At 64.9% G+C, this 54,936-nt stretch carries 59 protein-coding genes (2 of these 59 only partly in view); 30 read left to right on the forward strand and 29 right to left on the reverse strand.

Going from position 1 to position 54,936, the window contains the following annotated elements; translation table 11 throughout:
- Positions 1–238 carry the 3' portion of an ABC transporter ATP-binding protein gene (locus GL284_RS03835; RefSeq protein WP_155043332.1) on the forward strand. Its footprint begins 434 nt before the window's first position, so only the last 238 of its 672 coding nucleotides appear in the window; its start codon lies off the left edge, out of view; it ends in the stop codon at positions 236–238.
- 129 nt (positions 239–367) lie between these two features.
- On the opposite strand, the gene parE is transcribed toward GL284_RS03835, so the two are convergent.
- The 7 genes from parE to GL284_RS03870 all read right to left on the reverse strand — a co-directional run bounded on the left by parE (position 368) and on the right by GL284_RS03870 (position 7,977).
- A complete protein-coding gene (gene parE / locus GL284_RS03840; RefSeq protein ID WP_155043333.1) occupies positions 368–2,338 on the reverse strand; it encodes a DNA topoisomerase IV subunit B in 1,971 nt (656 codons plus the stop codon).
- A 104-nt stretch (positions 2,339–2,442) separates the two neighbouring features.
- The gene (locus tag GL284_RS03845; RefSeq protein ID WP_155043334.1) at positions 2,443–3,102 is read right to left on the reverse strand and encodes a glutathione S-transferase family protein; all 660 of its coding nucleotides are present in this window, start codon (positions 3,100–3,102) and stop codon (positions 2,443–2,445) included.
- A gap of 10 nt (positions 3,103–3,112) precedes the next feature.
- Positions 3,113–4,291 (reverse strand): dipeptidase, encoded by a 1,179-nt coding sequence (locus tag GL284_RS03850; RefSeq protein WP_155043335.1) that lies wholly within the window; start codon positions 4,289–4,291, stop codon positions 3,113–3,115.
- Positions 4,292–4,336: 45 nt separating this feature from the next.
- The gene (locus tag GL284_RS03855) at positions 4,337–4,819 is read right to left on the reverse strand and encodes a GNAT family N-acetyltransferase (protein ID WP_155043336.1); all 483 of its coding nucleotides are present in this window, start codon (positions 4,817–4,819) and stop codon (positions 4,337–4,339) included.
- Positions 4,816–6,675: a M3 family oligoendopeptidase gene (locus GL284_RS03860; protein WP_155043337.1), complete on the reverse strand. Its 1,860-nt coding sequence runs from the start codon at positions 6,673–6,675 to the stop codon at positions 4,816–4,818. Before GL284_RS03860 ends, GL284_RS03855 begins: the two co-directional genes overlap by 4 nt.
- A gap of 64 nt (positions 6,676–6,739) precedes the next feature.
- Positions 6,740–7,687, reverse strand: a complete 948-nt coding sequence (locus GL284_RS03865; protein ID WP_155043338.1) for an alpha/beta fold hydrolase — start codon at positions 7,685–7,687, stop codon at positions 6,740–6,742.
- 5 nt (positions 7,688–7,692) lie between these two features.
- Positions 7,693–7,977 (reverse strand): SCP2 sterol-binding domain-containing protein, encoded by a 285-nt coding sequence (locus GL284_RS03870; protein WP_155043339.1) that lies wholly within the window; start codon positions 7,975–7,977, stop codon positions 7,693–7,695.
- A 167-nt stretch (positions 7,978–8,144) separates the two neighbouring features.
- On the opposite strand from GL284_RS03870, the gene GL284_RS21445 reads away from it, so the two are divergent.
- The 5 genes from GL284_RS21445 (at position 8,145) to GL284_RS03895 (ending at position 13,459) form a co-directional block, all read left to right on the forward strand.
- Positions 8,145–8,789 (forward strand): tetratricopeptide repeat protein, encoded by a 645-nt coding sequence (locus GL284_RS21445; protein WP_341870271.1) that lies wholly within the window; start codon positions 8,145–8,147, stop codon positions 8,787–8,789.
- Between the two features lies 1 nt (position 8,790).
- A complete protein-coding gene (locus GL284_RS03880; protein ID WP_155043341.1) occupies positions 8,791–11,826 on the forward strand; it encodes a helicase-related protein in 3,036 nt (1,011 codons plus the stop codon).
- Complete coding sequence (locus GL284_RS03885) at positions 11,823–12,098, forward strand: RNA-binding S4 domain-containing protein (protein ID WP_341870272.1); 276 nt, start codon at positions 11,823–11,825, stop codon at positions 12,096–12,098. Before GL284_RS03880 ends, GL284_RS03885 begins: the two co-directional genes overlap by 4 nt.
- A 174-nt stretch (positions 12,099–12,272) precedes the next feature.
- Positions 12,273–12,611 carry a ferredoxin FdxA gene (fdxA, locus tag GL284_RS03890; protein ID WP_155043342.1) on the forward strand — a complete coding sequence of 113 codons (339 nt, stop codon included), beginning with the start codon at positions 12,273–12,275 and terminating at the stop codon, positions 12,609–12,611.
- A gap of 338 nt (positions 12,612–12,949) precedes the next feature.
- Complete coding sequence (locus tag GL284_RS03895) at positions 12,950–13,459, forward strand: CarD family transcriptional regulator (protein WP_155043343.1); 510 nt, start codon at positions 12,950–12,952, stop codon at positions 13,457–13,459.
- Between the two features lie 78 nt (positions 13,460–13,537).
- Here the strand turns inward: GL284_RS03895 and GL284_RS03900 are convergent, their stop codons facing one another.
- Complete coding sequence (locus tag GL284_RS03900) at positions 13,538–13,861, reverse strand: FYDLN acid domain-containing protein (RefSeq protein WP_155043344.1); 324 nt, start codon at positions 13,859–13,861, stop codon at positions 13,538–13,540.
- Positions 13,862–13,989: 128 nt separating this feature from the next.
- Here GL284_RS03900 and GL284_RS03905 point away from each other — a divergent pair, with 128 nt between their 5' ends.
- Positions 13,990–14,718, forward strand: coding sequence for a M48 family metallopeptidase (locus GL284_RS03905; protein WP_155043345.1), 729 nt, complete (start codon positions 13,990–13,992; stop codon positions 14,716–14,718).
- Positions 14,719–14,749: 31 nt separating this feature from the next.
- A complete protein-coding gene (locus GL284_RS03910; RefSeq protein WP_155043346.1) occupies positions 14,750–15,400 on the forward strand; it encodes a GntR family transcriptional regulator in 651 nt (216 codons plus the stop codon).
- A gap of 36 nt (positions 15,401–15,436) precedes the next feature.
- Here GL284_RS03910 and GL284_RS03915 read toward each other — a convergent pair whose 3' ends face one another.
- The 5 genes from GL284_RS03915 to scpA form a co-directional block, all read right to left on the reverse strand.
- Complete coding sequence (locus GL284_RS03915) at positions 15,437–16,753, reverse strand: homoserine dehydrogenase (protein WP_155043347.1); 1,317 nt, start codon at positions 16,751–16,753, stop codon at positions 15,437–15,439.
- Between the two features lie 62 nt (positions 16,754–16,815).
- A complete protein-coding gene (locus GL284_RS03920; protein WP_155043348.1) occupies positions 16,816–17,364 on the reverse strand; it encodes a hypothetical protein in 549 nt (182 codons plus the stop codon).
- A complete protein-coding gene (locus GL284_RS03925) occupies positions 17,337–18,161 on the reverse strand; it encodes a glycosyl transferase (RefSeq protein ID WP_155043349.1) in 825 nt (274 codons plus the stop codon). Before GL284_RS03925 ends, GL284_RS03920 begins: the two co-directional genes overlap by 28 nt.
- 54 nt (positions 18,162–18,215) lie before the next feature.
- Entirely contained in the window at positions 18,216–18,704 is a 489-nt protein-coding gene (locus tag GL284_RS03930; RefSeq protein ID WP_155043565.1) for a GNAT family N-acetyltransferase, read from the reverse strand.
- Positions 18,705–18,828: 124 nt separating this feature from the next.
- Complete coding sequence (gene scpA, locus GL284_RS03935) at positions 18,829–20,973, reverse strand: methylmalonyl-CoA mutase (RefSeq protein ID WP_155043350.1); 2,145 nt, start codon at positions 20,971–20,973, stop codon at positions 18,829–18,831.
- A 57-nt stretch (positions 20,974–21,030) separates the two neighbouring features.
- Between scpA and GL284_RS03940 the strand changes: the two genes are divergently transcribed.
- A complete protein-coding gene (locus GL284_RS03940; protein ID WP_155043351.1) occupies positions 21,031–21,546 on the forward strand; it encodes a DUF4174 domain-containing protein in 516 nt (171 codons plus the stop codon).
- Between the two features lie 138 nt (positions 21,547–21,684).
- A complete protein-coding gene (locus GL284_RS03945; protein ID WP_155043352.1) occupies positions 21,685–21,867 on the forward strand; it encodes a hypothetical protein in 183 nt (60 codons plus the stop codon).
- Here the strand turns inward: GL284_RS03945 and GL284_RS03950 are convergent.
- The 8 genes from GL284_RS03950 to GL284_RS03980 form a co-directional block, all read right to left on the reverse strand.
- Positions 21,833–22,519 (reverse strand): hypothetical protein, encoded by a 687-nt coding sequence (locus GL284_RS03950; protein ID WP_155043353.1) that lies wholly within the window; start codon positions 22,517–22,519, stop codon positions 21,833–21,835. The two genes, GL284_RS03945 and GL284_RS03950, sit on opposite strands and share 35 nt — an antisense overlap.
- Before the next feature lie 3 nt (positions 22,520–22,522).
- Complete coding sequence (locus GL284_RS03955; RefSeq protein ID WP_155043354.1) at positions 22,523–24,520, reverse strand: acetyl-CoA carboxylase biotin carboxylase subunit; 1,998 nt, start codon at positions 24,518–24,520, stop codon at positions 22,523–22,525.
- 94 nt (positions 24,521–24,614) lie between these two features.
- Complete coding sequence (locus tag GL284_RS03960) at positions 24,615–24,827, reverse strand: hypothetical protein (protein ID WP_155043355.1); 213 nt, start codon at positions 24,825–24,827, stop codon at positions 24,615–24,617.
- A gap of 66 nt (positions 24,828–24,893) precedes the next feature.
- Positions 24,894–25,139, reverse strand: a complete 246-nt coding sequence (locus GL284_RS03965) for a hypothetical protein (protein ID WP_155043356.1) — start codon at positions 25,137–25,139, stop codon at positions 24,894–24,896.
- Between the two features lie 130 nt (positions 25,140–25,269).
- Positions 25,270–25,680, reverse strand: coding sequence for a hypothetical protein (locus tag GL284_RS03970; protein ID WP_155043357.1), 411 nt, complete (start codon positions 25,678–25,680; stop codon positions 25,270–25,272).
- 93 nt (positions 25,681–25,773) lie between these two features.
- The gene (locus GL284_RS21775) at positions 25,774–25,908 is read right to left on the reverse strand and encodes a hypothetical protein (RefSeq protein ID WP_255453229.1); all 135 of its coding nucleotides are present in this window, start codon (positions 25,906–25,908) and stop codon (positions 25,774–25,776) included.
- A 181-nt stretch (positions 25,909–26,089) separates the two neighbouring features.
- Positions 26,090–26,701, reverse strand: coding sequence for a DUF6497 family protein (locus GL284_RS03975; RefSeq protein ID WP_155043358.1), 612 nt, complete (start codon positions 26,699–26,701; stop codon positions 26,090–26,092).
- 5 nt (positions 26,702–26,706) lie between these two features.
- Positions 26,707–28,239, reverse strand: a complete 1,533-nt coding sequence (locus tag GL284_RS03980; protein ID WP_155043359.1) for an acyl-CoA carboxylase subunit beta — start codon at positions 28,237–28,239, stop codon at positions 26,707–26,709.
- Between the two features lie 156 nt (positions 28,240–28,395).
- Between GL284_RS03980 and alr the strand changes: the two genes are divergently transcribed.
- The 6 genes from alr (at position 28,396) to GL284_RS04010 (ending at position 33,523) form a co-directional block, all read left to right on the forward strand.
- The gene (alr, locus tag GL284_RS03985; RefSeq protein WP_155043360.1) at positions 28,396–29,415 is read left to right on the forward strand and encodes an alanine racemase; all 1,020 of its coding nucleotides are present in this window, start codon (positions 28,396–28,398) and stop codon (positions 29,413–29,415) included.
- Complete coding sequence (locus GL284_RS03990; RefSeq protein WP_341870273.1) at positions 29,412–30,173, forward strand: MlaE family ABC transporter permease; 762 nt, start codon at positions 29,412–29,414, stop codon at positions 30,171–30,173. Before alr ends, GL284_RS03990 begins: the two co-directional genes overlap by 4 nt.
- On the forward strand, positions 30,170–30,901 hold the full coding sequence (locus GL284_RS03995) for an ABC transporter ATP-binding protein (protein WP_155043361.1): 732 nt from the start codon (positions 30,170–30,172) through the stop codon (positions 30,899–30,901). The genes GL284_RS03990 and GL284_RS03995 overlap by 4 nt, the downstream gene beginning before the upstream one ends.
- A gap of 117 nt (positions 30,902–31,018) precedes the next feature.
- Positions 31,019–32,113 (forward strand): PhoH family protein, encoded by a 1,095-nt coding sequence (locus tag GL284_RS04000; protein WP_155043362.1) that lies wholly within the window; start codon positions 31,019–31,021, stop codon positions 32,111–32,113.
- A complete protein-coding gene (gene ybeY / locus GL284_RS04005; protein ID WP_155043363.1) occupies positions 32,106–32,621 on the forward strand; it encodes an rRNA maturation RNase YbeY in 516 nt (171 codons plus the stop codon). Before GL284_RS04000 ends, ybeY begins: the two co-directional genes overlap by 8 nt.
- The gene (locus GL284_RS04010; protein WP_155043364.1) at positions 32,618–33,523 is read left to right on the forward strand and encodes a CBS domain-containing protein; all 906 of its coding nucleotides are present in this window, start codon (positions 32,618–32,620) and stop codon (positions 33,521–33,523) included. Before ybeY ends, GL284_RS04010 begins: the two co-directional genes overlap by 4 nt.
- Here the strand turns inward: GL284_RS04010 and GL284_RS04015 are convergent.
- The 3 genes from GL284_RS04015 to GL284_RS04025 all read right to left on the reverse strand — a co-directional run bounded on the left by GL284_RS04015 (position 33,520) and on the right by GL284_RS04025 (position 37,812).
- Positions 33,520–34,329: a GNAT family N-acetyltransferase gene (locus tag GL284_RS04015; protein ID WP_155043365.1), complete on the reverse strand. Its 810-nt coding sequence runs from the start codon at positions 34,327–34,329 to the stop codon at positions 33,520–33,522. The two genes, GL284_RS04010 and GL284_RS04015, sit on opposite strands and share 4 nt — an antisense overlap.
- A gap of 72 nt (positions 34,330–34,401) precedes the next feature.
- Positions 34,402–36,573, reverse strand: coding sequence for a phosphoribosylformylglycinamidine synthase subunit PurL (gene purL, locus GL284_RS04020; protein WP_155043366.1), 2,172 nt, complete (start codon positions 36,571–36,573; stop codon positions 34,402–34,404).
- A gap of 318 nt (positions 36,574–36,891) precedes the next feature.
- The gene (locus GL284_RS04025) at positions 36,892–37,812 is read right to left on the reverse strand and encodes a LysR family transcriptional regulator (protein WP_155043367.1); all 921 of its coding nucleotides are present in this window, start codon (positions 37,810–37,812) and stop codon (positions 36,892–36,894) included.
- 159 nt (positions 37,813–37,971) lie between these two features.
- Here GL284_RS04025 and GL284_RS04030 point away from each other — a divergent pair, with 159 nt between their 5' ends.
- The 8 genes from GL284_RS04030 (at position 37,972) to GL284_RS04065 (ending at position 47,246) form a co-directional block, all read left to right on the forward strand.
- The gene (locus tag GL284_RS04030; RefSeq protein WP_155043368.1) at positions 37,972–41,370 is read left to right on the forward strand and encodes an indolepyruvate ferredoxin oxidoreductase family protein; all 3,399 of its coding nucleotides are present in this window, start codon (positions 37,972–37,974) and stop codon (positions 41,368–41,370) included.
- A gap of 53 nt (positions 41,371–41,423) precedes the next feature.
- Entirely contained in the window at positions 41,424–42,236 is an 813-nt protein-coding gene (locus GL284_RS04035) for a glutamate racemase (RefSeq protein WP_155043369.1), read from the forward strand.
- Between the two features lie 18 nt (positions 42,237–42,254).
- Positions 42,255–42,698: a cytochrome c maturation protein CcmE gene (gene ccmE, locus GL284_RS04040; protein ID WP_155043370.1), complete on the forward strand. Its 444-nt coding sequence runs from the start codon at positions 42,255–42,257 to the stop codon at positions 42,696–42,698.
- A gap of 92 nt (positions 42,699–42,790) precedes the next feature.
- Positions 42,791–43,402: a holin-associated N-acetylmuramidase gene (locus GL284_RS04045; RefSeq protein ID WP_155043371.1), complete on the forward strand. Its 612-nt coding sequence runs from the start codon at positions 42,791–42,793 to the stop codon at positions 43,400–43,402.
- A complete protein-coding gene (locus GL284_RS04050) occupies positions 43,393–43,914 on the forward strand; it encodes a holin family protein (RefSeq protein ID WP_196216703.1) in 522 nt (173 codons plus the stop codon). The genes GL284_RS04045 and GL284_RS04050 overlap by 10 nt, the downstream gene beginning before the upstream one ends.
- 78 nt (positions 43,915–43,992) lie before the next feature.
- Positions 43,993–45,954: a heme lyase CcmF/NrfE family subunit gene (locus GL284_RS04055; protein WP_341870274.1), complete on the forward strand. Its 1,962-nt coding sequence runs from the start codon at positions 43,993–43,995 to the stop codon at positions 45,952–45,954.
- Between the two features lie 4 nt (positions 45,955–45,958).
- Complete coding sequence (locus tag GL284_RS04060) at positions 45,959–46,411, forward strand: cytochrome c-type biogenesis protein (RefSeq protein ID WP_155043372.1); 453 nt, start codon at positions 45,959–45,961, stop codon at positions 46,409–46,411.
- Between the two features lie 64 nt (positions 46,412–46,475).
- The gene (locus GL284_RS04065; protein WP_155043373.1) at positions 46,476–47,246 is read left to right on the forward strand and encodes an enoyl-CoA hydratase-related protein; all 771 of its coding nucleotides are present in this window, start codon (positions 46,476–46,478) and stop codon (positions 47,244–47,246) included.
- Here the strand turns inward: GL284_RS04065 and GL284_RS04070 are convergent.
- From GL284_RS04070 to GL284_RS04080, 3 genes are all read right to left on the reverse strand, one after another.
- The gene (locus GL284_RS04070; RefSeq protein WP_155043374.1) at positions 47,243–47,923 is read right to left on the reverse strand and encodes an NUDIX hydrolase; all 681 of its coding nucleotides are present in this window, start codon (positions 47,921–47,923) and stop codon (positions 47,243–47,245) included. The genes GL284_RS04065 and GL284_RS04070 overlap by 4 nt on opposite strands.
- The gene (locus GL284_RS04075; protein ID WP_155043375.1) at positions 47,920–48,324 is read right to left on the reverse strand and encodes a DUF983 domain-containing protein; all 405 of its coding nucleotides are present in this window, start codon (positions 48,322–48,324) and stop codon (positions 47,920–47,922) included. Before GL284_RS04075 ends, GL284_RS04070 begins: the two co-directional genes overlap by 4 nt.
- A gap of 74 nt (positions 48,325–48,398) precedes the next feature.
- Positions 48,399–49,772, reverse strand: coding sequence for a diguanylate cyclase (locus GL284_RS04080; protein WP_230382899.1), 1,374 nt, complete (start codon positions 49,770–49,772; stop codon positions 48,399–48,401).
- Between the two features lie 90 nt (positions 49,773–49,862).
- Between GL284_RS04080 and GL284_RS04085 the strand changes: the two genes are divergently transcribed.
- Complete coding sequence (locus GL284_RS04085) at positions 49,863–50,132, forward strand: DUF3572 domain-containing protein (protein WP_155043376.1); 270 nt, start codon at positions 49,863–49,865, stop codon at positions 50,130–50,132.
- Positions 50,133–50,147: 15 nt separating this feature from the next.
- On the opposite strand, the gene GL284_RS04090 is transcribed toward GL284_RS04085, so the two are convergent.
- On the reverse strand, positions 50,148–51,509 hold the full coding sequence (locus GL284_RS04090; protein WP_155043377.1) for an aminotransferase: 1,362 nt from the start codon (positions 51,507–51,509) through the stop codon (positions 50,148–50,150).
- Positions 51,510–51,656: 147 nt separating this feature from the next.
- Here GL284_RS04090 and GL284_RS21250 point away from each other — a divergent pair, with 147 nt between their 5' ends.
- Complete coding sequence (locus GL284_RS21250; RefSeq protein ID WP_196216704.1) at positions 51,657–52,094, forward strand: DUF2380 domain-containing protein; 438 nt, start codon at positions 51,657–51,659, stop codon at positions 52,092–52,094.
- Here GL284_RS21250 and GL284_RS04100 read toward each other — a convergent pair.
- Positions 52,082–52,411 carry a TfoX/Sxy family protein gene (locus tag GL284_RS04100; protein ID WP_155043379.1) on the reverse strand — a complete coding sequence of 110 codons (330 nt, stop codon included), beginning with the start codon at positions 52,409–52,411 and terminating at the stop codon, positions 52,082–52,084. The genes GL284_RS21250 and GL284_RS04100 overlap by 13 nt on opposite strands.
- A gap of 66 nt (positions 52,412–52,477) precedes the next feature.
- On the opposite strand from GL284_RS04100, the gene miaB reads away from it, so the two are divergent.
- From miaB to GL284_RS04120, 4 genes are all read left to right on the forward strand, one after another.
- Entirely contained in the window at positions 52,478–53,803 is a 1,326-nt protein-coding gene (gene miaB / locus GL284_RS04105) for a tRNA (N6-isopentenyl adenosine(37)-C2)-methylthiotransferase MiaB (protein WP_155043380.1), read from the forward strand.
- Positions 53,804–53,983: 180 nt separating this feature from the next.
- Positions 53,984–54,370: a 50S ribosomal protein L21 gene (gene rplU, locus GL284_RS04110; RefSeq protein WP_155043381.1), complete on the forward strand. Its 387-nt coding sequence runs from the start codon at positions 53,984–53,986 to the stop codon at positions 54,368–54,370.
- Positions 54,371–54,382: 12 nt separating this feature from the next.
- Positions 54,383–54,655: a 50S ribosomal protein L27 gene (gene rpmA / locus GL284_RS04115; RefSeq protein WP_155043382.1), complete on the forward strand. Its 273-nt coding sequence runs from the start codon at positions 54,383–54,385 to the stop codon at positions 54,653–54,655.
- 110 nt (positions 54,656–54,765) lie between these two features.
- Positions 54,766–54,936: the 5' end (the start) of a GNAT family N-acetyltransferase gene (locus GL284_RS04120; protein ID WP_155043383.1), read on the forward strand. It continues 378 nt past the right edge of the window; 171 of the gene's 549 nt are visible here — the first part of the coding sequence; its start codon is at positions 54,766–54,768; its stop codon lies beyond the right edge, outside the window.

Consider the following 54,936-nt stretch of genomic DNA (forward strand, 5'->3'; position numbering starts at 1 on the left):
GCTTTCGGGCGGCGAACAGCAGCGCGTCGCGTTTTGTCGGGCCTTGGCCAATGGTCCGAAACTGCTGCTGGCGGATGAGCCGACGGGCAATCTGGATCCGGCGACCTCGGACCGGGTGTTCGATGTGCTGATGACGCTGGTGCGGGAAACCGGGCTGGCGGCGCTGATCGCGACGCATAACCCCGATCTGGCCGCGCGCATGGACCGGGTGATCCATCTGGATGTACGCAGCGCCTGATCCGGCGCGGCAAACCGGCGTCCCCGTGGCGCCGGGCTATGCCTGCAAGGACCGCCCCGGCCTTTCAGCCGCGCGCGGGATCAAAGCCATTGCGCGGCTGAAAGGCCCTGCCTGCCCGCAGGGCGGGGATCAGACATCCAGTTCTTCGGCATCGGCGAAGCGGGCGTTTTCCTGAATGAACTGGAAGCGCAGCTCGGGCTTCTTGCCCATCAGACGCTCGACCAGATCGCCGGTCTCGCCGCCCTCATCATCATCGATGCTGACGCGGATCAGCTTGCGGGTGGCGGGGTTCATCGTCGTGTCCTTCAGATCCTTGGCGTCCATTTCGCCCAGACCCTTGAAGCGCTGCACGTCGATCTTGCCCTTGCCGCCCAGCCCCTTGGCCAGCATCGCCTCTTTTTCGGCATCGTCGGCGACATAGATGCGATGCGCGCCCTGCGTCAGGCGATACAGCGGCGGGCAGGCCAGATACAGATGCCCCTTGTCGATCAGGGGCCGCATCTGAGTAAAGAAGAACGTCATCAGCAACGAGGCGATATGCGCGCCGTCCACATCGGCATCGGTCATGATGATGATCTTGTCATAGCGCAGATCATCGACATTGAAGCGCGATCCCATGCCGACGCCAAGCGCCTGACACAGATCGTTGATTTCCTGATTCTGGCCCAGTTTCGAACTTGCCGCGCCCAGCACGTTCAGGATCTTGCCGCGCAAGGGCAGCAACGCCTGCTTGTTGCGTTCCCGCGCCATCTTGGCGCTGCCCCCGGCGCTGTCGCCTTCGACGATGAACAGTTCCGTGCCTTCGCGGTTGGTGGCCGAACAATCGACCAGCTTGCCGGGCAGGCGCAGCTTCTTGGTGGCGGTCTTGCGGGCGGTTTCCTTTTCCTGCCGTCGGCGCAGGCGTTCTTCGGCGCGCAGGACAAGGAAATCAAGAATGGCCCCCGCCGATTTGGTATCCGCCGCCAGCCAGTTGTCGAAATGGTCGCGCACGGCGCCTTCGACCAAACGCGCGGCCTCGACGGTGGCCAGCCGGTCCTTGGTCTGGCCGACGAATTCCGGCTCTCGGATGAAGCATGACACCAGCGCGCAGCCGCCGGTCAGCAGGTCGTCGCGGGTGATATTGGCGGCTTTCTTGTTGTTGATCAGCTCACCATAGCCGCGAATGCCCTTCAGGATCGCCGACCAAAAGCCCGCCTCATGCGTGCCGCCTTCGGGCGTGGGCACGGTGTTGCAATAGGACTGGATGAAGCCGTCGCGCGACGGCGTCCAGTTGATCGCCCAATCCACCTTGCCCGGCGCGTTGAATTTCTCCTTGAAATCCACGCTGCCGGCAAAGGGCCGGTCGGCATAGGTGCTGCTGCTGCCCAGCGTCTCGGTCAGGTAGTCGGCCAGACCGCCGGGAAAGTGGAACGTCGCCTCGACCGGGGTTTCGCCGTCGTCGATCTCGGATTTCCAGCGGATCTCGACGCCCGAAAACAGATAGGCCTTGGATTTCACCATCTTGATCAGCCGCGCGGGCTTGAAACGGTGATGGCCGAAGATCTCCTCGTCGGCGTGGAAGGTTACGGTCGTGCCGCGCCGGTTTGGGGCCGCGCCGATCTTTTCGACCGGGCCCAGCGGGATGCCGCGCGAAAAGCGCTGCTCGAACAGTTCCTTGTTGCGCGCGACCTGCACGACCATCGTATCCGACAGCGCATTGACCACCGAGGCGCCCACGCCATGCAACCCGCCCGAGGTCTGATAGGCATCGCCCGAGAACTTGCCGCCCGCATGCAGCGTGCACAGGATCACCTCCAGCGCCGATTTGCCGGGGAATTTCGGATGCGGGTCGATCGGGATGCCGCGACCGTTATCGCGCACCACCACGCTGAAATCGGCCAGCAACTCGACCTCGATGCGGTTGGCGTGACCGGCCACGGCCTCATCCATCGAGTTGTCCAGAATCTCGGCGACAAGGTGGTGCAGCGCGCGTTCGTCGGTGCCGCCGATATACATGCCGGGGCGTTTGCGGACCGGCTCAAGACCTTCGAGAACCTCGATGGACGAGGCCGAATAGCTTTCGGTGGCTTTGTCCGAGATGGGGAAAAGGTCGTCGGCCATGGTCCTGCTCGTCTTGTTCTTATGGTCCGGCGTTATCTCATGCCGGGGCGGGGTGGGGCAAGGGGAAGCGTTCGCCTGCGCCCGCGACACAATGGATTGTGGCGCTATTCCGGCTCGGCCAGCCGCTCTTGCCACATTTTGCGGAACGCGTCGCGCGATTGACAGCGTTCCAGCCAGCTCAGCACCGCCGGGAATTGCGACATCAATTCGTGATGGCTTTGTGCATAGCGGATGATTTCGGCCATGTTGATATCGGCCACGGTAAAGCGGTCGGCGACCATATGGCCGTGCAAGGCAAGCTGCTGGTCGATGACGCGCAGGGGCCGGATCAGCCGCTCGGCCGCGTTGGCCACTTGCGCCTGCGCCGCGCCGGGCTGGGCCTGTCCGGGCTTGTGCAGATACAGGATCGTCAGCGCATCGGGTTCGATGGCGGTTGCGCCGTAAAGCGACCATTGCTGCATCAGCGCGTCCTGGGCGGCATCGGCGGGGCCAAGCGCGCCGCCATGATGGCGCGCGATATGCAGATTGCAGGCCAGCGATTCCATCAAGACCAGATCGCCATCGCGAATGACCGGGATCGCGCCCGCCGGGGACAGCGCCAGAAATTCCGGCGACAGCGTGTTCAGGGGCGCGTCGGCGGCCGTGGGATCGGGCAGGCGATAGGCCTGAATGACCGGGATCTGCCGGAATGGCAGGCCCAGTTCGTGACACAGCCAGACGATGCGCGAGGCGCGCGACCGGGTGACACCATACAGTTCCAGCATGCTCGGCTCCTTAAAGCGTTTCGGCAAGATAGCGCATCATATTGCCGCCCATGACCTTTTCGATCTGATCGTCCGTCAGCCCCGCATCCATCAGCGCTTGCGTCAGCGATGCAAGGTGCGCCGCATCGAAGGGCGCATCGACCGAGCCATCGTAATCCGATCCCAGCGACACATGATCTTCGCCGACCAGCGCGATGGCCGCCTGAATCGAGCGGGCAATGTCAGCCGGGGCCGAGCCGCAATTCACATCGGTCCAGAAGCCCACGCCGATCACGCCGCCTTTTTGCGCGATGGCGCGCAGCAGATCGTCTTGCAGATTGCGCGGGCTGGCGCATTGGCCGTGGATGCCGGTATGGGACAGGATCGGCTTCGTGCCGGGCATGGCCAGCACGTCGCGCACCATCTGCGGGCTGGCATGGGCCAGATCGATGATCATGCGGCGCTGCTGCATTTCCTGCACCACCTCGCGCCCAAAGGCGGATAGCCCCGATCCCGTGCCGCCTTCGCCATGCAGGCTGCCGCCCAGTTCGTTGTCAAAGAAATGCGTCAGGCCCAGCAGCCGGAAGCCCGCGCCGTAGAGCACGCGCAGATTGGCGATATCGCCCTCAAGCGGGTGCGCGCCTTCCGAACCAAGGATGGCGCCCACGGTCTTTGCGCCATTGCGCCGTGCGTCCAGCAATTCCTGCAGATCCTGCGCCGAGCGGATGATGCGCAGCTGATCGGGCGCGCGTTCGGCGGCGCGTGCCAATGCGGCGGCCTGCACCAGCGCGCGTTCCTTCAGGCTGAACCAGCTTGGGATCGGGCGAAGCTGGCCGATGAACAGGGGGGTGATATTGTCCGGCGCATCGGCAGTATTGTGGCTGTAATTCTGGCCGCGCGGGCTTTTCGTCACCGTCGTGAACACCTGCACCGCGACGTTGCCCTCGATCAGGCGGGGGATGTCGGTATGGCCGCGATCCACCCGCTTCAGGATGTCGCGATCCCACAGCAGCGCATCCGAATGCCAGTCGCCGATGACCAGACTGCGGTGCAGGGCATCCGCCTCGGGCGAGACGGCAAAGCCCTCGGCGGGGCCTGTCAGGTGGTTCAGCCGCCGCTCCATGAAGGCCGGGCCAAAGATCGCGACGATGGCCGCCGCCAGCGCGGCAAGGCCGAATATGGTCAGAAACAGGCGTTTCAACACGCGCATGAAGTCCCCCGATGCTTTGGCGCAAGGTTAGGCGACATTCGCGCGTCAGGCGACCGTATTCTGGCGCAGATCAAGCCGCAGGATATGTTGCGGTCCAAGCTGGCCGCCGTGATACAGCGCGCCATCGTCGCGAAACCCGCCCGCAAGATAGGCGGCACGCGCGCCGGGATTGACCACATTCACCGTCAGCACGCAGGTCTGCGCGCCATAGCGCGTGGCCAGATAGGGGCCAAGCGCCCGCATCGCGGCCTTACCCGTTCCGCGCCCCTGTTCGGCGCGGTCGATCATCACGCCGCGCAGGCCGATTTCGTCCGGCGCCACGAAATCATAGCGCTCGGCAAAGGCGCGATCGACCTTGAAGAACCCCACCACGCGGGCATCGCGCAGGATGATGTGGAAATCGCATTCCGGCTCATCCAGCGCGAAATGATGCGCGATTGAGCCGCAGAACGGCTCTTGTTCCGGGGCCACCGCGATATGGTCCACCCGGGCGCGCTGATCGCGCCCAAGCGGGGCCAGTGCGATCATGCCTCCATCGCCTCAAGCTCGTCGATCAGCTTTTCGATCATCGACAGGCCCTTGTCCCAGAAGGCCGGGTCCGAGGCGTCCAACCCGAAGGGGGCCAGCAGTTCCTTGTGATGCTGCGACCCGCCCGCCGACAGCATGGCAAAATATTTCTGCTGGAAGTCGGGCAGCCCGTCTTCATAGGCGGCGTAAAGCGCGTTCACCAGCCCGTCGCCGAAGGCATAGGCATAGACATAGAAGGGCGAGTGGATGAAATGCGGGATATAGGTCCAGAAGGTTTCATAGCCCGGCATGAATTCAAACGCATCGCCAAGGCTTTCACCCTGCACCGACATCCACAGCGCGTTGATGTCGTCGGGCGTCAGTTCACCCTGCGCGCGGGCGGCGTGCAGCTTGCATTCAAAGTCATAGAACGCGATCTGGCGGATGACCGTGTTGATCATGTCCTCGACCTTGCCGGCGATCAGCGCCTTGCGCTGCGCGGGTTCCGTGGTCTTGGCCAGCAGCGCCCGGAAGGTCAGCATCTCGCCAAAGACCGACGCGGTTTCCGCCAGCGTCAGCGGTGTCGAGGCCAGCAATTCGCCCTGCGCCGCCGCAAGGCGCTGATGCACGCCGTGGCCCAGCTCATGCGCCAGCGTCATCACATCGCGCGGCTTGCCCAGATAGTTCAGCAGCACATAGGGATGCACCGTCGTCACGGTCGGATGCGCAAAGGCCCCCGGTGCCTTGCCCGGCTTCACGCCCGCGTCGATCCAGCCCTTGTCAAAGAACGGCTGCGCCAGTTCCGCCAGCTTGGGCGAGAACCCGGCATAGGCGTCCAGCACGGTCGCCTGCGCCTCGGGCCATGCGATGGTGCGCGGGGTTTCGGTCGGCAGCGGCGCGTTGCGGTCCCAGACCTGCAGCTTGTCCAGACCCAGCCATTTCGCCTTCAGCCGGTAATAGCGATGCGACAGGCGCGGATAGGCGGCGGTGACGGCAGCCCGCAATGCCTCGACCACCTCGGGTTCGACATGGTTCGACAGGTGACGGGCGGTCTGCGGGGTGGGCATCTTGCGCCACTTGTCCTCGACCGCCTTTTCCTTGGCCAGCGTATTGGTGATGCGGGCAAACAGCTTGATATTCTTGCCAAAGGTTTCGGCCAGCGCCTGCGATGCCGCCTCGCGCCGTGCGCGGTCGTGATCGGTCATCAGGTTCAGCGTGGCTTCGATGCCCAGCGTGTCGCCGCCCACATCGAAGGTCAGCCCGGCGGTGGTTTCATCGAACAGCCGGTTCCATGCCGCAGCGCCGACGACGGAATTGTCGTGCAGGAATCGCTCAAGCTCATCGGACAGCTGATAGGGGCGCATGGCGCGCATCCGGTCAAAGACGGGCTTGTAGCGCGCCGGGCCGCCATCCTGTGCAAAGACCTCGGCATAGCGGTCATCGGGGATGCGGTTGAACTCAAGGCTGAAGAAAACCAGCTTTGTCGTGTCGTCGGTGATGCGGTCCTGCAGATCGCCCATGAACTTGGCGCGGCCCGCATCGGTGGTGTTCTGGTAATAGCGCAGCCCGGCATAGGACATGATCCGCCCGGCCAGCACGTCGATCTGCTGATAGCGTTCGATACAATCCAGCATCTTCGGGCCGTCCAGCGTGGCCAGCCGCCCTTCGTAATCCTTGGCGAATTGCGTGCAGGCGGCGGAAAGCGTGTCCAGATCCGCCTGCAGTTCCGGGGCGTCCGGGGCGGGATACAGATCGGTCAGATCCCAGTCGGGCAGCGTGCCAAGATCCGCAACCGGCGCCGCGGATGCGGCCTCGTCGCGGGCAAGGATCTGCGGACGGGCGTGGCGCAAAAGGCGATTCGAGTGGGAGGTCGTCATGGTCAATCCTTTCGGTTGCCCAAGATTTGACGGTTTGACCCACGGGCCGCAACCCATGGCGACATCACATCGCCAGAGAGGCCGCCTGAAAATGCGCGATTGCGGCGGTCATGAAATGGTCGCGGATGTCGTCGCGTTCCATCATCGCCTCGTGCCGGGCCCCGGCCAGTTCCAGCAATTGCGCGCCGGGCCAATCCGCGATGCGCTGCCGGATGGCCGCGCCGGATACGATGCGCTCATCCCCGCCAAGCGTGATCAGCGTGGGGATGGCGGGCAGGTCCGTCGCCGCCAGCCGGTCGCATTCGCTCAGGGCCTCGCGCAGCCAGTGGTTCGTGACGCCGCCGATGCTGAGATCGGGCCATGCGTCGGCTTCGCGGATCATGCGCCCCCAGCGCAGGGCGTCGCAGGTCAGCAGATTGTCGTGAAATCCGGTTTTCAGCACCAGCGGCTCATACCCGCCCGAGCCGATGGCGGCCCGGCTGCCCAGCCCGATGGATTGCGCGCCGCCCGACAGGATCCCGGCCAGCCTGCGCAGCGCAGGCGACAGCGCCAGCCCGAACATCGGCGCGGAAAACACCGCCGAGACGACAGGCAGCCCATCCTGCAAGGCCGTCAAACCGATGGCGCCGCCCATGGAATGCGCCAGCAGATGCCAAGGCTGCGGCAGCGCGCGTTCCTGCGCGGCCACCACCAGCTCCAGCACGTCCAGTTGATAATCGCGGAAACGCCCGACATGGCCGGGGCGTGGATCGGACAGCAGGCGGTCCGACATGCCCTGACCGCGCCAGTCCAGCGCGATCACGTCATAGCCCTCGGTCGCCAGTTGCGTGGCCACCTCGTCGTATTTCTCGACATATTCGGTGCGGCCGGGAAACAGCAGGACCGATCCTGCCGCACCGCCGGTCGTCCAATGCGCGCCCCGCAGCTTCACCCCATCCTCGGCGCGCAGCCAGAACGGCCGGGCTATCGAGGCGGGGTCGTCTGGCAACCTGTGAAAAGGTGCGGGGCGCATGGCGCTTAGCCCAGAATCGAGCCCAGTTTCATGGCCGTGCCCATCGAGCCATCGACCTTCAGCTTGCCGGTCATGAACGCCATGGTCGGGTTCACATCGCCCGACAGCAGCCCCTCGAAGGTTTCGCGGCTGGCGGTCAGGGTCACGTCGGCTTCGTCATCGGCGGCACGCGCGCCATTGGCGTCGATATAGACGGCACCTTCGCCCTCGATCACGAATTTGGCGGTGCCGTCGAAGCCCTTGGCTTTCGAGTCCAGCGCGGCCACTGCGGCCTCGACCACTTTGCTCATATGGAAAACTCCCCTGACTGTGTCTGGAAATGGATTGGGTGGACAGTTACATAGTGCTTATGCGTTGGCCAGTCCCCCATTTCCACATTGCCGTTGCGGCAGGGTTAATCCTGTGGCCCGCGGCCGTCGCGCCGGGCTTTGCCGAGCCTGCGTCTGCCGGGTATCGCGTGATCCCGGTCCAGACCGACGCCCCGCCCGAGAACGCACAGCCCGAGAACGCGCCGCCCGAGGACGATTCGCCGCAGGACGCTCCCGACGATCAGGCCCCGCCTGATGAGGCGCTGACTGAACCCGCCGCGCCCCCCGAACCCACCGCCGAGGCCCGCCTGCGCGAGCGTGAGGATCTGGACGCGCTGTTTGCCGAACTGGCCGAACCCGAGGGCGAGGCGTGGTCGCGCGCCGAAACCGATATCCTGCGCATCTGGTCGCGCTCCGGCTCGGCCAGCATGGACATGCTGCTGAAACGCGGCGAGGCGGCGCTGGATGCAGGCGATACCGGCAGCGCCATCGGGCATCTGACGGCGCTGACCGATCATGCCCCCGATTTCGCGGGCGGCTGGTATCTGCGCGGCGTGGCCTTCTATCTGCAGGGCGATTACGGCGTGGCCATTGCCGACATGGCCGAAACGCTGAAGCTTGAGCCGCGCCATTTCGGCGCCTTGACCCAGCTTGGCGCGATGTTCGAGGAATTGGGCGATAACGACCGCGCGCTGGACGCCTATCGCGCCAGCCTGAAGATCCACCCCCATCAGCAGGACGCGGCCGATGCCGTGACGCGGCTGGAAGCTCAAAGCGAAGGCACGGACGCCTGAGATGCAGGACAGATCACGGGTCACGGCGGTTCTTGGCCCGACCAATACCGGCAAGACGCATTACGCCATCGAACGAATGCTGGCGCATCGCACCGGCGTCATCGGCCTGCCGCTGCGCCTGCTGGCGCGCGAGGTCTATGACCGGATCGTCAAGGCGCGCGGCCCCTCGGTCGTGGCGCTGGTCACGGGCGAGGAACGCATCATCCCCGAGCGGGTGCAATATTGGGTCGCCACCACCGAGGCGATGCCGATGGTCGGTGCCGATTTCGTCGCCATCGACGAGATCCAGCTTTGCGCCGATCCCGAACGCGGCCATGTCTTCACCGACCGCCTGCTGCACGCGCGCGGCCTGCATGAGACGCTGTTTCTGGGCAGCGACACCATGCGCCCCGCCATCGCGGCGCTGGTGCCGGGCGTGCAGTTCATGCGGCGCGAGCGGTTTTCCACGCTCAGCTGGGCCGGGTCGAAAAAGATCAGCCGGATGCCGCCGCGCTCGGCCATCGTCAGTTTTTCGGTCGATGAGGTCTATGCCACCGCCGAGCTGATCCGGCGGCAGAAAGGCGGCTGCGCCGTGGTCATGGGCGCGCTGTCGCCCCGCACGCGCAATGCACAGGTCGCCATGTATCAGGCGGGCGAGGTCGATTTTCTGGTCGCCACGGACGCCATCGGCATGGGGCTGAATCTGGATATCCGCCATGTCGCCTTTTCGGGAACCGAAAAATTCGACGGCCGCCGTTACCGCCCGCTGTTTCCGCACGAACTGGGCCAGATCGCGGGCCGGGCAGGGCGGCATACCGAGCCGGGCACCTTCGGCGTCACCGGCGATGCGAGCCCCTTGGACGAGGGTTTGATCGAGGCGATCGAGAACCACCGTTTCCAGCCGATCAGCCGCCTGATGTGGCGCAACGCCAATATCGAATATGGCACGGTGGACCGGCTGATCCAAAGCCTCGAGACCTCGCCCGACAGCGAATGGCTGTCGCGGGGGCGCGAAGCGGACGACCTGCGGGCGCTGAAGGCGCTGACCGCGATGCCCGAGATCCGCGACCGATTGACCCACCCCAAGGATGTGCGGCTGCTGTGGGATGTGTGCCGCGTGCCGGATTTTCGCTCGATATCTCCGGCAGAACATTCTACGCTTCTGGCGCGCATCTATGGGTTTTTGCAGGATGGGCATGTGCCGGGGGATTGGCTGGCGGGCCAGATCCAGCGCATCGACAAGGTGCAGGGCGACATCGACACTTTGTCGAAACGTTTGGCATATATCCGCACTTGGACCTATGTGGCGCAGCGCACGGGTTGGGTTTCTGACGAAAGCCATTGGCGGGGGGAAACCCGCGCTGTAGAAGATCGCTTGTCTGATGCGCTGCATGCCGCATTGACGCAAAGATTCGTGGACCGGCGCACGTCAGTGCTACTGCGCCGGCTCAAACAGAAGGAGAGCCTTTTGGCCGAGGTGAACGACAAGGGCGAAGTGACGGTCGAGGGCGAATTCGCCGGCCGTCTGGAGGGATTCCGCTTCCGCGCCGATCCGAATGCAACCGGGGACGAGGCGAAGATGCTCTCGCGCGCCGCCTATGAGGCGCTGAAACCCGAATTCCACCTGCGGGCCGACCGGTTCTATAACGCGCCGGACACCGAGCTGGACTTTACCGAACAGGGCGGCCTGATGTGGGGCAGTTCGGCCGTCGGCAAGCTGGTCAAGGGCGGTGAGCCGCTGAAAGCCGGGGTCGAGCCTTTCGTCGACGAAGAGGCCGGTCCCGAGATCGCCGAAAAGGTCCGCCGCCGTCTGCAGCATTTCATCGACCGCAAGATTGCCACGGCCTTCGAGCCGCTGCTGGCCTTGAAAAACGACGAAACGCTGACCGGGCTGGCCCGTGGCTTTGCCTTCCGTCTGGTGGAATCGCTGGGCGTGATCCCGCGCGACGGCATCGCGACCGAGGTCAAGGAACTGGACCAGGACGCGCGCGGCCTGCTGCGCAAGCATGGCGTGCGCTTCGGCCAGTTCACCGTTTTCCAGCCCGCGCTGCTGAAACCCGCTCCGACGCGCCTGCGTCTGGTGCTGTGGGGTCTGGCGCAGGATCTGGGTGAATTCCCCGAAAGCCCGCCGCCGGGTCTGGTGACGATCCCGAACCTGCCCGATGTGCCCAAGGGCTATTACACGCTGTCGGGCTATCACCCGGCGGGCGACCGTGCGATCCGCATCGACATGCTGGAACGTCTGGCCGACATGCTGCGCGCGCAAGACAGCCGCGCGGGCTTTGAGGCGACGCCCGACATGCTGTCGATCACCGGCATGACGCTGGAACAGTTCTCGGGGCTGATGGAAGGTCTGGGCTACCGCGCCGAAAAGGGCGAACGTCCCAAGGCCCGCGCCGAAGCCGCGCCGGTCGCGGCACCTGCCCCCGAGGCGGGCGATGGCGAACATCCGTTGACCGAGGAAGAAAGCGTCCTTGCTGCGGAAACCCGCGCCAAATGGGAAGCAGAACAGGCCGCCCGCAAGGTCGAGGATGCCGAAGCCCCCGCGACCGAGGATGCCGCGACTGAGGATGCCGTGACCGAGGAACCCGCCGCCGAAGCTCCGCCCGAGGTCGAGACCTTCTACACCTTCACATGGGCTCCGCGCCCGCGCGGCAACCGTCGCCCCGAACGGGGTGGCGAGCGCGGCGGTGATCGGGGTGGCGATCGGGGCGGCGACCGCAAAGCCGGCGGCGACCGCGCCGAGCGTGGCCCGCGCCCGCAGGGCGAACGCGGCCCGCGCCGCGACCGCGATGCGCAAGCTGGCGGTCAGGGCGCTCAGGCTCAGGGTGAAGGCAAGCCCCGGTCCGAGGGCAAGCCGTGCCGGGATGACAACCGCGGGGAACGCGGCGAACGTCAGGAACGCGGCAACTTCAAGGGCAAGCCCCGCCATGACGGCAAGGGCAAACCGCGCCATGACAGTCCCAAAAGCTTCGAGGCCCGCCCGCCCAAGGCCGACAAGCCGATGGATCCGGACAGCCCCTTCGCCATCCTTGCCTCGTTGAAAAACAAATCGTGAGCGATGGCGCCGCAGCCGGGATTCGTCTGGATCGCTGGCTGCATCACGCGCGCCTGTTTCGCACCCGCACGCTTGCGGCGGATGCGATCAGCGCCGGGGGGATCAGGCTGAACGGCAATTCCTGCCGCAAACCTGCCCAGACCGTGCGCGGCGGCGATACGGTGACCGTTTCGGCGCATGGTAGGGTTCAGGTGCTGCGCGTGGTCGATCTGGGCGAAAGGCGCGGCCCCGCCACCGAGGCCGCGACGCTTTACGAGGAACTGCCGGGCTGATTCTGCGATTGGCCTTGGTGGAACGCGGGAAAGCGTTTCGCCTTGGGCGTTTTTGAAGGAACAAGCATCCGCAAGGCTGGCCGGCCCGTCGGATGCGGGTCTTTTCGGACCTGCCGGCCTTGAATGACACCTCAGCCAAGCGTAACTAGCCGGCCAGGAAGCAGGAACAGACCCATGACCTACGTTGTCACCGATAATTGCATCATGTGCAAATACACCGATTGCGTCGAGGTGTGCCCCGTGGACTGTTTCTACGAGGGTGAAAACACGCTGGTCATCCATCCCGACGAATGCATCGACTGCGGCGTCTGCGAACCGGAATGCCCGGCGGATGCGATCCGTCCGGATACCGAGCCGGACATGGATAAATGGGTCGAATTCAACCGCAAATATTCGGAACTCTGGCCGGTCATCACCCGCAAGAAAGATCCGATGCCGGGATATCAGGAAATGGACGGCCAGTCCGACAAGCTTGAGAAATACTTCTCGGAAGCGCCGGGCGAGGGCGATTGATCCCTGTGGCATTCTGGCGCGCGGCCCCTTGATTCGCGCGCTGCAGCATCCCATCTGCATCGGGCAGGATCGTATTAGCGCCCTGATCGCAAAGCATTATGCCGCCACTGTAAGCATCGTGCCGCATCTGCGGCATCGGCTTTGATTTCGGGCGAAAATTGTGATACCTTCGTGACATATATTGCCCATAAGCCGTCTGCGGTCCTTGGGTGATGCTGCCCCTGTCCGACCGACTGCCCGGCCCGGATGCAAGAACAAGAATGGTGGCCCAGAGGACGGGTATGACCCGCCTTCGGGCTTTTTGCGCCCAGAAGAAGCGCCGCTGTGAAGGAAGCTTTATGTCGAAGTCCAAGAAAACCGAATTCCGCCCCGATGATTTCGTGGTCTATCCGACCCACGGTGTCGGGCGGATCGTGTCGATCGAAGAGCAGGAGATTGCGGGCCTGCGTCTGGAGATGTTCGTCATCTCGTTTGAAAAGGACAAGATGACCCTGCGTGTGCCCACCGCGCGCGCCTCGGAAATCGGGATGCGCGGCCTGTCGAGCCCCGATCTGGTGGATCGCGCCCTTGAGACGCTGAAGGGCAAGGCCCGCGTCAAGCGCGCCATGTGGTCGCGTCGCGCGCAGGAATACGAACAAAAGATCAACTCGGGCGATCTGATGTCGATTGCGGAAGTCGTGCGCGACCTGCACCGCAATGACGATCAGCGCGAGCAATCCTATTCCGAGCGTCAGCTTTACGAAGCCGCGCTGGACCGTCTGACCCGCGAAGTCGCGGCGGTCGGTGGCATGGATGAAATGGGCGCGCAGAAAAAGGTCGATGCGGCCTTGGTCACGCGCGCGGCCTGATCCCGAAAACTCCGAAAAAAGAACGCCCCGGTCCGCAGTCGCGGCCGGGGCGTTTTCGTTCATGACCCGGATGCCGGATCAGTCGTCGTCGGAATCCGCGACATCGGCGATCTCGTCCAGCGAGACATCGCCATCGTCATCGTCATCGTCCAGCAGATCATCGTCCAGATCGCCGTTGTCGCTGTCCTGATCCAGATCCTCGTCATCGACCAGATCGTTCTGTTCTTCATTCCGAGCTGCGGTCTTCTCCGAGATCAGCGAGCGCGAGCGGCCATTGGCAAGGCTTTCCGCGGTGAACTGATTGCCGCATTCCGGGCAGGTCATCGGGTCGTTCAGCAGGTCGTAGAAGCGGGTCGCACAATGGGGGCACTGACGCTTGGTGCCCCATTCCTCTTTGGGCATGGTATTCTCTTTCCGCCGCAGTTAGGTAAATCCGCTGTCCCGTGCCACATGTGGCGCAGGCTGTCAAAGCCTTTTCCCCTTGCGGGAAGGGCGCGGCCAAGTGCGAATAGCTAGGACAGGACGCAGGCATGTTCAAGAGGTGGTTCGGCGGCGTGGCTCAGGAAAGCATTCTGGTCGATGGCGATATCGCGGTGCTGCTGCGCCGGTCGTCGCGCGCGCGGCGCATGATCCTGCGGGTGACGCGGGCCGAGGGGCAGGTGGTGCTAACCCTGCCGCAGCGCGCCAGCCTGAAGGATGGCCGCGCCTTCGTCGAATCCCGCGTGGAATGGCTGCGGCAGGTCCGCGCCGAGATGCCGCGCCAGCAGCTTGTGGCGCATGGCGCGCTGCTGCCGGTCGAAGGCCGGCTGCTGCGGATAGCGCCGGTCGCACAGATGCGCGGCGCGCCACGGGTCGAAGGCGATGCGCTGCTGATCCCGGCGGCGCGTCCGGCCGGGGTGGTCGTGCAGGCATGGTTGCGCCAGATTGCCCACGCGCGGCTGGTTCCGGCCTGTGACCGACACGCCGCGAAGCTGGGCAAGGCCTTCACCGCCATCAGTCTGCGCGATACCCGGTCGCGCTGGGGCAGTTGCACGCAGGATGGGCGGCTGATGTTTTCGTGGCGGCTGGCCATGGCCCCGCCCGAGGTGCTGGATTACGTCGCGGCCCATGAGGTCGCGCATCTGGCGCATATGGACCATTCGCCCGCCTTCTGGGCCGCGACCGAACGGCTGATGCCGGACTATCAGCAGCACCGCACGTGGCTGAAGCGTCACGGCCATGACCTGATGGCATGGCGCTTTCGCGAAAACACCGATTGACGCCCACCTGTTTTGTGATCACAGAGACGGAATGAACATCGCCGCCTCCCGCCCGTCCGACGCCCCGGCCCATGAACGCCTGTATCGCCATATGCGCGGCCGGATCATGCTGGGCGAACTGCCGCCGGGGCAGGCGATGACGCTGCGCGGTCTGGCGGCGGAGCACCGCGTCTCGATGACCCCCGCGCGCGAGGCGGTGCGGCGTCTGGTGGCCGAAGGCGCGCTGACGCTGTCATCCTCGGGCCGCATCACCACGCCCGAACTGTCGGTGGAACGCATCGAGGAACTGGCCGCGCTGCGCGCCCTGATCGAACCCGAGCTGGCCACCCGCGCCCTGCCGCGCGCGCATCAGGCGCTGATCGACCGGCTGGCGCTGATCAACGCCTCGATCGGCGAGGCGGCCGAGGCGCATGACGCCGTGGGCTATATCCGCACCAATCTGGAATTTCACCGCACGCTGTATCTGCGCGCGCAGGCCCCGGCGATGCTGGCCATCCTGGAAACCGTCTGGCTGCAGCTTGGCCCGACCATGCGGGCGCTTTACGGCCGCGTGAAGCGGCAAGAGCCGCCGCGCCATCACCGCATGATCCTTGCCTCGCTGCGGGCCGGGGATGAGCCGGGGCTGCGGCTGGCGGTGCGGGCGGATGTGACGCACGGGCTGCGCCACCTGTCGCAAAGCTGATGAAAAAGGCCCGCGCGATGGCGGGCCTTCGGTTCTTCAGACTTCCTCGATCCGCAATTCGACCGGATCGCCCTGAATGACGCCGGTGCGCGGCAATTCGGCGATGGCATGATCGATGGCATCGGGCGTGGTCTTATGCGTGACGATCAGCACCGGCGCGCTGCCCGCCGTGTGCTGATGGCCATATTGACGCATCCGGTCGATGCTGATCCCGGCCTCGCCCAGAATCGAGGCGACCTTGGCCAGCGCCCCCGGCTTGTCGGTCAAGGACAAGCGCAGGTAATAGGCGGCAGGAACGGCGGTGCGCGCGGCCTGCGGCTGGCTCAGCTGCGTGGCGGGCTGGCCAAAGCTGGGCATCCGCACGCCGCGCGCGATCTCGATGATGTCCGACATCACGGCGCTGGCGGTCGGGCCTTCGCCCGCGCCCGCGCCCCGCAGCACGATCTGCCCGACCGAGTCGCCCTCGATCACGACCATGTTGGTGCCGCCCTGCAACTGGCCCAGCGGGCTGTCGGCAGGCACCAGACAGGGCGACATGCGCTGTTCCAGCCCGCGCCCGGTCATCTGCGCCACGCCCAGAAGCTTGATGCGGTATCCCATATCGGCGGCGCGGCGGATGTCGTCGATGCTGACGCGCTCGATGCCTTCGATCTCGACGGCATCGAATGCGGGCCGGGTGCCGAAGGCGATCGAGGACAGGATCGCCAGCTTGTGGCTGGCGTCGATGCCGCCCACGTCCAGCGTCGGATCGGCCTCAAGATAGCCAAGCTGGCGGGCTTCCTCGAAGACGGTCTCATAGGGCAGCCCCGCGCTTTCCATACGGGTCAGGATATAGTTGCAGGTGCCGTTCATCACGCCCATGACGCGGCGGATCTCGTTGCCGGCCAGCGATTCCGTCATCGCCTTGATGACGGGGATGCCGCCCGCGACGGCGGCCTCGAAGCGCAGCACGCAGCCATTGGCCTCGGCCAGTTCGGCCAGTTCCTGCCCATGGATCGCCAGCAGCGCCTTGTTGGCGGTCACCACGTCCTTGCCCGCCTTCAACGCGGCGGTCACCGCCTCGCGCGCGATGCCTTCGTCGCCGCCGACCAGTTCCACGAACACGTCGATATCGTTGCGCACCGCCAGGGCGCGCGCATCCTGTTCCCAGCCATAGGCCGACAGGTCGACATCGCGGTTCTTCATCTTGTCGCGGGCGCTGACGGCGGTGATCGCCACGGGCCGCCCGGCACGCATCGACAGCATCGCCGCATGGTTCTGGATGATCTTGACGGTCCCGGTGCCAACCGTGCCCAGGCCAGCGATGCCAAGACGAAGCGGAGAGGCGTCTTGCCCCTTGTTCTGGGCGTTCATGTGAAGCTCGTTCTTATGGGTCAAGGCGTGTTAGCGGATGCCGCAGGCTGTTGCAACGCGGCTTAGACCTGATCGTCGCCCGCCCAGTAGCCGTCGATGCCGGTCACGCGCATCACGCCGATGACGCGCTGGCCGATCTGAACCGTGTCGTGCAGGATCCTGCGCAGATCGCCGATGCCCAGCGGATGCTCGAAGGGCACGCCCTGCGTGTTGACAAAGGCCGGGTGCCACAGGCCGGGGTCGTCCGTCGGCCGCCACGAGGCATGGCACAGATGGTTTCTGTGCCGCTTGATGTCATGCAGGTGATCGGTGATGGCATCGCGGTCGTGCAGACCGGCATGGCGGCGCATGGCGCTGTCCAGCCGGTCGATCAGCGTCCCCATGGAATCATCGGCAAGATCGCCCATCTTGGCCAGCCAGACCTGCAATTCCTGCGGCGTCAGATCATCGGCCAGCCGGGCGCGGTCCAGCGCAAAGATGGCGCGCTTCAGGATCTCCTCCAGCCAGCCGAAACTGGCCACGCATTGCCCCAGCGCCGCCGCGAAATCGGCGGGCAGATCATAATGCGTCTCGGGCGGGGGGCCTATTCGCGCCACAGGTCTTTCACCCATGGCACGGGCAGCAGATAATGCCGCAGATGCTTGCCCAGGCTTTCGCGCCGCCGCCCGTCGAAGGTGGCGCGCAAATGATCGCCCGGCTCGCGGTGGCTGTCGTTCTCGCTCCAGCGACCGGCAATGGCGTCGGGCGGGTTCAGATCGCCGGGAAAGATCACGATCCTCGTGCCGGCCGGGATCCGGGCCTCGCGCAGATAGTTCAGCGGAAAGTTCGGAATGCAATGCATGCGGAAATGCGCCAGCCAGCCCTTGGGCCAGAACTTGACGCCGCCGGGGGCATTGCGGGTGACGAAGCGCTGCTCATATTTGAACTTGTCGGCGGCGGCCTGCGGATCGGCGGCAAAGATCGCCTGCAGCGGCTTCAGCTTGCCCACCCGCATCCGATAGACCGAGGTCTGGCCCATCTTCTCCAGCGGCGTATTCGGGTTCAGCCCGACATAGGTGTCGTCAGGATCGCCATGGCTGAAGAAATCGTCCAGACTGCCGGTGATGATGACATCCAGATCCAAAAACAGCACGACGCCGGTCACATCGCCCAGATCGCCCCAAAGTCGGGATTTCGGCCATTTCCCCTTGGTGCGCTGCGGCGCCTGATATTCGAATTCCGGCAGGGGCCGCACGGCGATGTCGGGATGCAGCCCCGCCCCATCATCGGTAAAGCAATACAGCCGGAACGGCGGCGTGATGTTTCTGGCCACCATCGCATGCAGCCGGTTCACGAATTCCGGCCCGAATTTCGTGCCCCATTTGATGCAGATGATCTGCTTGACCGTGCCGTTGCGCCCGTCGTTCATGCCGTCCTCGTGTTTTCGCGCCAGACTGTCACGCGACCGGGGCGCAGGCAAGGCTCACAGGATCTTCTGCAACAGCACCAGATCCAGCCAACGGTCGAACTTGCGACCCGATTGCGGCATCAGGCCGACGCGCTGAAAGCCGATGGCCTCGTGAAAGGCGATGCCGTCCGGATTTTCCGAGGCGACGGCGGCCACCATGGTATGCGCGCCCGCGGCCTTCGCATGCGCGCAGATCGCGGCCATCAGCGCCCGGCCCGTGCCCTTGCCGCGCGCGGCGGGGGCCAGCAGCACGGTATGCTCCATGGCATGGCGATAGCCATTACCGCCGCGATACTGGTCATAGGTCGCGATGCCAAGAATGCCGTCCTCGGCCTCGGCCACCAGCATCTCGCGCCCCGCCGCGCGGCGGGTGGCGATCATCGCGCCCAAGGTCTCAAGGCTGCGCTCCTCACTGGAAAAGATGATCGTCGTCTCGCGGATGATCGGGTTCCAGAAGGCCAGAATGGCAGGCAGATCGTCCGGCCGGACGGGGCGAATGTTCATGTCCATGTTCCACAAGCGATCCTGCGGCGCGCGCAATCCGGACCGGTCCCGGCCATCGGCGCGCCGCATGAAGGTTTCCTTGTTTTACAAATACCCAACGCAAGGCAGCCGCAAGCCCCGGCGCTCAGGCATCGCGCGCGGCGCGGATCAGGTTCAGGATATCGCGCGCGGCCGAGGGGATGTTGGTCCCCGGCCCGAAAATCGCCTTCACTCCGGCGGCGCGCAGAAACTCGTAATCCTGCTGCGGGATCACCCCGCCGCAGATCACCAGAATCTCCTCGGCCCCCTGTGCCTTCAGCGCGGCGATCAGCTTCGGAGCCAGCGTCTTGTGCCCCGCCGCCTGCGAGGAAATGCCCACGACATGCACGTCGTTGTCCACCGCGTCCTGCGCGGCTTCCTCGGGGGTCTGAAACAGCGGGCCGACATCCACGTCAAAGCCGATATCGGCGAAGGCTGTGGCGATCACCTTGGCGCCACGATCATGGCCGTCCTGACCCATCTTCACCACCAGCATCCGCGGGCGGCGGCCTTCCTCTTCGGCAAATGCCTCGATGTCGCGCTGGATCGCCGCGAATTCCGCATCGCCCTCATAGGCGGCACCATAAACCCCTGCCAATGTCTTCACCTCTGCCCTGTGGCGCCCGAAGGTGCCTTCCATCGCCAGACTGATCTCGCCGACGCTGGCGCGCGCGCGGGCGCATTCGACCGCCGCCTCCAGCAGATTGCCGCCTTCCACCGTGCGGCGGCCCAGTTCCAGCAGCGCCGCATCGCAGGCCGCCTGATCGCGGGTGGCGCGGATGCGCTCCAGCCGGGCGATCTGGGCATCGCGCACCTTCACATTGTCGATGTCCAGAATGTCGATCGGATCCTCCTTGGCCAGCCGATACTTGTTCACACCGACGATCACATCCTCGCCCCGGTCGATCTGGGCCTGCCGCCGCGCCGCCGTCTCTTCGATCCGCAGCTTGGGCATCCCCGAGGCGACGGCCTTGGTCATGCCGCCCATCGCCTCGACCTCCTCGATCAGCGCCCAGGCCTTGTCGGCCAGCTCGGCGGTCAGGCTTTCGACGTAATAGCTGCCCGCCAGCGGGTCGACGACATGGGTGATGCCGGTTTCCTCTTGCAGGATCAGCTGGGTGTTGCGGGCGATGCGGGCGCTGAATTCGGTGGGCAGGGCGATGGCTTCGTCCAGCGCGTTGGTGTGCAGCGATTGCGTGCCGCCCAGTGCCGCCGCCATCGCCTCATAGGCGGTGCGGATGACGTTGTTATAGGGATCCTGTTCCTGCAGGCTGACGCCCGAGGTCTGGCAATGCGTGCGCAGCATCAGACTGCCGGGCTTTTTCGGCGCGAATTCCTGCATGATCCGCGTCCACAGCAGCCGCGCCGCGCGCAGCTTGGCGGCCTCCATGAAGAAGTTCATGCCGATGGCGAAAAAGAACGACAGCCGCCCGGCGAACTGGTCCACATCCATCCCGGCGCTCAGCGCCGCGCGGACATATTCGCGCCCGTCGGCCAGCGTATAGGCCAGCTCCTGCACAAGGTTCGCGCCCGCCTCCTGCATGTGATAGCCGGAGATCGAGATCGAGTTGAACTTGGGCATCTCATTGCTGGTATATTCGATGATGTCGGCAATGATGCGCATCGAGGGTTCGGGCGGATAGATATAGGTGTTCCGCACCATGAACTCTTTCAGGATGTCGTTCTGGATCGTGCCGGACAGCAGCGACCGGTCATGGCCCTGTTCTTCGCCGGTGACGATGAAACTGGCCAGAATCGGGATTACCGCGCCGTTCATCGTCATGGACACGGAAACTTTATCCAGCGGAATGCCGTCGAACAGGATCTTCATGTCCTCGACAGAATCGATGGCGACCCCGGCCTTGCCCACGTCACCCTCGACGCGCGGATGGTCGCTGTCATAGCCGCGATGCGTGGCCAGATCGAAGGCCACCGACACGCCCTGCTGCCCCGCCGCCAGCGCGCGGCGGTAAAACGCATTCGACTCCTCGGCCGTCGAAAACCCGGCATATTGCCGGATTGTCCACGGCCGTCCGGCATACATCGTCGCGCGCGGGCCACGCGTGAAGGGCGCAATCCCCGGCAGGCTGCCCAGATGCGCAAGGCCCGCCAGATCGTCCTGGGTATAAAGCGGCTTGACCTCGATCCCCTCCAGCGTCTGCCAGTTCAGGCTGGACGGATCGGCGCCCTTCAGCTCTTTGCTGGCCAGTTTTTGCCATGTTTCAAGACTGGCTTTGTCGCTCTCGCTCATCTTGCATCCTTTCGCATGGCCGTCGCGTGCCTATATGAAGGTAGGGACGGGGGTACGATGAAACTGAATCGGTTGATCTTTTTGGCAGTTGTGCCGCTGGTGGCGGCGATGGGCTCGCGCCCCGAGGGCGACGGCCACCAGCCATATGTGCGCAGCGAGGTTCCGGCGGCGCGCTCTGAAAGCAGCGCCACGGATCGCGGGAATCCGCGCGAGTTGCGCATCCTGCCCGCCGCCGAGGCCGACCCGCAGGACTTCATGTGGCAGGCCCGCCCGGTGGTGGTCTTTGCCGACAGCGCCTCGGATCCGGCCTTTACCGACCAGATCGCCATGCTGGAACGCGATCCCACGGCGCTGAACCTGCGCGATGTCGTGGTCATCACCGACAGCGATCCGGCGGCGGCGTCCGTCTGGCGGCGGCAATTGCGCCCCGAGGGGTTCTCGCTGGTGCTGATGGACAAGGACGGGCAGGTCAAGCAACGCAAACCCGCGCCATGGTCGGTGCGAGAGATTTCGCGCGCCATCGACAAGTTTCCGCTGCGCCTGCAGGAAATCGGCCGCGCCGGTCTGCCATAGATTGCCACGCCGTCCCTTGTCAGCCGCGTGACGCGGGGGATTGTCTGGAAATTCGCAACGACTTCATTGCGGGACGGCGCCCGGCGCATTATCTTGGAAACAGGGCGGAAGGTCTGCCCCGATGAAAGGGACCGTGCCATGTCCAAATCGACCCAGCCGCGCATCAGCGAGCCCGCCGCTCCGCCCAAGCGCCGCCGTCTGGACCCCGATACCCAGCAATTGGTCGAACGGCTGCGCAGCGCGCGCACCGCGAATGAGATGGCCGTTATCGTCGGTCTGAAACCCATCAAAGGCCGCTCCGGTCCGAAAATCGCGTATTGAGCCGGGCGCGCAACTCTTCCAGCTCGGCAGGCAGGCTTGACGCCAGCCGCGACAGTTCCGCCTGACGCGCCGCAAGCACCGCCGCTTTTTCCTCGTCCAGCATCTGGCGCAGCGCATCTTCGCCGAAGAACACGCTGGTCATCAGCAGTCGCAGCGCCTCTTGCCCGCTTTCCAGCGCGGCCTCGCTGAGTTCCAGATAATCGCCGAACATGGCCACCGCGCGGGCGTGATCCGTATTGGCCTGTTTGTGCATCGCTTCGGCCAAGGCGGCCATGATCGACAATTGCCGGTAATAGGTCACCACCGGGTCGATGACATCGGCGGGCAGGATATGCACATCCTCGATGATCGCCGAGAAAATCCGGTCATTGGCCTGCGCGGGCACGAAGGGAATGCGGTTCTGGTCGTGCAGGCTGTCCAGCAGCGCCACCCGCTCTGACGCATCCAGCCGCTGACCTTCCAGCGCCACGACATGGGCGCGGATCTCGGCCAGCAGCGCGCGCTGGACATCGCTGACACGTTCGGTGCGCAGCGCACGGTCGCGGCGGCGGTTCAGCCAGTCATTGACCGGCCATGCCAGCATCGCCACGCAGGCGGCGACCAGCGCCGCCATGACGGTGGGATTAAGGATGCTGCCCTGACCTTTTAGCATGGCTCACTCGAATTCGATGATCACGTCATCGACCTTCAGGCTTTCACCCGGCGCGGCATTGACGGATTTCACCACCGCCTTGCGTTCGGCGCGCAGGATGTTTTCCATCTTCATCGCCTCGACCGTGGCCAGCGCCTGACCTTCCTGCACCTCGTCGCCCGGCGCCACGTCGATGCGCACGACCAGCCCCGGCATCGGACATAGCAGGAATTTCGAGGTATCCGGCGGCAGTTTCTCCGGCATCAGCCGTGCCAGTTCGGCGGCACGGGGGCGGCGGACATGGCATTTCAGATCCGCCCCGCCCGTGCGCAGCCGCAAGCCCGAGGGCAGGCGGTCGACCTTCATCACCAGGGGCTCGCCATCCACGGAAAGCCGCGCAAGGCTCTGGCCGGGCAGCCAGCCGCTTTCGACGCGCAGCTTGCGGCCCTCCATCTCGACGGTGGATCCCTGACGGTCGGCGGTGATGCGGACGGGGTGATCCTGTCCGGCCAAGCTTACCACCCAATGCTCGCCGACATGGCGTTCGTGATTGTCCAGCCGACCCGAGATGCGCGCCCGCCGGATTTCGGCCACGCGATGCATGGCGGCAGCGGCGGCGGCGATGCGGGCAAGCTGGTCGTCGGGCAGGGTCGCGCCAAGGAAACCTTCGGGATATTCCTCGGCGATGAAGGCGGTGGTGATGTCGCCCGCGACGAATTTCGGATGGTCCATCACCGCCGACAGAAAGGGCAGGTTATGGCCGATGCCTTCGACCTGAAATTCGTCCAGCGCCTGCCGCATTCCGGCAATCGCCTGCGCGCGCGTCGGCGCCCATGTGCACAGCTTGGCGATCATCGGATCATAGAACATGCTGATCTCGCCGCCCTCATAGACGCCGGTATCATTGCGCACGACATGCGTGGGCGTGGCGGTTTCCGCCGGCGGAAGATAGCGCGTCAGCCGCCCGATCGAGGGCAGGAAGTTGCGATAGGGGTCTTCGGCGTAAAGCCGGCTTTCCATGGCCCAGCCGTTGATCGTCAGGTCCGATTGCGCAAAGGGCAGCGCCTGACCATCGGCCACGCGGATCATCTGTTCCACCAGATCGACCCCGGTGATCAGTTCGGTCACCGGATGTTCGACCTGCAGCCGGGTGTTCATCTCAAGGAAATAGAAATTACGCGCGCCATCGACGATGAATTCCACCGTGCCCGCGCTGGTATAGCCGACGGCCTTGGCCAGCGCGCAGGCCTGTTTGCCCATCGCCTTGCGCGTCGCCGGATCCAGAAACGGCGAGGGCGCTTCCTCGATGACCTTCTGATTGCGGCGCTGGATCGAACATTCGCGTTCATGCAGATAGACGCAATTGCCGTGGCTGTCGGCCAGCACCTGAATTTCGATATGGCGCGGCTGGGTGACGAATTTCTCAATGAAGATGCGGTCGTCGCCAAAGCTGGCCGCCGCCTCGTTCTTCGAGGACTGGAAGCCTTCGCGCGCCTCCTGATCGGTCCAGGCGATGCGCATCCCCTTGCCACCACCCCCGGCGCTGGCCTTGATCATGACCGGATAGCCGATCTGGTTCGAGATCCGCACCGCCTCATCGGCATCGGCGATCAGGCCCATATAGCCCGGCACGGTGCTGACGCCCGCCTCTTGTGCGATCTTCTTCGAGGTGATCTTGTCGCCCATCGCTTCGATCGCGCCCGAGGGCGGGCCGATGAAGACCACGCCTTCGCGCTCCAGCGCCTCGGCGAATTTCCGGTTCTCGGACAGGAAGCCATAGCCGGGATGCACGGCCTGCGCGCCGGTCTGGCGGATGGCGTCCATGATCTTGTCGATGACGATATAGGACTGGTTCGCGGGCGGCGGGCCGATATGGACGGCCTCATCGGCCATCTTCACATGCAGCGCATTCCGGTCGGCATCGGAATAGACGGCGACCGTCCTGATCCCCATCTTGCGGGCCGTCTTGATGACCCGGCAGGCGATTTCACCCCGGTTGGCGATCAGGATCTTCTGGAACAAGCTACGTCCTCCCTAGATGCAGGCATGAAAAAGCCGCCCCGACGACAGGTCGGGACGGCCAGACGAACAGGACACGCGACAGGCGCGGGTCAGATCATTCGCAAAGACGCACGTCGTTGCACAACGCACCTGCTGCGCCGCCAATGGCTGCGCCGCGGACGACATTGTGACCGCCGACATGGGCGATGGTCGCACCGACGCCCGCGCCGATAAGCGCACGGTCGGTGTCGGTCGGGTTGATCCCCTGCGTGCAGCCGGCAAGGCCGGTAAGCGCGAGGCCCAGAACAAGGACGATTTTCTTCGGCATGTGTCGTGATCCTTCTGATCGGGCCGATGCGCCTCAGGCGCACCGGTCAAGATCTGGTTGCAGAGATCAGTAGCGGCGCTGACAGACGCCTGCGTCGTCGCACAATGCGCCACCGGCGGCACCGATAAGCGCGCCCGTGCCGACGTTACCGTCGATGATCTTGGCGACGGCTGCACCGGCCAAAGCACCGCCAGCCGCGCGCTGCGCGTCGGGCGAAAGGGTCGAGCCGCCGTAGCCGTTGCTTTCGCAAGCGGCAAGACCAGCGACCAGCAGGGCCGCGCCGGTAAGACGGAGAATGACGGATTTTTGCATAGCTCTTTGCCTGTTTTATAAGCCCGCCTGCGGGCCGTAAGTGGTGACGATGACAGCAATATTGCACGCGGAATCATCGGAAGAAACTGACAACGATGTGAAAATCCGACATTACGCGGCAATCCGCCCATCACGCGTCTTCCTCGTCCCAGTCGTCCTCATCCCAGTCCAGATCGTCCCAGTCGAACTGTTCGGGTTCGGCGGCGAAAAGTTCCGGGAAGCTGGCTTCGGCGCGTTTCATGTCGACGCGGAACATCTGGTCATAGCTGGTCGGGTCCAGCTTGCCGACCGCCATCACCTCGCGTCCGATCAGCCATGACAGGCGTCCGGCATCCAGATTGCCCCGCTCAAAGGGCTCGTCGCCAAATTTCTGGATCAGCGCGGCCATGAAGCCGGTATCGGCGCGCTTGTCGGCGGGTTTGCGGTCGCGAAAGCGTTCACGCCGCACGATGGGCGTGGCGCCCTTCTTGTTGGCGCGGCGGATGGTGAACTGGAAATCGGTTCCGGGAAGGCGGCCCGGAAAGCCGCGATGCTTCAGCATGGGGTGCCCCGTTCTTGAAGGAAGCGTTCAAGCGCGGTCAGGGGCGGGCGCGGTGGGCGCGGGCCGCCGTGCAGCCCGCGCTCGGCAAATGGCTTAGTTGGCGCCGTATTTGCCTTGGAAGACGGGCTCGGGGGCCACGACCGGTGCGGGCATGACTTCGGGCTCTTTCTTGGCGCAGGCGGCGGCAAGGCCAACGAGGACCAGGGCGAGTGCAAGCTTTTTCGACATTGTGTCGTGCTCCTGTAGGGCGGGATCGTAATGTCCCGACTGCTCGGTTGAGATTCGGCCACAACATGCGGCCGATGCGAAAGCATAGACATGCCAGCAATGGCCGCACAGGCAAGCCGCGTGCTGTTTTCTGTGCATTTTCCTGCCTGTGGCAGGCTTGCATCAGGGCGGGTTTCCGCCATCACCATGGTGCCCACTCGCAGATGTCGCGGTCGGCGGGCACGGCAAAGGCCTCGAAAAGCTGCAGGGCATCGGGATCATAGGCGCCAAAGGGCAGTTCGCGATCGGCAATGCTGAGCACGATCTGGCGCACCCGTGGCTGGTCTTGCAGCGCGCGCGGCAGCGCCCAGTTCTGGCACAGCCACACCACATCGGCATGGATCGGATCCTGCATCAGCGCGTCGGGCGCGGCGGGCAGGGCAGGGTCGTCCAGCATCGCATCCGCCTGCGCCTCGGTCTCGTCGTCCTCGGCGGCGTCCTCGGGTGCGCCGTCGATCTGGACCGAGGTCGCGTCAGCCTGAGGGTCGCCAGACTCGGGCATATCCTCGGGCATATCCTCCAGATCTTCCGTTTCGGTGGCGGGGCCGGTGGTGGCGGGAACCCGCTGCGCCAGATCGGCGATGATGAAGCGGAACCGATAGGTCGGCCCGTCGCCTTGGGCATCCTGCCGCGTTTCCTGCCACAGCGCGGTCGCGCCCGAAGGCAGGGTTATGGCCATGCCTTTCACATCCTCGGCATTGGCGGGCAAGGCTGCGGCAAGCGACAGCGCGCACAGGATCGGGAAACGGGACATCTGAACTACAGCGGGATGTTGTCGTGCTTTTTCCAGGGGTTCGTCAGCCGCTTGCCGCGCAGGCTGGCAAAGGCGCGGGCCACGCGCCTGCGGGTCGAACGCGGCTGGATCACCTCGTCGATGAAGCCCTTTTCGGCGGCGACGAAGGGGTTGGCAAAGCGGTCCTCATAATCCTTGGTGCGGGCCGCGATCTTTTCGGCGTCGCCCAATTCGCTGCGATACAGGATCTCGACCGCGCCTTTCGCCCCCATCACGGCGATTTCCGCCGTGGGCCAGGCATAGTTGAAATCGCCGCGCAGATGCTTGCTGGCCATCACGTCGTAAGCGCCGCCATAGGCCTTGCGGGTGATGACCGTGACCTTGGGCACCGTCGCCTCGCCATAGGCGAACAGCAGCTTCGCGCCATGCTTGATGACGCCGCCATATTCCTGATCGGTGCCCGGCAGAAAGCCCGGCACGTCGACCAGCGTCAGGATCGGAATTTCAAAGGCATCGCAAAAGCGCACAAACCGCGCGGCCTTGCGGCTGGAATCGATGTCCAGACAGCCCGCCAGCACCATGGGCTGATTGGCGACGACACCGACGGTCTGACCTTCCAGCCGGATGAAGCCGGTAACGATGTTTCCGGCGAAATCCTTCTGGATCTCGTAGAAATCGCCCTCATCCGCCAATTTCAGGATCAGCTCTTTCATGTCGTAGGGCTGGTTCGGATTGTCGGGGATCAGCGTGTCCAGACTGGGCTCGATGCGCTGGGGGTCGTCGAAGAAGGGCCGGGTGGGGGCTTTCTCGCGGTTGTTCAGCGGCAGGAAATCGACAAGGCGGCGGATTTCGACCATGGCCTCGACATCGTTTTCAAAAGCGCCATCCGCGACCGAGGATTTTTTCGTATGCGTGGACGCGCCGCCCAGCTGTTCCGCCGTCACCACCTCATTGGTGACGGTCTTGACCACATCGGGGCCGGTCACGAACATGTATGAGCTGTCCTTGACCATGAAGATGAAGTCGGTCATCGCCGGAGAATAGACCGCGCCGCCTGCGCAGGGGCCCATGATGACGCTGATCTGCGGCACCACGCCCGAGGCCAGCACATTGCGCTGGAACACATCGGCATAGCCCGCAAGCGAGGCCACGCCTTCCTGAATCCGCGCGCCGCCCGAATCGTTCAACCCGATCACCGGCGCGCCGTTTTGCAGCGCCATGTCCATGATCTTGCAGATCTTCTGCGCATGGGTTTCCGACAGCGAGCCGCCGAACACCGTAAAATCCTGCGAAAACACATAGACCATGCGACCGTTGATCGTGCCCCAGCCGGTCACCACGCCATCGCCGTAAGGGCGGTCCGCCTCGATCCCGAAATCGGTCGAGCGGTGGCGCACGAACATGTCGAATTCCTCGAACGAGCCTTCGTCCAGCAGCAGTTCCAGCCGCTCGCGCGCGGTCAGCTTGCCGCGGGCATGCTGCGCGTCGATGCGGCGCTGACCGCCACCCAGACGGGCGTCGCGGCGGCGGGCCTCCAACTCGTCAAGGATATCCTTCATGTGTTCACCTCCTGCATTTGCATCAGGTTAGAGCCTGTGCCGCATCGCGGAAAGCGGAAATGCGGAAATTTGCAAATGCGTTAATGCCATCGCCTTGCAAATGGCAAAACTGCAAATGGCTTGACGAATGCCGGGGCAGGGGCCATGCCGCTGGGCATGGGACTCATCATCGATCTTTCGGCCATTCGGGCCAACTGGAAAGCCCTTGCCGACATGGCGCCGACGGCGCGTCCGGGGGCGGTGGTCAAGGCGGATGCCTATGGCCTTGGTGCCGTGCGGGTGGCGCCTGCGCTGTATCAGGCGGGGGCGCGGGATTTCTTCGTGGCCCTTGCCAGCGAAGGCCGCGCGATCCGGCCGCATCTGCCCCAGGATGCCCGCATCTTCGTGCTGTCGGGCCATATGGAGGGCGAGGATCTGGCGGGCCTGATCCCGCTGCTGAACAGTCCCGCGCAGTTCTTCCGCGACCGGGCGCTGCGTCCGCGCGGGCCGTTCGGCATCCAGCTGGACAGTGGCATGAACCGTCTGGGCTTTGAGCCGGGCGAATGGGCCGCCGTCCGGACCGAGGCGCTGGCTGCGGCGCCGCAACTGGTCATGTCGCATCTGGCCTGCGCCGATGAGCCGGATCACCCCGCCAATGCCGCCCAGCTTGATGCGTTCCGCACCATGACCACGGGCGTTACCGCGCCGCTGTCGCTGGCGGCGACCGGCGGCACGCTGCTGGGGGCGGATTTCCATTTCGATCTGGTCCGGCTTGGCGTCGGCATGTATGGCGGCCTGCCCTTTGCCAAGGCGCAGCCGGTGGTGACGCTGGGGCTGAAGGTCATCCAGACGCGCGATGTCCAGCCGGGGGAATCGGTGGGATATGGCTATAGCTGGACGGCCTCGCGCCCGTCGCGGGTGGCGACGGTCGCGGCGGGCTATGCCGATGGGCTGGCACGTGCGCTGGCGCGAGGCGGCGATCTGACGCTGTGGGCCGGGGATCGGGCCTGCCCGGTGATCGGGCGTATCTCGATGGATCTGATCACGGTGGATGTCACCGACCTGCCCGATATTCCGCCCGCGCTGGAGATCCTGAACGCGCATCAGGGCGTCGATGCCCTGGCCGAGCGGTCCGGGACCATCGGCTATGAGATCCTGACCTCATTGGGGCAGCGTTACCCGCGGACCTATCTGTGAATCCTGTCAGACTGACCGGGCGCGCCAGCATCGCGCTGATCCGAGCGATTGGCCGGGTGTCGATTTTCGGCGCACGCGGGTTGGCGGGGCTTGCCGCCCATCCCACCGAACTGGCGCGGCAGATCCTGCATATCGGCTGGCTGTCGCTGCCGGTCGTGGGGCTGACGGCTTTGTTCACCGGCGCGGCGCTGGCCTTGCAGATCCATTCCGGCGGCGCCCGGTTTCAGGCCTCGGACGTGGTTCCTGCCATCGTCGCCATCGGCATGGCGCGCGAGCTTGGCCCGGTGCTGGGCGGGCTGATGGTGGCGGCACGCGTCGCCAGCGCCATCGCGGCGGAGCTGGGCACGATGCGCGTGACCGAACAGATCGACGCGCTGGTCACATTGTCGACCGATCCGATGCGCTGGCTGGTGTCGCCCCGGCTGTGGGCCGCGATCCTGTGCGTGCCGGTTCTGGTGGGCGTGGGCGATGTGATCGGCATCATGGGCGGCTGGCTGGTGGGGGTGAATGCGCTGGGGTTCAACTCGACCACCTATATCTCGAACAGCTGGGCCTATCTGGAAAGCTGGGATGTGCTGTCGGGGCTGATCAAGGGCGCGTTCTTCGGCGGCATCGTGGCGCTGTCGGGCTGCTGGTTCGGCATGACGGCCGGGAACGGCGCGGCGGGCGTCGGGCGGGCGACGACCAGCGCGGTCGTCGCGGCCTCGGTCGGCATTCTGGCGGCGAATTTCATCCTGACGGGGCTGTTCTTCCGATGATCGAGTTGCGCGGCCTGTCGAAAAGTTTTGGCCCCAAGCAGGTGCTGGACGGCATCGACCTGACGCTGGCGCAGGGCGAAAGCCTTGTCATCATCGGCGGCTCGGGGACCGGAAAATCCGTGCTGCTGCGCTGCATTCTGGGGCTTGAGACCGCCGATGCCGGCCAGATCCTGTGGCAGGGCCAGCCGCTGATGCCGCAGCGCGACGCCTTCATGCAGGGTTTTGGGATGCTGTTTCAGAACGCGGCACTGTTCGACAGCCTGCCCATCTGGCGCAACGTGGCCTTTCGCCTGCTGCGCACGATGCCCAAGGCGCAGGCACGCGAGGTGGCGATTGCCAAGCTGGCGCGCGTCGGTCTTGGCCCCGAGGTGGCGGATCTGTTCCCTGCAGCGCTGTCGGGTGGAATGCGCAAGCGCGCCGGGCTGGCGCGGGCCATCGCCGCCGATCCGCGCGTGATCTTTTTCGATGAGCCGACGACGGGTCTGGACCCGATCCGCGCCGCCGCCATCAATGCGCTGATCCGCGAAATCGTCGATGAAACCGGCGCGACGGCGATCACGATCACCCATGACATGACCTCGGTCCGGGCCATCGGCGATCGGGTGGCGCTGCTGGACCGGGGCCGCATCCGCTGGCAGGGGACGGTCGCGGCGATGGACAGCGCGCCGGATGCGTATTTGCAGGATTTCATCGCCGGGCGGGCGCGCGGCTCGCATGTTGCGGGGTGAGTGCCTATATTTGCACCACGTCTTGCGCAAAACCGCGCCACCAAGCTGCGGCCTCTTGTGCGAATCCCGCGCAGTTGCAACCATGAACCTGTAATATCGACCTGACCGGAGAAGAATTTGGGCCTGTCCCCAAACACCCCCGAGACCGCAAACCCCGGCGAAACCCTGCTGGAATTCCCCGACAACAGGCTGCTGATCGATCTTTGCGGCCCCCATGACAGGCACCTTGCCCGGATCGAGGAGGCCCTGAAGGTGCATGTTCTGCGCCGTGGCAACCTTCTGTCCGTGGTCGGCCCCGCCGATGCGCAGGCCGAGGCGTCGCAGGTGCTGAACGGGCTTTATGCCCGGCTGGAACAGGGCCGCCACGTCGAGATGCCCGAGGTCGAGGCCGCGCTGCGCATGGGCGTCGAACCCGCGCAGGAAAGCCTCAGCCCCGCCGAGCAGCTTGAGATGTTTCAGGCTGGCCATGTCGAATTGCGCACGCGCAAGAAGACGGTCGAGCCGCGCACCGAGGCGCAAAAGGAATATGTCCGCAACCTGTTCGCCAATGAATTGGCTTTCGGCATCGGGCCTGCGGGCACCGGCAAGACCTATCTGGCGGTCGCCGTCGGTGTGACCATGCTGATCGGCGGCCATGTCGACAAGATCATCCTGTCGCGCCCTGCTGTCGAGGCGGGCGAGCGTCTGGGCTTTCTGCCCGGCGACATGAAGGAAAAGGTCGATCCCTATATGCAGCCGCTTTACGACGCGCTGAACGACTTTCTGCCCGGCAAGCAGATGCAGAAGCTGATGGAGGAAAAGCGCATCGAGATCGCGCCTCTGGCCTTCATGCGCGGCCGCACGCTGTCGAACGCCTTCGTCGTGCTGGATGAGGCGCAGAACGCCACCACCATGCAGATGAAGATGTTCCTGACCCGTCTGGGCGAAGGCTCGCGCATGGTCATCACCGGCGACCGCACGCAGATCGACCTGCCGCGCGGCGTGCATTCCGGTCTGACCGATGCCGAAAAGATCCTGAAGGACGTGAAGGGCATCAGCTTCAGCTATTTCACCGCCAAGGACGTGGTGCGTCACCCGCTGGTGGCCCGCATCATCGAAGCCTATGACAGCGAGGCCGAAGCCGCCTTGGCGCGCGGCGAGGTCTTTGACGAACGTGGCCAGCGCATCCCGCGCCGGGAGCCGCGTCTGGCCTCGGGGGGCGGAGATGTCTGAGCCCGATGACGACAGTCCGGGCATCGTCGATCTGGTGATCGAGGATGCGCGCTGGGACGATGCCGATCTGCTGGGCATGTCCGAACGTGCGGCGCGGGCTGTCGGCGAATGGCTGGACTTGGACGATTTTCAGGTCGTGGTCATGGGCTGCGACGATGACCGCATCGCCGGGCTGAACGCGGAATTCCGGGGCAAGCCGAAGCCGACCAATGTCCTCAGCTGGCCCGCCATCGAATTCGACGCCCGCGCGCCGGGCGTTGCGCCCGAATTGCACGACATCGAAGAGCTTGGCGATATCGCCATCTCATTCGACACCTGTCAGCGCGAGGCCGAGGCGCAGGGCAAGCCTTTTGCCGATCACGCCACGCATCTATTGGTGCATGCAATGCTGCATCTTGCAGGATATGATCATATCGACGATCTGGATGCCGAGACCATGGAGGACGCCGAGCGTTCGATCCTTGGCAAGCTGGGCATACCCGATCCCTATCTGGAACTGGAAACATGACAAACGACCGAAGTCCCGACACCTCCGTTGCCGCAGAACCCGCCTCATGGGCGGATGGAACCAGCGGGGACGGACGGGACGCGCCGCAGCAGCGCGGCTTTCTGGGACGCCTGCTGGGCGCGTTCGGGGCCGGTGACGCCGAAGGCGAGGGGGCCGGGCAGGCCGAGGATCAGGATAAATCCGACAATGGCGCGCCGGGCATCGGCAACCTGCGCCGGATGCGGGTCGACGATGTGCTGATCCCCAAGGCCGAGATCGTGGCCGCGGCCTCGACCTCGACGCTGCCGGAACTTGTCGAGATGTTTCGCGAACACGGCTTTTCGCGCATCCCCGTCTATCGCGGGACGCTGGACACGCCGCTGGGTCTGATCCACCTCAAGGATCTGGCGCTGAAACATGGCTTCGGCTCGGACGCGCCGGCCTTCGCGCTGCGCCCGATGCTGCGGCCGTTGCTTTATGTGCCGCCGTCCATGTCGATTGGCGTGCTGCTGGCGCAGATGCAGCAAAAGCGCATCCACATGGCGCTGGTCATCGACGAATATGGCGGGGTCGACGGGCTGGTCACCATCGAGGATCTGATCGAACAGGTCATCGGTGCCATCGAGGACGAACATGACGAGATCGAGGACGGCCTGATGGTTCCCGAAGCGCCGGGCCGCTGGATGATCCAGTCGCGCGTGCCTCTGGAAGCTGTCGAACGCGAAACCGGTCTGCGGCTCAGCTCGGAAGACGATGAAATCGACACGCTGGGCGGGCTGATCTTCATGCTGACCGGCCGGGTTCCCGCCGTGGGCGAGATCATCCCCCATGACAGCGGCGCCGAGTTCGAGATCCTTGAGACCGATCCTCGGCGCGTGCGCCGCCTGCGCCTGCGCGTGCCCGCGCAGGAGGTCAGCGCCTAAAGTTCGGCAAATGCCCTGGCGTGATGGATGGCGCTGCCTTTTGGCAGTGCCGGTCCCAGCGCCATCAGATGCGGCCCGGCATAGGGCGATGCCAGATCGACCGGCGCAAATCCCAAGCCTGTATAGTAAGCGGGATCGCCCAGCACGACGACGGTGTGATCGGCAAGCTGGGTCAGCACCTCATGGATCATCGCCGCGCCGATGCCGCGTCTTTGCACCGCCGGATGCACCGCGACCGGCGCCAGCGCCAGCGCCGGGCCTGCGGCCTGCAGCGGCGACAGCGCCAGATGCGCGACGACCGCGCCGCCGAATTCCGCCACCATGGACAGCGCCAGATCGCCGTCGCGGCGCAGCGCCGAGACAAGCCGCGACTCATCATCGCCGTCAAAGGCAAGACGCAGCAGCGCCGCGATGGCATCGGCATCCTGCGGCTTTTCCGGACGTAGATGCGGCAGGGCCTCGCTGCGGGTGAAATCGCGCCGGATCGCGGCGCTGTCGATGCCCCAGCGGCTGGCTTTGGTGCGGGCCTGATGCTGCTGGAAGGCGGCGTCATCGGCGAAAAGCTCATCCACCTGCCAGACCATCGGATCATCGGTCTGGGTCACGTCAAAGCGCAGATTGCCGGGCTCGGCGCGGGTCAGCGTCACATGGTCGGGCAGCAGGTCCAGCGCCAGCAGCATCTGCGGCATGTCCTGACAGATCAGCCGCCCCGACAGCGCCGCAAGCGGGCGTGCGATGTGCAGGGGGCGACCCTGTTGATGGTGATGATCGTGGTGGTGGTGATGCCCACAGGCGCAGCCGCTCATGCCGTTTCCCCCCAAGCTGAACTGCCGCGCAGGCTAGCAGCGCCATGCAGGCGCTGCCAGCGATGTTTCGGATCAGGCGACGGCCAGATTAAGCTGCTCTTCAAAGGCGCTGCGATACAGCGTCGACAGCTGCGCCAGATCGGCGGCCTCGCCCCCCATGCTGACCGATGCGCCGCCAAAGCGGCCCACGACCGAAACCGCGACCCCGTCTTCCGCAGCGGCCTGCTGCAGCGCCTCGGCATTGGTGGCCGAGCAGGCGACCAGATAGCGGGCCTGATCCTCGCCAAAAAGCTGGCCGATGTCGGCACTGTCCAGCGTGACGCCGGTGCCTGCCGCCTCGGCCATCTCGAACGCTGCCAGCGCAAGCCCGCCATCCGACAGGTCGCTGGCCGAGCTGAGCAGCTTGCGGTTCGCGCGCAGGAATTCGCCATTCTTGCGTTCCGCCGCCAGATCGACATGCGGCGCATCGCCCGCCTCGATGCCAAAAGCTTCGGCGGCCAGCGCGGACTGGCCCAGATGGCCTTCGGTCGTGCCAATGACCAGCGCCACATCCCCATCCGAGGGCAGGCCCGCAATCAGATCGTCCAGATTGGCGATCAGGCCGACGCCGCCGATGGTGGGGGTGGGCAGAATGCCCTTGCCGTCCGTTTCATTGTAAAGCGAGACGTTGCCCGACACGATCGGGAAATCCAGCGCCGCGCAGGCCTCGCCTATGCCTTTGATCGCGCCGACCAACTGGCCCATGATCTCGGGCTTTTCGGGATTGCCGAAATTCAGGTTGTCGGTCGTGGCCAAGGGCAGCGCACCGCAGGCCGTCAGGTTGCGATAGGCTTCGGCCACGGCCTGCTTGCCGCCTTCAAAGGGGTTTGCCTTGACATAGCGCGGGGTCACGTCGCTGGTGAAGGCCAGCGCCTTGTCGGTGCCATGCACCCGGACGACGCCTGCGCCCAGACCTGGCCGACGCACGGTATCTGCACCGACCTGCGTGTCATATTGCTGCCAGACCCATGCCTTGTGGGCATAGCTCGGCTTGCCGATCAGCGCCTTCAGCGCTGCAATCGGGCTGATCTCGGGCAGGGCGGGCATGGCCGCAGCCGCGGGCGTTTCGACCCACGGACGGTCATATTCCGGCGCGCTGGAGGACAGTTTCGACAGCGGCAGGTCTGCCTTGACCTCATTGCCATGCACGATCAGGAAGCGGTCCTCGGCGATGGTTTCCCCGACGATGGCGAAATCCAGATCCCATTTTTCAAAGATCGCGCGGGCCTCAGCCTCTTTTTCGGGCTTCAGGACCATCAACATGCGTTCCTGCGATTCCGACAGCATCATCTCATATGCGGTCATTGCGGTTTCGCGCTGCGGCACGTTGTCCAGCACCAGTTTGATGCCCAGACCGCCCTTGTCGCCCATTTCCACGGCAGAACAGGTCAGACCCGCCGCGCCCATGTCCTGGATCGAGATCACGCTGTCGGTCTTCATCAGTTCAAGGCAGGCTTCCAGCAGGCATTTTTCGGTGAAGGGGTCTCCGACCTGCACGGAGGGGCGCTTTTCCTCGATCGTGTCGTCGAATTCCGCCGAGGCCATGGTCGCACCGCCGACGCCATCGCGGCCGGTCTTGGCGCCAAGATAGACAACGGGCATGCCCACGCCCGACGCGGCCGAATAGAAGATCTTGTCGGTATCGGCCAGACCCGCCGCAAAGGCATTCACAAGGCAGTTGCCGTTATAGCTGGCGTGAAACCGCACCTCGCCGCCGACATTCGGCACGCCGAAGGCGTTGCCATAGGCGCCAATGCCCTCGACCACGCCCTTGACCAGATGCGCGGTTTTCGGATGGCTGGGCAGACCGAAGGACAGCGCATCCATCGCGGCAATCGGGCGCGCGCCCATGGTGAACACGTCGCGCAGGATACCGCCGACGCCGGTGGCCGCGCCCTGATGCGGTTCGATATAGCTGGGGTGGTTATGGCTTTCCATCTTGAAGACCACGGCCTGACCGTCGCCGATATCGACGACGCCCGCATTCTCGCCCGGGCCGCAGATGACCTGCGGGCCGCTGGTCGGCAAGGTGCGCAGCCATTTCTTCGAGGACTTGTAGGAACAATGTTCGTTCCACATCGCCGAAAAGATGCCCAGTTCGGTGAAGGTCGGTTCGCGCCCGATAATATCCAGAATGCGCTGATATTCGTCGGGCTTCAGGCCATGCGCGGCAATCAGGTCGGTGGTGATCTGCGGTTCGGTCATGCTGGCGCCCTTATTCCCCGGTTTGCCGCCTTTTAAGGGGCGCTGAGGATTTAGGAAAGAGGCGGCACGGGCCAAGATGCACTGCGAGACGGCCATAGGGCGCGACAGGGCAAAAAAAAGCCGGGCATGAAGCCCGGCCTAAGTCCAACAGGGAGGTTGAAGGTGATGCGAGTTTCCTCAAATCATCGCCCTCGCAGTCCGAAATATGTGCAGTTTGCGAACCGTTCAAGACTGAAAGCCGAAATCACTGTCATGACGGATATGCAGTTTCGGAATGGCTCATTTTTACCATAGCGGAACCGCAGGATTCCGCGCGGTTCAGCCCCGGCTGGCCAGCAGCGCCTCAGCCTCGGTCTGGTTCTTGCGGATGGCCTGAATCTCCTCCAGCACGAAATCGCGGAACGCCGCGACGCGGCGGGAGGTGCGCAGCTCTTCGGGGAATGCCAGAAAAACCGGCACTTCATTGCTTTCGATATCGGGCAGCACGCGCGTCAGGTTCGGAAAATCGGCGGTCAGGTAATCCGGCAGGATCCCCACGCCAACATGGTTCAGAACGCCTTGCAGCACGCCGAAATAATTGTTCACCAGCAGCGATGAGGTCATGTTCTGCGCCAGCAGCATCTGCGCCAGCACCGCGCCCGAACTGACCTGCGGCGTCTGCGGCGCCTGGCAGATCAAGCGGTGCGGGCCCAGTTCCTCGACCGAGCGGGGCGTTCCGGCCCGCGCCAGATATTCCGGCGTCGCATAAAGCCGCATGCGGATGTTCAGCAGGCGGCGGCGGATCAGATCCTGCTGGCTGGGTTCCTTCATGCGGATGGCTACGTCCGCCTCGCGCATGGGAAGGTCCAGTACCCGCTCTTCCAGCATCAGGTCGATTTTCAGATCGGGATAGCGGTCGTAAAGCTTGGCCAGACGTGGCACCAGCCACATCGTGCCGAAGCCCGTTGTCGTGGTGACCTTCAATTCGCCAAAGACATGTTCTTCGCTGTCCTTGATGCGCGCGGCGGTTGTGTCCAGCTTGCGCACCATCGAGGACGTGGCCTCAAACAGCAATTCGCCCTGTTCCGTCAGAATCAGGCCACGGGCATGGCGGTGAAAAAGCGTGGTTCCAAGCGAATCTTCCAGCGCACGGATCTGCCGGCTGACAGCGGATTGGGACAGGTGCAGCACATCGCCAGCATGGGTCAACGACCCCGCATCCGCGACGGCGTGAAATATTCTTAACTTGTCCCAGTCCATGACGGTGCTTTCGTGCGTGATCAGCTATGCAAATTTTGCAACCCTTAGCATCTAAGCGCAACGGGGCAAGACGCAAGAGTGTGAAGAAAAATTCCTTCGTCAGTCAGCTTTTCTGACCTATAATGCCACCATACCAGTCATCCAGCTTGGGAGGGCCAGATGAGTGTGCAGGATTTTACCCTGTCGGACCGGTTCGATCTGTCGAAACGACATGTGCTGCTGAACGGAACGCAGGCGCTGGTGCGCCTGATGATGATGCAGGCCGCGCGGGACAAGGCCGCGGGTCTGGATACGGCGGGCCTTGTTACCGGCTATCGCGGATCGCCCCTTGGCGGCGTCGATCTGCAGATGATGAAGTCGAAACAGGAACTGACCGCCGCGCAGGTGCTGTTCCAGCCCGGTCTGAACGAAGATCTGGCCGCCACCGCCATCTGGGGCAGCCAGCAGGCCGAATTGCGCGGCGAGGGGCGCCATGATGGCGTCTTTGCGCTGTGGTATGGCAAGGGGCCGGGGGTGGATCGGTCGGGCGATGTGATGCGTCACGCCAATATGGCGGGCTCGTCGCGCTTTGGCGGTGTTGTCATGGCGATGGGGGACGATCACACCGGCGAAAGCTCGACCGTACTGCATCAGTCGGATTGGGCGATGGTGGATGCCTATATCCCCGTCCTGTCCCCGGCCGGTGTGCAGGAAATTCTGGATTACGGGCTTTACGGCTTTGCGCTGTCGCGGTTTGCCGGGGTCTGGACCGGGCTGAAGACGATGAAGGACACGGTCGAGGCCACCAGTGTCGTCGATGGCGACCCGATGCGGCTGCGCTTTGTCGCGCCGGATTTTGCCATGCCTCAGGGTGGGCTGAACATCCGGCTGGGCGACACGCCCATCGCGCAGGAAGCGCGGATGATCGACTATAAGCGCTTCGCGGCCGAGGCGTTTTCCCGCGCCAACCGCATCGACCATCCAGTCTGGGACAAGCCGACGGCCAAGATCGGCTTTGTCGCCGCGGGCAAGAACTGGCTGGATCTGGTCCATGCGCTGTCGCTGTTGGGCATCGATCAGGCCGAGGCCGAGCGGCTGGGTATCTCGACCTATAAGGTGGGGCAGACCTGGCCCATGGACATGCGCAGCTTTCAGGAATGGTCCGAAAAGCTGGAAGTCGTGGTCGTGGTCGAGGAAAAGCGCAAGCTGATCGAGGTGCAGGTCAAAGAGGCGATCTTTGACAATCGTCATGGCCGCCGCGTGCTGGGCTGGAAGCATGACCGCACCGGGGCCGAACTGTTTCCGACGCGCTATGCGCTGGACCCGGTGATGATCGCCGAAAAGCTGGGCGGCATCCTGATCGAGGAAGGCCGGGGCACCGAGGCGATCAAGGCGGGATTGCAGCGTCTGACCGAAGTGCGCCGCAATGATAATGCACCTGAGATTTCTACAAGAACCCCTTGGTTTTGTTCGGGTTGTCCGCATAACACATCGACCCGGCTTCCGGATGGCGCGCGGGCCTATGCCGGGATCGGCTGTCACTATATGGTGCAGTGGATGGACCGCGATACTGTGGGCTTTACCCATATGGGGGCCGAGGGCGCGAACTGGATCGGCGAAGGTCCGTTCAGCAAAAGATCGCATGTTTTCCAAAATCTTGGCGACGGAACCTATAATCATTCCGGGTCTCTGGCGATCCGCGCGGCTTTGGCTGCGGGGGCGAATATCACCTATAAGCTGCTGTTCAACGATGCCGTCGCCATGACCGGCGGCCAGCCCAATGAAGGCGGGCTGACCGCGCCGCAGATCGTCCGCGAGTTGCAGGCCATGGGCGTGTCGCCCGTCATCGCCGTCTATGACGAAAAGGAACAGATCGACCGCGCGCAATTTCCCGATGGCCTGCGGTTCGAGGAACGCGCCGCGATGCTGGCCGTGCAGAAAGAGCTTGAGCAGGTGCAGGGCGTCAGCGCCATCGTCTATATCCAGACCTGCGCCGCCGAGAAACGCCGCCGCCGCAAACGCGGAAAATTCGCCGATCCCGACCGCCGCATCTGGATCAATCCCGAGGTCTGCGAGGGTTGCGGCGATTGCGGCGTGCAGTCGAACTGCGTCTCGATCGTGCCGCAGGATACCGAACTGGGCCGCAAGCGCGCCATCGACCAATCCGGCTGCAACAAGGATTACAGTTGCGTCAAAGGCTTCTGCCCCAGTTTCGTCTCGGTCCGGGGGGCAAAGCCCAGGCGCGCACAGGCGCAGGCGCTGGACCTGCCGCAGATGCCCCAGCCAGTGCTGCCTGCGATCCACTGCACGCACAACGTCGTCATCACCGGCGTCGGCGGCACGGGCGTCGTGACCATCGGCGCGGTTCTGGCGCAGGCCGCGCATATCGACGGCAAGGGCGCGGGCATGATGGAGATGGCGGGGCTGGCCCAGAAGGGCGGCGCGGTGCATATCCACCTGCGGCTGGCCAACCGGCCGCAAGACATCAGCGCCATCCGGGTCGCCGTGGGCGAGGCCGACTGCATTATTGGCGGCGATCTGGTGGTGACGGCAGGCGCCAAGACCATCGGGCTGATGACGCAGGGCCGGACCGGCGGCGTGGTCAACGAACATGAGATCGTCACCGGCGAATTCACCAAGAACCGCGATTTCCAGATCCCTGCCGACCGGCTGCGCATGTCGCTGCAGGCCCGGCTGGGTGACAAGGTGGGGTTCTTCGATGCCTCGACGCTGGCGCTGCGGCTTTTGGGCGATTCGATATATTCCAACATGCTGGTGCTGGGGGCGGCGTGGCAGCGCGGCCTGATCCCGCTGACCGAAGCCGCGATCCTGCGCGCGATCGAGTTGAACGGCGCCAAGGTCGCGGAAAATCAGCGGGCCTTCCAGATCGGTCGCTGGGCCATGCTGGATCCGCAGGCGGCGGGCCGCATCGCGGCGGGGCCGAATGTCACCACGCTGTCGCCCGACCCGGTCGAATATCGCGCCAGCCGTCTGGTCGAGTATCAGGATCAGGCGCTGGCGGACCGCTTCCGCGCGCTGGTTGCGCTGGCGCCGCGGGACCTGTGCGACAGCGTGGCGCGCGGGTTTTACAAGCTGCTGGCCTATAAGGACGAATACGAAGTCGCCCGCCTGCATCTGACCACCGCCGGGCAGATCGCCGAGGAATTCGAGCCAGGTGCGCGGCTGAGCTTTCATCTGGCGCCGCCGATCCTGCCCGGACGCGATCCGGACGGGCGGCCCTTGAAGCGCGAATTCGGCGCATGGGTTCTGCCGGTGTTTCGTGTGCTGGCGCGGATGAAGCGGCTGCGCGGCTCGGTCCTTGATCCCTTTGGCTGGATGCCCGAGCGCCGCGCCGAACGCGCCGCCATCGCGCAATACGAAACCGACATGCGCGAGGTGCTGGCCGGGATCACATCCGCGACATTGCCCATCGCGCGCGAGCTGGCCGAGCTGCCGCTGGAGGTGCGGGGTTACGGGCTCGTCAAGGATGCAGCGGCTGAAAAGGCGGCGAAACGTCGCCAGGAGCTGCTGGATGCCTTTCGCGCGGGCGGTGCGCCCATCCTGCAAGCGGCGGAGTGACAAGCCGGGCAACGCGTCCTAAAAAGGCGCGTTGCGAGCGGAAAGGGCTAGTCATGGCAGTGGGCATCTTCGATTCGGGTCTTGGTGGGTTGACCGTTCTGGACGCCGTTGCCGCCCGTCATCCCGAATTGCCGCTGGTCTATCTGGGCGACAACAAGCACACGCCCTATGGTGTGCGCGACGCGGAAGATATCTTCAACCTGACCTGCGCCGGCGTGTCGCGGCTGTGGGACGAGGGCTGTGATCTGGTCATTCTGGCCTGCAATACCGCCTCGGCTGCGGCGCTGAAGCGGATGCAGGAAACTTGGCTGCCCGCCGACAAGCGCGTGCTGGGGGTCTTCGTGCCGATGATCGAGGCCCTGACCGAGCGGCGCTGGGGCGACAATTCCCCCCCGCGCGAGGTCGCGGTGAAGCATGTCGCGCTGTTTGCCACGCCCGCCACCGTCGCCAGCCGCGCCTTTCAGCGCGAACTGGCCTTTCGCGCCATCGGCGTCGATGTCGAGGCGCAGCCCTGCGGCGGTGTCGTCGATGCCATCGAGCAGGGCGATGAAATCCTGGCCGAGGCGCTGGTCACCAGCCATGTCGAGGCGCTGCTGCGCCGGATGCCCCATCCCGAGGCGGCGATCCTTGGCTGCACGCATTATCCCTTGGTCCAGGCTGCTTTTCAGAAGGCTTTGGGGCCAGATGTGAAGGTCTATTCCCAGCCGCAACTGGTCGCCGAAAGTCTGGGCGATTATTTGCAGCGTCGTCCCGAGTTTCTGGGTCAGGGCGGGCAGTCGCGCTTTCTGACCACCGGCAATCCCGAGCGCGTGTCGGGCAAGGCCACGCAGTTCCTCCGCTATCCGATCAGGTTCGAATCTTCCTGAGAAAGCCAAGGTTGATCCATGAAGTCACTGAAGAAAAAGCGCCGCATCCAGATTATCGTCGCCGCCTTGATCGCCTTGATCCTTGCGGTGGGACTGATCGGATACGGCTTTCGTGACGGGATCAACCTGTACCGCTCGCCCAGCCAGATGGCGTCCGAGCCGCCCGCGCCGGGCGAGGTGTTCCGCCTTGGCGGTCTGGTCGAGGAAGGCACGTTGCAGCGGGGCGCGGGCGAGACCGTCAGTTTTCGCGTGACGGATGGCGGGGCCTCGGTCCCGGTCCGGTTTACCGGGGTGCTGCCGGATCTGTTTGCGGAAAGCCAGGGCATGATCGGCACGGGCCGCATGGAGGGCGAGACCTTCGTCGCCAGCGAAATTCTGGCCAAGCATGATGAGAATTACATGCCGCGCGAGGTGATCGATTCGCTGAAAGCGCAGGGCGTCTACGAAGATCCCAATTCATGAGCCCGCCCGCAGCCGTGCAACGCCCGGCAGGTTAACAAAGGGTTAACCGGCGAAGCTCAGCCTAGGCCCCGCTTTTCCAAGTGGGGGCTGGGATGAAGACGGTGGAACAGATCGCGGCGGAAATCGTCGCGCGTGAAGGGGGCTACGTCAACGACCCCGACGATCCGGGCGGGGCGACGAATTACGGCGTGACGCTGGCGACGCTGCAACGGCTGGGGATCGACAAGACCGGAAACGGCCGGATCGACGTGGCGGATGTCAAGGCGCTGACCCGCACGGACGCACAGCGCATCTTCGTGGAATATTACTTCCGCAGGCCGCGTCTGGCCGAACTGCCTGCTTCGGTTCAGGCGTCGGTGTTCGACATGTATGTGAATGCCGGAAGCAATGCGGTCAAGATCCTGCAGCGGCTGTGCACGCGCATGGGCTTTGCCGCGACCGATGACGGGATGATCGGGCCGCGCACCATCCTGGCCGCACAACAGGCCGAGGCGGCGGCGCAGGGCTTCTTTGCCGATGCCTATGGGATCGAGCGGCGGAATTACTACTACGCGCTTGGCGACGCCCGCCCGGCCAGCCGCAAATATGCCCGCACGCGGGCGGGCGGCAAAGGCGGCTGGATCACGCGGGCCGAGGAGTTCATTTCGGCCCGGTATCACTTGTCACCCACACAGCATCAGGCGAGGATCGCAGCATGGGGATGATGGACCGCTTTCTGGGCGCCAGCACCGCCGTCACCACCGTCGCGAATGCCGCGACCGGCGTGGCCGAGGTGTTTCGCGAAAACGCCACCCGCAAGATGGAACTGGACGAGGAAGCCTATGCCCGCGCCATGTCGCAGATGACGGGCGAATTCGCGGCAGCACGGCGCGGCTGGTTCGACGATTTCATGAACGGGTTGAACCGTCTGCCGCGTCCGGTTCTGACGCTGGGGACCATGGGGCTGTTCGTCTATGCCATGGTCGAGCCGCAGGGATTCGGCCTGCGCATGGAGAACCTGAACCTTGTGCCGGAACCGCTGTGGTGGCTGCTGGGGGCGATCATCAGCTTCTATTTCGGCGCGCGCGAGGCGCATTACTTCCGCGTCCGCCCGCGCTTTGACACGCGCCCGCCGCAAGCCGCGCCGTCATCCGCGGCAGCCTCCAGCGACAGTTTCGGCGATAATCCCGCGCTGCGCGACTGGGCCGAGGAACAGGCGGCACGCGACACAATGTGACGATATAGGCGGTTCGGAGGGCTGGCTTGCCTGCCGGACCGCCGCTATCCTTCGGGGCAGCTACCCGGAGGACAGCCAGTGATTGCGGAAATCGGCCATTTTGCCCTGACGCTTGCCTTTGCGGTGGCCATCTTTCAGATGATCGTGCCGATGATCGGTGCCAGCAAGGGCTGGAGCGGCTGGATCGACAGCGCCCGCCCCGCCGCCGTGGCGCAGTTCGGGCTGATCGCGATTTCCTTTGCGGCGCTGACGGTGGCCTTTGTCACCTCGGATTTCTCGCTGAAACTGGTCTATGAGAATTCGCATACCGCGAAACCGATGATCTACAAGATTTCGGGGGTGTGGGGGAACCACGAAGGGTCGATGCTGCTGTGGGTGCTGATCCTTGCGCTGTTCGGCGCGGCTGCGGCGGTCTTTGATGCGAACCTGCCGCCCAGCCTGCGGGCGCGCGTGCTGTCGGTGCAGGGCTCGATCGGCGTGGCGTTTCTGGCCTTCATCCTGTTCACCTCGAACCCGTTCTGGCGCATGGATGCGGCCCCTTTCAACGGGCGCGACCTGAACCCGCTGCTGCAGGATCCGGGCTTGGCCTTCCATCCGCCGTTTCTGTATCTTGGCTATGTCGGGCTGAGCATGGCCTTCAGCTTTGCCGTGGCCGCCCTGATCGAAGGCCGCGTCGACGCCGCGTGGGCGCGCTGGGTGCGGCCCTGGACGCTGGCGGCATGGGTGTTTCTGACCATCGGCATCGCGCTGGGATCGTGGTGGGCCTATTACGAACTTGGCTGGGGCGGGTTCTGGTTCTGGGATCCGGTCGAAAATGCCAGCTTCATGCCATGGCTGATCGCGGGTGCGCTGCTGCATTCCGCCATCGTCGTCGAAAAGCGCGAGGTGCTGAAAAGCTGGACCATCCTCTTGGCGATCATGGCCTTCGGCTTTTCGCTGATCGGCACGTTCATCGTGCGCTCGGGTGTCATCACATCGGTGCACAGCTTTGCTTCGGACCCCGAGCGGGGCGTGTTCATTCTGGCGATCCTTGGGTTTTTCACCGGCGGCGCGCTGGTGCTGTATACGTTCCGCGCGGCCTCGATGCAGGCCAAGGGCGTCTTTGCCCCCATCTCGCGCGAGGGGGGGCTGGTGCTGAACAATATCCTGCTGGCGGTGTCGTGCTTCGTGGTCTTCATCGGCACCGTCTGGCCGCTGGTGGCCGAGATGCTGTGGGACCGCAAGCTGTCGGTCGGCCCGCCCTTCTTTGAAAAGGCCTTCACCCCCTTCATGATCGCCATCGCCATCGTGCTGCCGCTGGGCGCGATCATCCCGTGGAAACGTGGACAACTGGCGCGCGTCGCCGCGCCGCTGAAAGGCGCGCTGCTGTTTGCGCTGGCCGTGGCGGCGCTGGTCTTTGCCGTCTCGACCGGGCATTCGGCGTTGGCGGTGATCGGCGCGGGGCTGGGGGCATGGCTGGTCGCGGGCGCGGTCGTGGATCTGTGGCTGCGGACCGGCAATTCCGGCTGGTCGCGGCTGTTGCGCCTGCCGCGCGCCGATTGGGGCAAGGCGATTTCCCATGCCGGGGTCGGCGTCACTTTCATCGGGGTCAGCCTGCTGATGGCATGGCAGGTCGAGGATATTCGCGTGGTCAAGGTCGGCGAACGCTTCGATGTCGCGGGCTATCAGATCACGCTGGAGGATGTGCAGGACCGCCCCGGCCCGAATTACGACGCCACGATCGCCACCATGCGCGTCGACCGGGATGGGCGGCAGGTCGCGCTGCTGCATCCCGAAAAACGGCTTTACACCGTGCAGGGCATGCCCACGACCGAAGCGGCGATCCAGAGCGGGCTGTTTCGCGATCTTTATCTGGTCATCGGCGATCCGCAGCAGGACGGTGGCTGGGCGGTGCGCAGTTATATCAAGCCCTTTGCCGCGTGGATCTGGCTGGGCTGTGCGCTGATGGCGCTTGGCGGGTTCGTCAGCCTGTCGGACCGGCGTTACCGCGTGGCCGCCGGTGCGCGCCAGCCCGTTCGCGCCGCCCAGCCCGCCGAGTGATCCGATGCGCTATCTGCTGATCTGTCTGATGCTGCTTGCAAGCCCCGCCCTTGCCGTTCAGCCCGATGAGGTGCTGTCCGACCCCGCGCTTGAGGCCCGCGCGCGTGAGATCTCGAAGATCCTGCGTTGTCCGGTCTGCGCGGGCGAAACCATCGACGAATCGAACGCGCCGATCAGCCGCGATCTGCGGCTTTACCTGCGCGAACGGCTGGTTGCGGGCGACAGCAATGACGCGGCGGTCGATGCGGTGGTCGACCGCTTCGGGGAATATGTGCTGTTTCAGCCGCGCGCGCAGGGCATCAACTGGCTGCTGTATCTGGCCGGACCGGTCATGGCGCTTCTGGGCCTGCTGATCGGCTGGCAGTTCATCCGGTCGCGTGCCGCGCCGACCGAGCCCGCCCCCGAACGCCTGACCGAGGATGAGAAGGCCCGGCTGGACCGGATCATGCGCGACTGACGCGAGGTCGCGCTTTGCGCCACCGGCGCGCGCGGGCAGGATGGCCCCGAAATGGGGGGAAGACATGAGCCATCAGACCATCGCCGTCACGCATCAGGACGGCATCACGCGCATCGTGCTTAACCGGCCCGAGGTGATGAATGCCCTGAACCGCACCATGCGGCTTGAAATCGCCCAGGCGTTCAACGATCTGCCCGAAGACACGCGCTGCGCGGTGCTGACCGGGACGGGGCGCGCCTTCTGCTCGGGTCAGGATCTGACCGATGCCGAGGCCGGGCTGGATGTGGGCCGCGTCCTGCGCGAGGAATATGAGCCGATGCTGGCGGCGATCACCGGCGCGCGCGTGCCGGTGATCGCTGCGGTGAACGGCGTCGCTGCCGGGGCGGGGGCCAATCTGGCGCTGGCTGCCGATGTCGTCATCGCAACGGAAAGCGCCGTGCTGATCCAAGCCTTTACCCGCATCGCCTTGATGCCGGATGCGGGGGGCACGCATATCATCCCGCGCGCGGTGGGTCTGGCCCGCGCCAAGGGGATGATGCTGTTTGCCGAACCTCTCAGCGCCGGGCAGGCGGCGGATTGGGGGCTGATCTGGGAAGCCGCGCCGGATGCCGAATTCGAGGCGCGGGTCGCGGCGCGCGCCGCAGCCCTGTCCACGGGGCCGACGCGGGCCTATCTGGCGGTGCGCGATGCGCTGACGGCCTCGGGCAATAACGACATGGCCGCACAGCTTGAGGTCGAGGCGCGGCTTCAGGCCGAACTGGCCGCGACCGAGGACTTCCGCGAAGGCGTTGCGGCCTTTCTGGGCAAGCGCGCGGCGGCCTTCACCGGGCGCTAGGCGATCCGCGTGAAGCGGGGCTGCGCGCCGCGATTGTCGAAAAACGGCACCGAGTCCGGCTGCCGCCCGCTGGCCGCGAGCTGCGCGATCTCGGCCAGCACGACCTCGGTCACGAAGGGCAGATCCAGTGCGCGCGCCTTGGCAAGCGGCACCCAATGCAGATGCGACAGCTCATCATCGGCGGCGCTGAAATCGTGGCGGTCACCATGGATATGCGTGGCGTCCAGCAGCAGGAAACGCGCATCGAAGCGCCGCGTCCGGCCGGGCGGCGTGATGGCGCGGAACATGAAGGTCAGCCGCGAGGCGTCGGGCGCAAGCCCGGCTGCGGCGTAACGGTCCCAACCTTGCGGCGCATGGCCCGGCCTGCCGGTCATCAGCCCGGTCTCCTCAAGCAATTCGCGCAGGGCGGCGGCGACGATGGCGTGCGGCGTGACGCCCGATCCGGCGCGCGGCTCGGCTTGCAGCAGGCGCAGCAGGTCTGGCGGCAGATCGGCCTGAAACGCGGCATCCGCCGCATCCACCGCGCCGCCCGGAAACACGCTTTTCGAGGGCATGAAAACCGCATTCGCGCCGCGCTGCCCCATCAGCACCGAAGGCCCGTCTGCGGCATCGCGGTCCAGCACGATCAGCGTGGCCGCGTCACGGATCGGCGCGTCGGTCATATCGGCTGCGGTCATACCGGCTGCCCCTGTGGCTTTTCGCCGAAGCCATGCATCCGCCGTGCCCATTGAAAGCCCACGAATGCCCCCTTGATGACCGGCAGCAGCCCCAAGGACAGCACGATCGCCCCAAGCCCAAAACCCAGCAGCATCGACATGGCCGAGGGCCGCCACGCCAGAAACACCGCCAGCAGCAGCGGCGCGCCCAGATGCGACACCAGCAGGATCGTCAGATAGGCCGGGCCGTCATCGGCGCGTTGATGCGACAGATCCTCATGGCAATGCGGGCAGTGGTCGCGCACCGTCAGATAGCCCTGAAACAGCGCGCCCCGACCGCAGGCGGGGCAGCGGCGCATGGCACCGCGCAGCATCGCCGTCTTGACGGGGCGGTCGGGCAGGGCGTCGTTTTCCTGAGCCATGGCATATCCTTGGGATCGCGTGCCCTGAATGTAGGCAGTCCCGCGATGAAAGGAAAGCACGCCGAATGTCGCAGTCAGGCCGCGATGGCCGAACTGGCCATGACGATGCGGTTGCGCCCCGAGGACTTGGCTGTCAGCAGCGCGCGGTCGGCATGGGCGATCAGGATATCGGCATCGGCCATATGGTCATCGGCCAGCGCGATCCCGGCCGAGATCGTCACCGACAGCGTGTCGGCGCTGCATCCCGCGGGCAAAGGCACCGGGGTTTCCATGACGCATTCGCGCAGCTCCTCGGCGATGGCGCGGGCGTCGCGGGCGACCAGGCCGGGCAGCACGGCCAGAAACTCCTCGCCGCCGATGCGGGCCAGCAGCGCCTCGGGCGGCAGGGTTTCGGCCAGACGGGTCGCGATGGTCGTCAGCACCGCATCGCCCGCGGCATGGCCATGCACGTCATTCACCTGCTTGAAGCGGTCCAGATCCATGACGATGACCGCGACCGCCTCGCCATTGTTGCGCGAGGCGTCGAACAGCGCGGCCAGTCGCGGCATGGCATAGCGGCGATTGTAAAGCCCGGTCAGCGGGTCGGTCATGGCAAAGGCCACATTGCGCCGGGTTTCCTGCTTGCGGCGGTCGGCCTCGCGCTTGCGCGACAGCTGCGTCTCAAGGCGGAACGCGGCCTCTGTCGCCGTGGCCGCATTGCCGAATTCGGTCGGCAGCACGTCGCCCGCCCCCAGATCCAGCGCGACCGAGGTCATTTCGCTGCGTTCGGGGCGCAGCACGATGATGAACCCGGCATCGCGCGACAAGGGCCGCGAGCGCAGTTCCGACAGCAGCCGCAACCCGTCTCCGGATTGCTGGATATCGGCGGCGATCAGGTAAAGATCCGGCACCCGCCCGCGCGCCGCATCGGCAAGCGCGCCTTCGGGATCGCGGATCAGAATCGAAAAATCCAGCCGCGTCTGCAAGGCGTGACGCCATCCCAGCGCGGTTGCCGGCTGGTCGGCGACAAAGACGGCGCGGGGGCGGTCGTCATGCATAAAGCCCGCCTGCGCCTCGGCCATGCCGCTGGGCTCAAGCTCATCGGCGCGCATCAGGCCGCGGATACGGGCCAGCAGCGTCAGTTCATCCCCCAGCGCGTCGATCAGCGCCGAGGCCCCGGCCTTCAGCGCGGCGATGCGCGCGCCGACCTCAAGCGCGTGAACAAGGATGGGCAGATCCGTGCCGCCGGGCAGGTCGCGCAGCGCCGCGCACAGCGCGGGGGGCGTCATGTCATGCAGCGCGGTGCCGATCAGCACGATCTGCGGCTGGGTCAGGCGCGCCTGCCGCAAGGCCTCGGCCCCCGAGCCCACCGCCGTCACGTCATAGCAGGCCGAGGTCAACCGCACCTTGGTGGTGATGCGATTGGTCGGGACGCTGTCCACGATCAGAATGCGGCCTGCCATGTTCATCTGTACGCTTTACACCTGCTGAACCTGCCGCCATCTTGCGCCGGAATTGGTTAACAAAGTGTTGCCAAGCGTCAGATTTCAAAGGCCGCCATGACCCCGAACGAAGCCAGAGACATTGCCGATGCCGGATTTGGGCATATTGCCGCTGATGCCGATCTGGTTCAGGCGCTGCTGGCGCAATCGGGCAGCGACGTGGCCGGGCTGCGCGCCATGTCGGCGCGCCCCGAATTCGCGCAATTCGTGCTGGATTTTCTGCTGGAGCAGGATCAGCGCGTGCTGGATTTCGCCGCAAGCGCCGGGATCCGGCCCGAGCGGGTGCAGATGGCCCGCGCGGTTCTGGGGGGTGGCGACCCCTGGTAGGGGCCGCCGCGGCGCTCAGGCCACTTCGGCGAATACCTTGTCCAGCGCGGCTTCCAGCTTCTGGAACATCTCATCCATCTGCGCCGCCGTCAGGATGAAGGGCGGGGCCAGCACCACCGACTGACCCAAGGGGCGGCAGATCAGCCCAAGATCGGTGCAGGTATTGGCGATGCGTTCGCTGACCGACAGCTTGCCGTCGAAGGGGGTTTTCGTGGCCTTGTCCTTGACCGCCTCCAGCGCCCACATGAAGCCCACGCCGCGATATTCGCCGATATTGGGCTTTTGCGCCAATCGCTGCAGTTCCTGTTCAAAGCGCGGGGCAAGGTCGCGGACGTTCTGCGCCAGCCCCTCGTTCATCACCACGTCGATGGCCTTCAGCGCAATCGCGCAGCCGACCGGATGGCCCGAGGCGGTGAAGCCATGCGGAAATTCCTCGATCGCCTCGACGGCATCGCCGACGCGCTTGGCCAGTTCCGGGCCAAGGATCACCGCGCCCATCGGGAAAAACCCCGCCGTCAGGTTCTTTGACGAAATGATGGCATCGGGCATGAAACCATAGGTTTCGGCGCCCCAGGTGTTGCCGGTGCGGCCGAAGCCGGTGATGACCTCATCCGAGATCATCGGGATATCGTGTTTCTTCAGGATCGGCAGGATGGCCTGAAAATAGCCCTTGGCGGGCGGGATCACGCCGCCCGCGCCCTGCACGGGTTCGGCAAAGAAACCGGCGATGGTGTCGGCACCTTCGCGGGCGATCACGTCCTCAAGCTCACGCGCGAGGCGGGCGACGAACTGCTCTTCGGTTTCGTCCTTTTCGCCAAAGCGCCAGTAATGCGGACAGGTCAGGTGGATGAACCCCTCCATCGGCAGGCCGAAGACCGAGTTATAGGGCTTGCCCGTCATCGAAGCCGACACCGCCGTCACCCCGTGATAGGCGTTCCAGCGCGTCAGGATCTTGCGTTTCTGCGGCTTGCCTTCGGCGGCGTGCAGGAACCACAGCATCTTGACCATCGTGTCATTCGCCTCGGATCCCGAATTGGTATAGAAGACCTTGCCCGACGCGAACGGAGAGACCTCGACCAGCTTTTCCGACAGCATCACCGTCTGGTCGGACATGCGGCCGAAAAACGCGTGATAGCCCGGAAACCGCTCATATTGCGCCTTGGCCGCGTCGATCATGCCCTTGTGGTCAAAGCCCGCGACCATGTTCCACAGCCCGGAATTGGCATCCAGATAGCGGCGGCCATGCACATCGACGACATAGGGCCCTTCGCCATGCGTCACGACGACGGTGCCGCGGTCATGGACCGAGGGCATGTCGGTAAAGCCGTAAAGGGAAAACTCCTCGGCGCGCGCTTCCCAGCTTTGCGGTTGGTTCATGGGGTCACCCTCTGCTTATGGAAAATTCTGCCGCAGGCTAGCCGGGCGCGGGGGGGCGTTCAATGGGCCAGAATGCCGGGGGCTGCTGTGCGTGCGCGACGTTTGTCCGACTTGCCAACCGGCGCTGTCAGGCGCAGCCATGGCACCATGCGCCGTCTTGCCCTGATCCTTGCGCTTCTGCCGGTCCCGGCCCTTGCCGAAGGGTTGGCGATCCTGCCGGTCAAGCTGCTGGACACCTCGCATGAGGCGCAGGACCAACGCGCCGATCACGCAAGGCGGCTGGATCTGTTGGCGCAGACGCTGGCTGACGAACTGGGCGGCGCGCTGGTGCCGCAGGACAGCATTGCCGAGGCCTGCCCGCGTCAGACCCAGGATTGCCTGATGCGGCTGCTGCGCCAGCGTGGCGCGGAGCAGGGGCTTTTCGTCGTGGTGCAGAAAACCAGCACGCTGATCCTGCAGGTGTTTGCGAGCACCATCGATGTTCAGGCCGAAAAGCTGCTGATCCATCGCGAGTTCAATTTTCGCGGCGACAATGACGAGGCATGGCGCCGCGCCGGTCGCTTCATGGCCCGTCAGTTGCGCTGAGGCGGCAGCAGGCCGATGTCGCGCAACGCGGCCTCGATGCCGCTGGGCGCGCCGCGCGTCTCGGCGACCAGCGCGTCGAAGCGGCGGCGCAGCATGGCCTTTTCCTCGCCCCGGCAATCGTTCCACGGACGGCCTTGCAATGCCATCTCCAGCACATAGTACCAGATGAAATGCGGCTTGCCGCCCGCGACCAGCAGCGCGCGATAGGCCTGATGCGCGCCCATGGCCCGCAATGTTTCGGCATCCGGCACGCCGGCGGCGATCAGCGCCTTGGCGGTGGCGGGGCCGATGGTGGGGATGGTGGTCAGGTCGGTCATGCGGCGCGGACTTTTCAACGGGGCTGCTTTGCTGTATCAGCGCCGGAACCTCAAGGACAGCGCGGCATGACGGACCAAGCCACCACGGCCACCAAAAAGCTATTCATCAAGACCTATGGCTGCCAGATGAATGTCTATGACAGCCAGCGCATGGCAGAAGCCATGGGCGCCGAGGGTTATGTGCTGACCGAAAATCAGGCCGACGCGGACATGGTGCTGCTGAACACCTGCCATATCCGCGAAAAAGCCGCCGAAAAGCTGTATTCCGATCTGGGCCGCCTGAAGCCTCTGAAAGCCGAACGCCCGGATCTGAAGATCGGCGTGGCGGGCTGCGTGGCTCAGGCCGAAGGCGCCGAGATCCAGCGCCGCATGCCCATCGTCGATCTGGTCGTCGGCCCGCAGGCCTATCACCGCCTGCCCGCCATGGCCCGCGCGGGCGGCGGCGTCGATACGGAATTCCCCGCCGAGGACAAGTTCGAGCATCTGCCGAAACCCGCAGCGACCCGTCGTGCGCCCGCTGCGTTCCTGACCGTGCAGGAAGGCTGCGACAAGTTCTGCGCCTTCTGCGTCGTGCCCTATACCCGCGGGGCCGAAGTCAGCCGACCCGTCAGCCGCATCATGGCCGAGGCCCGCGATCTGGTGGCGCGCGGCGTGCGCGAGATCACGCTCTTGGGCCAGAACGTCAATGGCTGGCACGGCGAGGGGCAGGGCGGCGAATGGGGCTTTGGCCGCCTGATCCGCAATCTGGCCGAAATCGACGGGTTGGAGCGCATCCGCTATACGACCAGCCACCCCAATGACATGGCCGACGATCTGATCGAGGCGCACCGCCACGAGCCGAAGCTGATGCCCTATCTGCATCTGCCGGTCCAGTCGGGCAGCGACCGCATCCTGAAGGCGATGAACCGCAAGCATACCGCTGAACAGTATCTGCGCCTGATCGACCGCATCCGCGAGGCGCGGCCCGATATCGTGCTGACCTCGGATTTCATCGTGGGCTTTCCCGGCGAAACCGATCAGGACCATCGCGACACGCTGGATCTGGTGCGCAAGGTCGGCTTCGGCATGGCCTACAGCTTCAAATATTCGCCGCGTCCGGGCACGCCCGCCTATGACCGCCCCGAGGTGGACAGCGCCGTGGCTGATGCCCGGCTGCAGGAATTGCAGGCCCTGCTGACCCATCAGCAAAAGGCCACGCAAGAGGGCATGGTGGGCCGCGAAATGGGCGTGCTGTTTGAAAAGCCGGGCCGTCTGCCGGGGCAGATGATCGGCAAGTCGGATTACCTGCACGCGGTATTCGTCGATGCGCCCGATGCGCAGGTCGGCGATCTGGTGCGGGTGCGGATCCGGGCCAGCTCCTCGAACTCGCTGGCCGGAGAGCTGGCGGCCTAATTTTGTTGACTTCGGGCGACGAATCCCCCATATGGCAGCCACCGGCCGGGTGCATGCCCGTTGCCGGTCGTTATTTTTAATCTCACCCACAAGAAGGGTGCGCTGTCCGAAGGCGGGGCTTTCCCCGAAACGCCTGCACCATGCAGGGGCCAAAGGATGCGGCAGAAAAGGAAGAAGCGAATGTTCGCAGTTCTGAAGACGGGCGGCAAGCAGTACCGGGTCCAAGCCGGTGACGTGCTGCGCGTCGAAAAGCTGGACGCCGAAGCCGGTGACAAGGTGCAGTTCAACGACGTGCTGATGATCGGTGCCACCATTGGTGCGCCGCTGGTCTCGGGTGCGGCGGTTCAGGCCGAAGTCATCGACACCATCAAGGCTGACAAGGTCATCACCTATGTCAAGCGCCGCCGCAAGCACAGCTCGCAGCGCACCCGTGGTCACCGTCAGCAACTGACCCTGCTGCGCGTCACCGACCTGCTGGAAAGCGGCGCTGACAAGACCGAAGTCAAAGCTGCCGTCGGTTCGCGCGTTGCGCGTCGCGACGCGCATGATGTCGCAACCGCCAACTAAGGAGACTGACCCATGGCACATAAGAAAGCAGGCGGTTCGTCCCGCAACGGTCGCGATTCGGCTGGTCGTCGTCTTGGCGTGAAACTGTATGGCGGCCAGTCGGCTGTCGCAGGCAACATCATCGTGCGTCAGCGCGGCACCACCTGGTGGGCCGGCGCGAACGTGGGCATGGGCCGCGATCACACGCTGTTCGCCCTGACCGATGGCGTCGTGACCTTCCGCAAGGGTCTGAAGGGTCGCACCTTCATTTCCGTGCTTCCGGCCAATCTTGAGGCTGCCGAATAAGCCGATTTTAACACTTCGGTGCTAAATAGGGGGATCGGCGAAAGCCGGTCCCCTTCGACATTCGGGGGATCGACCCCATATGTATTTCGAGGACGAGGGAGGACAGACAGATGAATAACCTGATCGCGCCGGATCTGAATGCTCAGGCCGTGATCGCGACCGAACGCTTCGTGCTGCGCCCGTTGCGCGCGTCCGATGCGGGGCTGATCGCCCATTACACGCAGGACCGCCGCGTGGCCGAAGGCACGCGCTCGATCCCGCATCCCCTGCCGCCGGGATCG

Source organism: Paracoccus shanxieyensis, from assembly GCF_009711265.1.
In the GTDB taxonomy this organism is placed as follows: Bacteria; Pseudomonadota; Alphaproteobacteria; order Rhodobacterales; family Rhodobacteraceae; genus Paracoccus; species Paracoccus shanxieyensis.

What these genes read in the sequence shown, in the direction of transcription:
- parE (WP_155043333.1), bottom strand. Translation starts at nt 2,338, where the DNA reads ATGGCCGACGACCTTTTCCCCATCTCGGACAAAGCCACCGAAAGCTAT.
- GL284_RS03845 (WP_155043334.1), bottom strand. Translation starts at nt 3,102, where the DNA reads ATGCTGGAACTGTATGGTGTCACCCGGTCGCGCGCCTCGCGCATCGTC.
- GL284_RS03850 (WP_155043335.1), bottom strand. Translation starts at nt 4,291, where the DNA reads ATGCGCGTGTTGAAACGCCTGTTTCTGACCATATTCGGCCTTGCCGCG.
- GL284_RS03855 (WP_155043336.1), bottom strand. Translation starts at nt 4,819, where the DNA reads ATGATCGCACTGGCCCCGCTTGGGCGCGATCAGCGCGCCCGGGTGGAC.
- GL284_RS03860 (WP_155043337.1), bottom strand. Translation starts at nt 6,675, where the DNA reads ATGACGACCTCCCACTCGAATCGCCTTTTGCGCCACGCCCGTCCGCAG.
- GL284_RS03865 (WP_155043338.1), bottom strand. Translation starts at nt 7,687, where the DNA reads ATGCGCCCCGCACCTTTTCACAGGTTGCCAGACGACCCCGCCTCGATA.
- GL284_RS03870 (WP_155043339.1), bottom strand. Translation starts at nt 7,977, where the DNA reads ATGAGCAAAGTGGTCGAGGCCGCAGTGGCCGCGCTGGACTCGAAAGCC.
- GL284_RS03880 (WP_155043341.1), top strand. Translation starts at nt 8,791, where the DNA reads ATGCAGGACAGATCACGGGTCACGGCGGTTCTTGGCCCGACCAATACC.
- fdxA (WP_155043342.1), top strand. Translation starts at nt 12,273, where the DNA reads ATGACCTACGTTGTCACCGATAATTGCATCATGTGCAAATACACCGAT.
- GL284_RS03895 (WP_155043343.1), top strand. Translation starts at nt 12,950, where the DNA reads ATGTCGAAGTCCAAGAAAACCGAATTCCGCCCCGATGATTTCGTGGTC.
- GL284_RS03900 (WP_155043344.1), bottom strand. Translation starts at nt 13,861, where the DNA reads ATGCCCAAAGAGGAATGGGGCACCAAGCGTCAGTGCCCCCATTGTGCG.
- GL284_RS03905 (WP_155043345.1), top strand. Translation starts at nt 13,990, where the DNA reads ATGTTCAAGAGGTGGTTCGGCGGCGTGGCTCAGGAAAGCATTCTGGTC.
- GL284_RS03910 (WP_155043346.1), top strand. Translation starts at nt 14,750, where the DNA reads ATGAACATCGCCGCCTCCCGCCCGTCCGACGCCCCGGCCCATGAACGC.
- GL284_RS03915 (WP_155043347.1), bottom strand. Translation starts at nt 16,753, where the DNA reads ATGAACGCCCAGAACAAGGGGCAAGACGCCTCTCCGCTTCGTCTTGGC.
- GL284_RS03920 (WP_155043348.1), bottom strand. Translation starts at nt 17,364, where the DNA reads ATGGGTGAAAGACCTGTGGCGCGAATAGGCCCCCCGCCCGAGACGCAT.
- GL284_RS03925 (WP_155043349.1), bottom strand. Translation starts at nt 18,161, where the DNA reads ATGAACGACGGGCGCAACGGCACGGTCAAGCAGATCATCTGCATCAAA.
- GL284_RS03930 (WP_155043565.1), bottom strand. Translation starts at nt 18,704, where the DNA reads ATGAACATTCGCCCCGTCCGGCCGGACGATCTGCCTGCCATTCTGGCC.
- scpA (WP_155043350.1), bottom strand. Translation starts at nt 20,973, where the DNA reads ATGAGCGAGAGCGACAAAGCCAGTCTTGAAACATGGCAAAAACTGGCC.
- GL284_RS03940 (WP_155043351.1), top strand. Translation starts at nt 21,031, where the DNA reads ATGAAACTGAATCGGTTGATCTTTTTGGCAGTTGTGCCGCTGGTGGCG.
- GL284_RS03945 (WP_155043352.1), top strand. Translation starts at nt 21,685, where the DNA reads ATGTCCAAATCGACCCAGCCGCGCATCAGCGAGCCCGCCGCTCCGCCC.
- GL284_RS03950 (WP_155043353.1), bottom strand. Translation starts at nt 22,519, where the DNA reads ATGCTAAAAGGTCAGGGCAGCATCCTTAATCCCACCGTCATGGCGGCG.
- GL284_RS03960 (WP_155043355.1), bottom strand. Translation starts at nt 24,827, where the DNA reads ATGCCGAAGAAAATCGTCCTTGTTCTGGGCCTCGCGCTTACCGGCCTT.
- GL284_RS03965 (WP_155043356.1), bottom strand. Translation starts at nt 25,139, where the DNA reads ATGCAAAAATCCGTCATTCTCCGTCTTACCGGCGCGGCCCTGCTGGTC.
- GL284_RS03970 (WP_155043357.1), bottom strand. Translation starts at nt 25,680, where the DNA reads ATGCTGAAGCATCGCGGCTTTCCGGGCCGCCTTCCCGGAACCGATTTC.
- GL284_RS21775 (WP_255453229.1), bottom strand. Translation starts at nt 25,908, where the DNA reads ATGTCGAAAAAGCTTGCACTCGCCCTGGTCCTCGTTGGCCTTGCCGCC.
- GL284_RS03975 (WP_155043358.1), bottom strand. Translation starts at nt 26,701, where the DNA reads ATGTCCCGTTTCCCGATCCTGTGCGCGCTGTCGCTTGCCGCAGCCTTG.
- GL284_RS03980 (WP_155043359.1), bottom strand. Translation starts at nt 28,239, where the DNA reads ATGAAGGATATCCTTGACGAGTTGGAGGCCCGCCGCCGCGACGCCCGT.
- alr (WP_155043360.1), top strand. Translation starts at nt 28,396, where the DNA reads ATGGGACTCATCATCGATCTTTCGGCCATTCGGGCCAACTGGAAAGCC.
- GL284_RS03995 (WP_155043361.1), top strand. Translation starts at nt 30,170, where the DNA reads ATGATCGAGTTGCGCGGCCTGTCGAAAAGTTTTGGCCCCAAGCAGGTG.
- ybeY (WP_155043363.1), top strand. Translation starts at nt 32,106, where the DNA reads ATGTCTGAGCCCGATGACGACAGTCCGGGCATCGTCGATCTGGTGATC.
- GL284_RS04010 (WP_155043364.1), top strand. Translation starts at nt 32,618, where the DNA reads ATGACAAACGACCGAAGTCCCGACACCTCCGTTGCCGCAGAACCCGCC.
- GL284_RS04015 (WP_155043365.1), bottom strand. Translation starts at nt 34,329, where the DNA reads ATGAGCGGCTGCGCCTGTGGGCATCACCACCACCACGATCATCACCAT.
- purL (WP_155043366.1), bottom strand. Translation starts at nt 36,573, where the DNA reads ATGACCGAACCGCAGATCACCACCGACCTGATTGCCGCGCATGGCCTG.
- GL284_RS04025 (WP_155043367.1), bottom strand. Translation starts at nt 37,812, where the DNA reads ATGGACTGGGACAAGTTAAGAATATTTCACGCCGTCGCGGATGCGGGG.
- GL284_RS04030 (WP_155043368.1), top strand. Translation starts at nt 37,972, where the DNA reads ATGAGTGTGCAGGATTTTACCCTGTCGGACCGGTTCGATCTGTCGAAA.
- GL284_RS04035 (WP_155043369.1), top strand. Translation starts at nt 41,424, where the DNA reads ATGGCAGTGGGCATCTTCGATTCGGGTCTTGGTGGGTTGACCGTTCTG.
- ccmE (WP_155043370.1), top strand. Translation starts at nt 42,255, where the DNA reads ATGAAGTCACTGAAGAAAAAGCGCCGCATCCAGATTATCGTCGCCGCC.
- GL284_RS04045 (WP_155043371.1), top strand. Translation starts at nt 42,791, where the DNA reads ATGAAGACGGTGGAACAGATCGCGGCGGAAATCGTCGCGCGTGAAGGG.
- GL284_RS04050 (WP_196216703.1), top strand. Translation starts at nt 43,393, where the DNA reads ATGGGGATGATGGACCGCTTTCTGGGCGCCAGCACCGCCGTCACCACC.
- GL284_RS04060 (WP_155043372.1), top strand. Translation starts at nt 45,959, where the DNA reads ATGCGCTATCTGCTGATCTGTCTGATGCTGCTTGCAAGCCCCGCCCTT.
- GL284_RS04065 (WP_155043373.1), top strand. Translation starts at nt 46,476, where the DNA reads ATGAGCCATCAGACCATCGCCGTCACGCATCAGGACGGCATCACGCGC.
- GL284_RS04070 (WP_155043374.1), bottom strand. Translation starts at nt 47,923, where the DNA reads ATGACCGCAGCCGATATGACCGACGCGCCGATCCGTGACGCGGCCACG.
- GL284_RS04075 (WP_155043375.1), bottom strand. Translation starts at nt 48,324, where the DNA reads ATGGCTCAGGAAAACGACGCCCTGCCCGACCGCCCCGTCAAGACGGCG.
- GL284_RS04080 (WP_230382899.1), bottom strand. Translation starts at nt 49,772, where the DNA reads ATGAACATGGCAGGCCGCATTCTGATCGTGGACAGCGTCCCGACCAAT.
- GL284_RS04085 (WP_155043376.1), top strand. Translation starts at nt 49,863, where the DNA reads ATGACCCCGAACGAAGCCAGAGACATTGCCGATGCCGGATTTGGGCAT.
- GL284_RS04090 (WP_155043377.1), bottom strand. Translation starts at nt 51,509, where the DNA reads ATGAACCAACCGCAAAGCTGGGAAGCGCGCGCCGAGGAGTTTTCCCTT.
- GL284_RS21250 (WP_196216704.1), top strand. Translation starts at nt 51,657, where the DNA reads ATGCGCCGTCTTGCCCTGATCCTTGCGCTTCTGCCGGTCCCGGCCCTT.
- GL284_RS04100 (WP_155043379.1), bottom strand. Translation starts at nt 52,411, where the DNA reads ATGACCGACCTGACCACCATCCCCACCATCGGCCCCGCCACCGCCAAG.
- miaB (WP_155043380.1), top strand. Translation starts at nt 52,478, where the DNA reads ATGACGGACCAAGCCACCACGGCCACCAAAAAGCTATTCATCAAGACC.
- rplU (WP_155043381.1), top strand. Translation starts at nt 53,984, where the DNA reads ATGTTCGCAGTTCTGAAGACGGGCGGCAAGCAGTACCGGGTCCAAGCC.
- rpmA (WP_155043382.1), top strand. Translation starts at nt 54,383, where the DNA reads ATGGCACATAAGAAAGCAGGCGGTTCGTCCCGCAACGGTCGCGATTCG.